Origin of the sequence: Zhihengliuella halotolerans (genome assembly GCF_004217565.1) — a bacterium.
In the GTDB taxonomy this organism is placed as follows: Bacteria; Actinomycetota; Actinomycetes; order Actinomycetales; family Micrococcaceae; genus Zhihengliuella; species Zhihengliuella halotolerans.
In genome coordinates this window covers 3020264-3076358 of the sequence record NZ_SHLA01000001.1, presented here as the reverse complement: position 1 = coordinate 3076358, position 56095 = coordinate 3020264, and the positions used below count along the sequence as shown (strand labels likewise).

58 protein-coding genes, 1 tRNA gene, 1 pseudogene and 1 riboswitch (2 of these 61 cut by a window edge) are annotated in these 56095 nt (G+C 69.4%); of the genes and pseudogenes, 26 read left to right on the top strand and 34 right to left on the bottom strand.

All coding sequences use genetic code 11. From position 1 onward, the window contains the following. On the bottom strand, positions 1-68 hold the start of the coding sequence (locus EV380_RS14125; RefSeq protein ID WP_165391975.1) for an arylsulfotransferase family protein. Its footprint begins 1453 nt before the window's first position; only the first 68 of its 1521 coding nucleotides appear in the window; its start codon is at positions 66-68; the stop codon falls past the left edge of the window. Between the two features lie 240 nt (positions 69-308). Here EV380_RS14125 and EV380_RS14120 point away from each other — a divergent pair, with 240 nt between their 5' ends. Beyond that, positions 309-1097, top strand: a complete 789-nt coding sequence (locus EV380_RS14120) for a MerR family transcriptional regulator (RefSeq protein ID WP_130451668.1) — start codon at positions 309-311, stop codon at positions 1095-1097. On the opposite strand, the gene EV380_RS14115 is transcribed toward EV380_RS14120, so the two are convergent. Continuing rightward, complete coding sequence (locus EV380_RS14115) at positions 1094-1906, bottom strand: HAD family hydrolase (protein WP_242607642.1); 813 nt, start codon at positions 1904-1906, stop codon at positions 1094-1096. The genes EV380_RS14120 and EV380_RS14115 overlap by 4 nt on opposite strands. Positions 1907-2070: 164 nt before the next feature. Between EV380_RS14115 and EV380_RS14110 the strand changes: the two genes are divergently transcribed. Continuing rightward, positions 2071-3864, top strand: coding sequence for a choice-of-anchor I family protein (locus EV380_RS14110; RefSeq protein ID WP_242607641.1), 1794 nt, complete (start codon positions 2071-2073; stop codon positions 3862-3864). A gap of 16 nt (positions 3865-3880) precedes the next feature. On the opposite strand, the gene EV380_RS14105 is transcribed toward EV380_RS14110, so the two are convergent. The 5 genes and pseudogenes from EV380_RS14105 to gabT all read right to left on the bottom strand — a co-directional run bounded on the left by EV380_RS14105 (position 3881) and on the right by gabT (position 10623). Beyond that, the gene (locus tag EV380_RS14105) at positions 3881-5422 is read right to left on the bottom strand and encodes an APC family permease (RefSeq protein ID WP_130451667.1); all 1542 of its coding nucleotides are present in this window, start codon (positions 5420-5422) and stop codon (positions 3881-3883) included. After that, the gene (locus EV380_RS14100) at positions 5419-6261 is read right to left on the bottom strand and encodes a universal stress protein (RefSeq protein WP_130451666.1); all 843 of its coding nucleotides are present in this window, start codon (positions 6259-6261) and stop codon (positions 5419-5421) included. The genes EV380_RS14105 and EV380_RS14100 overlap by 4 nt, the downstream gene beginning before the upstream one ends. A 97-nt stretch (positions 6262-6358) precedes the next feature. Then, positions 6359-7726 (bottom strand): annotated as a pseudogene (locus EV380_RS14095) (flavin monoamine oxidase family protein); the annotation flags it as partial. 60 nt (positions 7727-7786) lie between these two features. Continuing rightward, positions 7787-9268, bottom strand: coding sequence for an NAD-dependent succinate-semialdehyde dehydrogenase (locus EV380_RS14090; RefSeq protein ID WP_130451664.1), 1482 nt, complete (start codon positions 9266-9268; stop codon positions 7787-7789). Beyond that, on the bottom strand, positions 9265-10623 hold the full coding sequence (gene gabT, locus EV380_RS14085) for a 4-aminobutyrate--2-oxoglutarate transaminase (RefSeq protein ID WP_102159181.1): 1359 nt from the start codon (positions 10621-10623) through the stop codon (positions 9265-9267). The genes EV380_RS14090 and gabT overlap by 4 nt, the downstream gene beginning before the upstream one ends. A gap of 162 nt (positions 10624-10785) precedes the next feature. Here gabT and EV380_RS14080 point away from each other — a divergent pair, with 162 nt between their 5' ends. Continuing rightward, a complete protein-coding gene (locus tag EV380_RS14080; RefSeq protein ID WP_130451663.1) occupies positions 10786-12327 on the top strand; it encodes a PucR family transcriptional regulator in 1542 nt (513 codons plus the stop codon). A gap of 155 nt (positions 12328-12482) precedes the next feature. On the opposite strand, the gene serS is transcribed toward EV380_RS14080, so the two are convergent. After that, a complete protein-coding gene (serS, locus tag EV380_RS14075; RefSeq protein WP_130451662.1) occupies positions 12483-13769 on the bottom strand; it encodes a serine--tRNA ligase in 1287 nt (428 codons plus the stop codon). 38 nt (positions 13770-13807) lie between these two features. Here serS and EV380_RS14070 point away from each other — a divergent pair, with 38 nt between their 5' ends. Next, positions 13808-14845 carry a diacylglycerol/lipid kinase family protein gene (locus tag EV380_RS14070; RefSeq protein WP_130451661.1) on the top strand — a complete coding sequence of 346 codons (1038 nt, stop codon included), beginning with the start codon at positions 13808-13810 and terminating at the stop codon, positions 14843-14845. Between the two features lie 45 nt (positions 14846-14890). Here EV380_RS14070 and EV380_RS14065 read toward each other — a convergent pair whose 3' ends face one another. The 3 genes from EV380_RS14065 to EV380_RS14055 form a co-directional block, all read right to left on the bottom strand. Beyond that, on the bottom strand, positions 14891-15292 hold the full coding sequence (locus EV380_RS14065; RefSeq protein ID WP_130451660.1) for a hypothetical protein: 402 nt from the start codon (positions 15290-15292) through the stop codon (positions 14891-14893). Positions 15293-15458: 166 nt separating this feature from the next. Beyond that, complete coding sequence (gene pheA, locus EV380_RS14060; RefSeq protein WP_130451659.1) at positions 15459-16394, bottom strand: prephenate dehydratase; 936 nt, start codon at positions 16392-16394, stop codon at positions 15459-15461. 38 nt (positions 16395-16432) lie between these two features. Next, positions 16433-16759 carry a rhodanese-like domain-containing protein gene (locus EV380_RS14055; protein ID WP_102159175.1) on the bottom strand — a complete coding sequence of 109 codons (327 nt, stop codon included), beginning with the start codon at positions 16757-16759 and terminating at the stop codon, positions 16433-16435. A gap of 163 nt (positions 16760-16922) precedes the next feature. On the opposite strand from EV380_RS14055, the gene EV380_RS14050 reads away from it, so the two are divergent. From EV380_RS14050 to EV380_RS14035, 4 genes are all read left to right on the top strand, one after another. Then, on the top strand, positions 16923-18482 hold the full coding sequence (locus EV380_RS14050) for an amidase (protein ID WP_130451658.1): 1560 nt from the start codon (positions 16923-16925) through the stop codon (positions 18480-18482). Further along, the gene (locus EV380_RS14045; RefSeq protein ID WP_130451657.1) at positions 18479-18775 is read left to right on the top strand and encodes a hypothetical protein; all 297 of its coding nucleotides are present in this window, start codon (positions 18479-18481) and stop codon (positions 18773-18775) included. The genes EV380_RS14050 and EV380_RS14045 overlap by 4 nt, the downstream gene beginning before the upstream one ends. Positions 18776-18797: 22 nt before the next feature. Continuing rightward, the gene (locus tag EV380_RS14040; RefSeq protein ID WP_130451656.1) at positions 18798-19205 is read left to right on the top strand and encodes a hypothetical protein; all 408 of its coding nucleotides are present in this window, start codon (positions 18798-18800) and stop codon (positions 19203-19205) included. 94 nt (positions 19206-19299) lie between these two features. Next, on the top strand, positions 19300-20769 hold the full coding sequence (locus EV380_RS14035) for a peptide MFS transporter (RefSeq protein ID WP_130451655.1): 1470 nt from the start codon (positions 19300-19302) through the stop codon (positions 20767-20769). A 76-nt stretch (positions 20770-20845) separates the two neighbouring features. Here EV380_RS14035 and EV380_RS14030 read toward each other — a convergent pair whose 3' ends face one another. After that, positions 20846-21238, bottom strand: a complete 393-nt coding sequence (locus EV380_RS14030) for a hypothetical protein (RefSeq protein ID WP_130451654.1) — start codon at positions 21236-21238, stop codon at positions 20846-20848. A gap of 210 nt (positions 21239-21448) precedes the next feature. On the opposite strand from EV380_RS14030, the gene EV380_RS14025 reads away from it, so the two are divergent. Continuing rightward, on the top strand, positions 21449-22216 hold the full coding sequence (locus tag EV380_RS14025; protein ID WP_242607640.1) for an HNH endonuclease family protein: 768 nt from the start codon (positions 21449-21451) through the stop codon (positions 22214-22216). Between the two features lie 8 nt (positions 22217-22224). Here EV380_RS14025 and EV380_RS14020 read toward each other — a convergent pair whose 3' ends face one another. After that, on the bottom strand, positions 22225-22857 hold the full coding sequence (locus tag EV380_RS14020; protein ID WP_130451652.1) for an RraA family protein: 633 nt from the start codon (positions 22855-22857) through the stop codon (positions 22225-22227). Between the two features lie 132 nt (positions 22858-22989). Between EV380_RS14020 and EV380_RS14015 the strand changes: the two genes are divergently transcribed. Both EV380_RS14015 and pgm read left to right on the top strand, forming a co-directional pair. Next, the gene (locus tag EV380_RS14015; RefSeq protein WP_130451651.1) at positions 22990-24342 is read left to right on the top strand and encodes a DUF2254 domain-containing protein; all 1353 of its coding nucleotides are present in this window, start codon (positions 22990-22992) and stop codon (positions 24340-24342) included. A 122-nt stretch (positions 24343-24464) separates the two neighbouring features. Further along, entirely contained in the window at positions 24465-26120 is a 1656-nt protein-coding gene (gene pgm / locus EV380_RS14010; protein ID WP_242607639.1) for a phosphoglucomutase (alpha-D-glucose-1,6-bisphosphate-dependent), read from the top strand. Between the two features lie 78 nt (positions 26121-26198). Here the strand turns inward: pgm and EV380_RS14005 are convergent, their stop codons facing one another. The 4 genes from EV380_RS14005 to EV380_RS13990 all read right to left on the bottom strand — a co-directional run bounded on the left by EV380_RS14005 (position 26199) and on the right by EV380_RS13990 (position 30232). Next, positions 26199-26768, bottom strand: a complete 570-nt coding sequence (locus tag EV380_RS14005; protein WP_130451650.1) for an NAD(P)H-dependent oxidoreductase — start codon at positions 26766-26768, stop codon at positions 26199-26201. Positions 26769-26859: 91 nt separating this feature from the next. Beyond that, complete coding sequence (locus EV380_RS14000; RefSeq protein ID WP_242607638.1) at positions 26860-28371, bottom strand: aldehyde dehydrogenase family protein; 1512 nt, start codon at positions 28369-28371, stop codon at positions 26860-26862. Between the two features lie 91 nt (positions 28372-28462). After that, complete coding sequence (locus EV380_RS13995) at positions 28463-29545, bottom strand: CobW family GTP-binding protein (RefSeq protein WP_130451649.1); 1083 nt, start codon at positions 29543-29545, stop codon at positions 28463-28465. Positions 29546-29548: 3 nt separating this feature from the next. Continuing rightward, positions 29549-30232: an SDR family oxidoreductase gene (locus tag EV380_RS13990; RefSeq protein WP_130451648.1), complete on the bottom strand. Its 684-nt coding sequence runs from the start codon at positions 30230-30232 to the stop codon at positions 29549-29551. Between the two features lie 106 nt (positions 30233-30338). On the opposite strand from EV380_RS13990, the gene EV380_RS13985 reads away from it, so the two are divergent. Together EV380_RS13985 and EV380_RS13980 are read left to right on the top strand one after the other, a co-directional pair. Beyond that, positions 30339-30752: a VOC family protein gene (locus tag EV380_RS13985; protein WP_130451647.1), complete on the top strand. Its 414-nt coding sequence runs from the start codon at positions 30339-30341 to the stop codon at positions 30750-30752. Further along, positions 30749-31369: a GyrI-like domain-containing protein gene (locus tag EV380_RS13980; RefSeq protein ID WP_130451646.1), complete on the top strand. Its 621-nt coding sequence runs from the start codon at positions 30749-30751 to the stop codon at positions 31367-31369. Before EV380_RS13985 ends, EV380_RS13980 begins: the two co-directional genes overlap by 4 nt. Position 31370: 1 nt before the next feature. Here the strand turns inward: EV380_RS13980 and EV380_RS13975 are convergent, their stop codons facing one another. Beyond that, positions 31371-31883, bottom strand: coding sequence for a class IV adenylate cyclase (locus EV380_RS13975; protein ID WP_130451645.1), 513 nt, complete (start codon positions 31881-31883; stop codon positions 31371-31373). Positions 31884-31962: 79 nt separating this feature from the next. After that, a riboswitch (TPP riboswitch) is annotated at positions 31963-32058 on the top strand. A gap of 1 nt (position 32059) precedes the next feature. Here EV380_RS13975 and thiM point away from each other — a divergent pair. The 7 genes from thiM (at position 32060) to EV380_RS13940 (ending at position 39347) form a co-directional block, all read left to right on the top strand. Continuing rightward, positions 32060-33004, top strand: a complete 945-nt coding sequence (gene thiM, locus EV380_RS13970) for a hydroxyethylthiazole kinase (protein ID WP_130451644.1) — start codon at positions 32060-32062, stop codon at positions 33002-33004. Positions 33005-33027: 23 nt separating this feature from the next. Beyond that, a complete protein-coding gene (locus EV380_RS16770) occupies positions 33028-33723 on the top strand; it encodes a thiamine phosphate synthase (protein ID WP_242607637.1) in 696 nt (231 codons plus the stop codon). Continuing rightward, complete coding sequence (thiD, locus tag EV380_RS13960) at positions 33716-35221, top strand: bifunctional hydroxymethylpyrimidine kinase/phosphomethylpyrimidine kinase (protein WP_130451643.1); 1506 nt, start codon at positions 33716-33718, stop codon at positions 35219-35221. Before EV380_RS16770 ends, thiD begins: the two co-directional genes overlap by 8 nt. Positions 35222-35367: 146 nt before the next feature. Beyond that, positions 35368-36690 (top strand): uracil-xanthine permease family protein, encoded by a 1323-nt coding sequence (locus EV380_RS13955; protein WP_130451642.1) that lies wholly within the window; start codon positions 35368-35370, stop codon positions 36688-36690. Between the two features lie 73 nt (positions 36691-36763). Continuing rightward, complete coding sequence (locus EV380_RS13950; RefSeq protein ID WP_130451641.1) at positions 36764-37765, top strand: aminoglycoside phosphotransferase family protein; 1002 nt, start codon at positions 36764-36766, stop codon at positions 37763-37765. Positions 37766-37801: 36 nt separating this feature from the next. Beyond that, positions 37802-38353, top strand: a complete 552-nt coding sequence (locus EV380_RS13945) for an LURP-one-related/scramblase family protein (protein ID WP_102158754.1) — start codon at positions 37802-37804, stop codon at positions 38351-38353. Between the two features lie 43 nt (positions 38354-38396). Next, positions 38397-39347: an aminoglycoside phosphotransferase family protein gene (locus EV380_RS13940; RefSeq protein ID WP_130451640.1), complete on the top strand. Its 951-nt coding sequence runs from the start codon at positions 38397-38399 to the stop codon at positions 39345-39347. Between the two features lie 66 nt (positions 39348-39413). On the opposite strand, the gene EV380_RS16675 is transcribed toward EV380_RS13940, so the two are convergent. The 9 genes from EV380_RS16675 to EV380_RS13900 form a co-directional block, all read right to left on the bottom strand. Continuing rightward, the gene (locus tag EV380_RS16675) at positions 39414-39587 is read right to left on the bottom strand and encodes a hypothetical protein (protein ID WP_165391974.1); all 174 of its coding nucleotides are present in this window, start codon (positions 39585-39587) and stop codon (positions 39414-39416) included. A gap of 9 nt (positions 39588-39596) precedes the next feature. Continuing rightward, positions 39597-40391 carry a glycerophosphodiester phosphodiesterase family protein gene (locus tag EV380_RS13935; RefSeq protein ID WP_130451639.1) on the bottom strand — a complete coding sequence of 265 codons (795 nt, stop codon included), beginning with the start codon at positions 40389-40391 and terminating at the stop codon, positions 39597-39599. Next, positions 40388-41257 (bottom strand): HAD family hydrolase, encoded by an 870-nt coding sequence (locus tag EV380_RS13930; protein WP_130451638.1) that lies wholly within the window; start codon positions 41255-41257, stop codon positions 40388-40390. The genes EV380_RS13935 and EV380_RS13930 overlap by 4 nt, the downstream gene beginning before the upstream one ends. Positions 41258-41273: 16 nt before the next feature. Further along, positions 41274-42185, bottom strand: a complete 912-nt coding sequence (locus tag EV380_RS13925; protein ID WP_102158751.1) for a carbohydrate kinase family protein — start codon at positions 42183-42185, stop codon at positions 41274-41276. A gap of 82 nt (positions 42186-42267) precedes the next feature. Beyond that, a complete protein-coding gene (locus EV380_RS13920; protein WP_130451637.1) occupies positions 42268-43095 on the bottom strand; it encodes an alpha/beta hydrolase family protein in 828 nt (275 codons plus the stop codon). A gap of 2 nt (positions 43096-43097) precedes the next feature. Further along, positions 43098-43943: an enoyl-CoA hydratase/isomerase family protein gene (locus EV380_RS13915; protein ID WP_130451636.1), complete on the bottom strand. Its 846-nt coding sequence runs from the start codon at positions 43941-43943 to the stop codon at positions 43098-43100. 81 nt (positions 43944-44024) lie between these two features. Further along, entirely contained in the window at positions 44025-45296 is a 1272-nt protein-coding gene (locus EV380_RS13910) for a carboxylate--amine ligase (RefSeq protein ID WP_130451635.1), read from the bottom strand. A gap of 28 nt (positions 45297-45324) precedes the next feature. After that, positions 45325-45600, bottom strand: a complete 276-nt coding sequence (locus EV380_RS13905) for a hypothetical protein (protein WP_130451634.1) — start codon at positions 45598-45600, stop codon at positions 45325-45327. 295 nt (positions 45601-45895) lie between these two features. After that, positions 45896-46615, bottom strand: coding sequence for a FadR/GntR family transcriptional regulator (locus EV380_RS13900; protein ID WP_130451633.1), 720 nt, complete (start codon positions 46613-46615; stop codon positions 45896-45898). 210 nt (positions 46616-46825) lie between these two features. Between EV380_RS13900 and EV380_RS13895 the strand changes: the two genes are divergently transcribed. Next, on the top strand, positions 46826-47350 hold the full coding sequence (locus EV380_RS13895) for a gluconokinase (RefSeq protein ID WP_130451632.1): 525 nt from the start codon (positions 46826-46828) through the stop codon (positions 47348-47350). A gap of 38 nt (positions 47351-47388) precedes the next feature. Then, complete coding sequence (locus EV380_RS13890; RefSeq protein WP_130451631.1) at positions 47389-48789, top strand: GntP family permease; 1401 nt, start codon at positions 47389-47391, stop codon at positions 48787-48789. A gap of 200 nt (positions 48790-48989) precedes the next feature. Here EV380_RS13890 and EV380_RS13885 read toward each other — a convergent pair whose 3' ends face one another. From EV380_RS13885 to EV380_RS13855, 7 genes are all read right to left on the bottom strand, one after another. Next, positions 48990-49322: a hypothetical protein gene (locus EV380_RS13885; RefSeq protein WP_130451630.1), complete on the bottom strand. Its 333-nt coding sequence runs from the start codon at positions 49320-49322 to the stop codon at positions 48990-48992. Beyond that, entirely contained in the window at positions 49319-49603 is a 285-nt protein-coding gene (locus tag EV380_RS13880) for a hypothetical protein (protein WP_130451629.1), read from the bottom strand. The genes EV380_RS13885 and EV380_RS13880 overlap by 4 nt, the downstream gene beginning before the upstream one ends. Positions 49604-49628: 25 nt before the next feature. Next, positions 49629-50486, bottom strand: a complete 858-nt coding sequence (locus tag EV380_RS13875; protein WP_130451628.1) for a LysR family transcriptional regulator substrate-binding protein — start codon at positions 50484-50486, stop codon at positions 49629-49631. Between the two features lie 123 nt (positions 50487-50609). Further along, positions 50610-51041, bottom strand: a complete 432-nt coding sequence (locus EV380_RS13870) for a universal stress protein (protein ID WP_102158740.1) — start codon at positions 51039-51041, stop codon at positions 50610-50612. Between the two features lie 15 nt (positions 51042-51056). Then, entirely contained in the window at positions 51057-51755 is a 699-nt protein-coding gene (locus EV380_RS13865) for a dienelactone hydrolase family protein (RefSeq protein ID WP_130451627.1), read from the bottom strand. A gap of 229 nt (positions 51756-51984) precedes the next feature. Further along, positions 51985-52404, bottom strand: a complete 420-nt coding sequence (locus EV380_RS13860) for a hypothetical protein (protein WP_130451626.1) — start codon at positions 52402-52404, stop codon at positions 51985-51987. A gap of 124 nt (positions 52405-52528) precedes the next feature. After that, positions 52529-52615, bottom strand: a tRNA-Leu gene (locus EV380_RS13855). Between the two features lie 350 nt (positions 52616-52965). On the opposite strand from EV380_RS13855, the gene EV380_RS13850 reads away from it, so the two are divergent. The 4 genes in view from EV380_RS13850 to EV380_RS13835 are tightly spaced (at most 1 nt apart) and all read left to right on the top strand, a layout consistent with a single transcriptional unit that may run on beyond the window. After that, complete coding sequence (locus EV380_RS13850) at positions 52966-53733, top strand: FhaA domain-containing protein (RefSeq protein ID WP_130451625.1); 768 nt, start codon at positions 52966-52968, stop codon at positions 53731-53733. Beyond that, entirely contained in the window at positions 53730-54206 is a 477-nt protein-coding gene (locus EV380_RS13845) for an FHA domain-containing protein FhaB/FipA (protein WP_130451624.1), read from the top strand. Before EV380_RS13850 ends, EV380_RS13845 begins: the two co-directional genes overlap by 4 nt. Before the next feature lies 1 nt (position 54207). Continuing rightward, positions 54208-55641, top strand: a complete 1434-nt coding sequence (locus EV380_RS13840) for a Stp1/IreP family PP2C-type Ser/Thr phosphatase (protein ID WP_130451623.1) — start codon at positions 54208-54210, stop codon at positions 55639-55641. Beyond that, positions 55634-56095 carry the beginning of an FtsW/RodA/SpoVE family cell cycle protein gene (locus EV380_RS13835; RefSeq protein WP_130451622.1) on the top strand. The gene runs 906 nt beyond the window's last position, so the window shows 462 of its 1368 coding nt (coding positions 1-462); its start codon is at positions 55634-55636; its stop codon lies beyond the right edge, outside the window. The genes EV380_RS13840 and EV380_RS13835 overlap by 8 nt, the downstream gene beginning before the upstream one ends.

The window sequence follows — 56095 nt, the reverse complement described above, 5'->3', positions numbered from 1 at the left end:
TGCGGGACCGGAAGCTTGTCCTCATCGTCGGCCCCATCGGCCGGACGGCAGCTAGCCAGAGACGCCATGAGCGTCCCTGCAAGGGCACCTGCGAACAGAGTGCGGAGCACTGTCGGGTGCCGTCCTGCTCGGCCTCCCATAGATCAAATCTAGGTGCCCCGGCCCTCCACGACAAGAGGTGCCGGGCGACCGGCGGCGTCCTGTAGACGACCGGTCCACGACGCGGCCTTGACCTTGACGTAACGTCAACTTCTAGCGTGGTGTGCAGCCCGCCCGAACGGGCCCGCCGCGAGGAAGGAGGGAGCGCCATGCGACACGGCGATTATGCGATCAACGAGGTCGCCCGGCTCACCGGGACGACCAGTCGCACCCTGCGCCACTACGACGACGTCGGCCTCCTGACGCCTTCGCGCGTCGGGCACAACGGGTACCGGTACTACGACGACGCGGCCCTGCTGCGCCTACAGCGGATCCTGCTGTTCAGGCAGCTCGGCCTGCCCCTGCCGGCGATCAAGGAGATCCTCGACGCGACGGGCGAAGCGCCGTCGTCGTACCCGGAACCGCAGGCGGGCGCCCTGCGCACGCACCTGACGGCGCTGCGGGGCGAGCAGGAACGGCTGGCGCGGCAGATCGCGGCGGTCGAGGACACGCTGAAAACACTGGAAGGAGGTGGCGAGCTCATGGCGGAGAACATGTTCGACGGGTTCGACCACACGGAATACAAGGACGAGGTCACCGAGCGCTGGGGCGCCGACGCGTACAAGGCGTCGGACGCCTGGTGGCGATCGATGGGCGAGGCGGAGCGCGCCGACTGGCAGGAGCGGACGGGGCAGCTCGGCGCCGACTGGGCTGCGGCGGCCGAGGCCGGGACGGAGCCGGGTTCGGATCGGGCGCAGGATCTCGCGGCCCGGCACGTCGCGTGGCTCTCCGGCATCCCGGGCACGCCCGGCGCCGGCGGCGAACCGGACACCGGGTACATCCTGGGGCTGGCCGACATGTACGTCGCGGACCCGCGGTTCGCGGCCAACTACGGCGGCGAGGCCGGCGCGAAGTTCGTGCGGGCGGCACTGACCGAGTGGGCTGCGCGGCGGAGTTAGCGCAGGGCGGCCCGGTCGTCGAGGAGTCCGTTGAGCACGATGGCCAGGCCGTCCTGCTCGACGGGGGCGGTGACCTCGTCGGCGGCTCCCTTGACCTCGTCGGGTGCCTGGCCCATGGCCACGCCGCGGTGGGCCCAGGCGAGCATCTCGATGTCGTTGCGGCCGTCGCCGGCGGCAAGGGTCGCCTCCGGGGCGACGCCGAGCTTGGCGCGCAGCGCCTCGAGGGCGGTCGCCTTGTTGATGCCCTCGGCGGCGATGTCGAGCCACGCGGTCCAACCCACGGAGTAGGTCACGCCCTCGAGCCCGAGGGTGCGGACGGCATGGCCGAACTCCTCGGCGGTCGAGTCCGTGGAGAACACCACGAGGCGCGTCGCCGTCGCGCGCATCATCTCGTTGATGCTCACGCCCTTGGCCTCGACACCGAAGCTCGCGTCCTGGAAGCGCTCGGTCGAGAGGAAATTGCCCTCATCGTCCTCGAGCGCGTACTTCGCGGTCGGCAGGGATTGCCGGATGGCCCGCAGCGCGGGGGCCGGGTCGAACGTGCGGCGGTCGATCACCTCGTACCCGTCCGGCAGGGACGTGTCGATGCGCAGGGTCACACCTCCGTTGGAGCAGACGGCGTACCCGTGCTCGACGCCGAGCAGTTCCACAATCGGAAGCGTTGCCCCGAGCGAGCGCCCGGTGGAGATCACCACGGTGTGCCCGGCGTCGACGATGGCCCGCCCGGATTCGCGTACCGCCTGACTCATGTGCCCTTCGTGATTCACGAGGGTCCCGTCGACGTCCAGGCAGATCATCTTGCTGTTCATGGATCCAGTCAACCACTGACTCGCCCGCCCCGCGATTCGAGACTGGCCGAACGCCGGAAAATCCGCGGCCGTTCACCGGCCCGTCACCTCCTGCTCGCCGGCGGACGGTTTCGGGTCCGTAGTCTCGCGGGGAACATGCCGCCGACCCAGCCCGGGAGCCCGCCGTGAACCACCCCCGTCTCACCTCCATCGGCGCCGTCGCCGCGATCGCCTGCCTTCTCGGCACGACGGCGGCCGCCGCCCCGCCCGACGCCTCACCCGCCGTCGCGGGCGCCGTCGAGCACTCGGCCGAGGGCGCGCGCCTGTCGCTCACGCCGCTCGGCTCCTACGCGACCGGGACCTTCGACACGGGGGCCGCCGAGGTTGTCGCCCACTACCCCGGCGCGCAGCGCGTGATGATCGTCAATGCGGACGCGGGCGCCGTCGAAATCCTCGACGTCGCCGACCCGGCAGACCCGCGCAAACTCTACGAGGTGTCCGCGGCCGGAGTGACCGCCGCCGACGGGTCCGTGATCCCGGCGGGCGCCGTCGCCAACTCCGTGGCGGTCCGCGGGGACGGCCTGGGCCTGGCCGCCGTCGAATCGCCGACGAAGACCGACGCCGGCTGGCTGCTGTACTTCGACGCGAACGGCGAGACGCCCACGATCCTCGGCGCCGTGCGCGTCGGCCACCTGCCCGACATGGTCGCGGTGACCGGCGACGGGAAGACCGCGCTCGTCGCCAACGAGGGCGAACCCGCCGAGGACTACAGCATCGACCCGGAGGGCACGGTCTCGATCGTGACCCTGCCGAAGACCATCGACGACGCCGTCCGCGGCAGGACGGGTGGCGGCAACGGCCTTCGCGGTGCCGTCTCCCAGCGGCAGGTCGCCGAAGCCGACTTCCACGCTTTCGAGGACTCCGTGCCGGACGGCGTGCGCATCTTCGGCGGCCGCGAGGACGCGGGGACGGGCACCCCGGAGTTCCCGGTCTCCGAGAACCTCGAGCCCGAGTACATCTCCGTCTCACCCGGCGGCGTGACCGCGTACGTCTCTCTGCAGGAGGCCAACGCCCTGGCAGTGCTGAACATCAAGTCCGGAAAGTTCACGGACCTCCTGCCGCTGGGCACCGTCGATCACAACAACGTCGCCTTCGACGCCTCCGACAAGGACGACGCGGTGAACCTGGCCACCTGGCCCGTGCAGAGCTTCCGGCAGCCGGACTCGATCGCGACGTTCCGGCGCTCCGGGACCGACTACACGGTCACGGCCAACGAAGGCGACACCCGGGACTGGGACGGCTTCTCCGAGGAGGTCCGCGTCAAGGACCTCGGCGACGACGGTCTGGCACCGGTCTGCGCGTCCGTGGCCGCCGAGGCGGGGATGGGCCTCGACGAGCTCACCTCGGATGAGAATCTGGGCCGGCTCAAGGTGACGACGGCGGATGGCCTGAGCGACGACGGCTCCTGCTTCGAGACCCTCTACGGGTTCGGTGGCCGCGGATTCTCCATCGTCGACGGAGACGGGGACCTCGTCTTCGACTCGGGTGAGGAGTTCGAGCGGATCCTCGCCGAGGCCGTGCCGGAACACTTCAACTCGAACCACGGCGAGACCAAATTCGACGCGCGCTCCGACGACAAGGGGCCCGAGCCGGAGGCCGTCGCCCTCGGCGAGGTCGACGGCCTCACGTACGCGTTCATCGGCCTCGAGCGCGTCGGTGGCGTCATGGTCTACGACGTCACCGAACCGGCGTCGAGCGAGTTCGTCACCTACGTGAACAACCGCGACTTCTCGGTCAACGCCGAGAAGGCGATTGACGACGGCGCCGACCCGGCCGAGACCCTGGCGGCCGCCGGCGACCTCGGCCCGGAGTCCATCGCGTTCATCTCGGCGGCGGACTCGTCGTCCGGGTCCCCGCTGCTCGTCGTCGGCAACGAGGTCTCCGGCTCGACGAGCATCATCGAGGTCTCCGCCCGGTAGCCCGCCGGCGGGTAGTTCAGTTCTCGGCGGCCTTCGTGAGCGTCTCGCCGCGGAAGAACGCGGGGCGCCGGACGTACTGCACGATCATCAGCGCGACGCCGAGGCCCAGCACGACCATGCCGAGCACGAATACCAGACCGACGCCGAAGATGCTCGAGCCGGAGCCGTAGGCCGGATCCATGCTGTCGATGATGGTCGTGAAGAACAGCACGATCAGGATGAGGCCGCCGATGCCCGGGCAGAGCAGCTGGAACACGAAGTTCCGCACCGAGCGGGTGTAGGTGCGGCGGAAGTACCAGACGCTCGCGAACGCCGTGATGCCGTAGTACAGGCAGATCATCATGCCGAGCGCGGTGATGGTGTCCCACAGGACGTTCTCGGAGACGAAGCGCATGACCGCGTAGAACACCGAGGCGACGACGGCGGAGACGATCGTCGCGTAACCGGGGGTGAAGAAACGCGGGCTGACGCGGGCGAACTTCGGGGAGATCGCCCCGTAGTGGCCCATGGCCAGCAGGGTGCGCGCCGGGGAGACGAACGTCGACTGCAGCGAGGCGGCCGAGCTCGAGAGCACGGCCAGCGAGACGAGCCACGCGAACGGCCCGAGCACCAGGTGCGAGAGGTGGAAGAAGACGTTCTCCTGGATGGACTCGTTGCCGAGCCCGTACTCCCCCGTGCCGACGCCCGCGAAGGCGATGAGCGACACCGACAGCAGCAGGTACAGGCCCACGATGATCAGGACCGTGAGCGTCGCGGCGCGGCCCGGCGTCGTCGCCGACCCCTCGGTCTCCTCGTTCATCGTCAGCGTGACGTCCCAGCCCCAGAAGATGAAGATCGACAGGGACAGGCCGGCCGCGACCGCGGAGAAGGAGTCGACGGCGAACGGGTTGAACCATTCGAGGGCGATCGGCTCCGGGTCGTACCCGCTGCCGTTGGCCACGTGCACGATAGCCGCGATCGCGAAAACGATGAGCACGAGGATCTGGAAGCCCACCAGCAGGTACTGGACGCGCTGGGTCGTCTGCATGTCGCGGTAGGAGATCGCCGTCGCGGCAGCCATGAAGGCCAGACACGTGATGACGTTGATGAACGGATTCGCCGCCAGATCGGCGATGCCGGCGTTACCGGAGATCTGCGCGATGAGCAGATAGAGGAAGTCGACGGCGACGCCAGCCAGGTTGGAGAGCACCAGGATGGTTGCGGCGATCAGCCCCCAGCCGCCGAGCCAGCCGATCCACGGACCGAACGCGCGCGTCGCCCACGTGAAGGACGTACCACTGTCCGGCATGGACCGGTTGAGCTCGCGGTAGCCGAAAGCCACCAGGAGCATCGGGATGAAGCCCGCCAGGATGATCGCGGGCACCTGCAGCCCGACCGCCGACGCCGTCGGCCCGATGGCCGCGGTGAACGTGTAGGCCGGGGCGATGCAGGAGACGCCGATGACGATCGCGCCGATGAGGCCGACCGATCCGGCGCTGAGGCCCTTCTTGCTCAGTCCGCCGGTCTCGCCGGACTGCTCGGAGGCGTCGGTGCGCCCTTGCGCCGTCGCATCGCTCATGATGTGGGTTCCTTGTCCTCGAAAGTCGGTTCCATGTCCCGGGGGACGATGACCAGGGGTACGGGCAGGGCCCGCAGCATTTTGCCGGCGGTGCTGCCCAGGAAGGTCCGCCCGAGGCTCGCGAGCCGGGAGGAGCCGACGAGCACGATCTCCCCGTCCTCCCACTCCACGCGACGCACGGCGTCCTCGATCCTGCGCCCCGCGGCGACGGCGACTTCGGGCGCGAGGCCGTCGGGCGACACTTCGCGCACGAAGGCACGCACCCGGTCCCCGTGCGCGGCGGCGAGGGCCTCGCCCTCCGCCTCGGAGCCGAGCGCGCGGGCGTCGAGCGTCACGAGGGAGAGGACCCGCAGGTCGGCACCGGCGCGCTGCGCCGACAGGACGCCGGCGCGCATCACGGCCTCGGCACCGGGGCGCAGCCCGACGGCGGCCGTCACCCGGCGCAGCGGGGCCGGGTCCGCATCGGCATGCCCTGCCGGAGCCACGGCAACGGGCACACGGGAGGCGTGCAGCAGGGCGTTGCTGACGCTGCCCGAGCGCTCCCGGCCTCCGACCACGATCAGGGTCGTTCCGAGATTCCGGCTCGCTCCCAGCAGCCCCGCGGCGGCCGACTCGGCGAACTCCAGGTGAGTGCTCGCGGCCACGCCCTCGGGCACGGCAGCGAGCGCCTCCGCCAGCCAGCCGGCGGCCGTGTCCCGCACGTGCCGCAGCCCGCCGGCGTCGCCCGTGACCACCATGGCGATCTCGAGCGGCGCGTCGAAGGCCTGCGCGAGCTGGGTGCCGAGCCGCAGGGCATCGGCCCCGCCGGCCGTGTGGGTGTAGCCCACGAGGATCTTCATCAGAGTCTCTTCTTCCGTGTCGTATCGGTCGCGGTCCGCGGGTGCGGGAACGACGACGCCCGGCCGGCGCGCGTGCGCCGGCCGGGCCTCGGCATCGCTAAGCGTTCAGCTCGTCGGCGATGACCGCCGCGGTCTCGCGACCGACGCGAATGGCGCCGTCGACGTGCTGGAAGCCCTCGGCGGCGAGGTCGGAGCAAGACCAGTGGATGACGCCGACCGGCGTGCGCAGATCAGCGCCGTAGCGGCTGAGGCCGCCGAGGTCGAAGCTGGCCGCGTACGCGCCGCGGGTCCACTCCTCGGTGCCCCAGTCGCTCTCGTAGTAGACCTCAGGGGTGAGCGCCTGCTCGCCGTAGTAGTGCGAGAGCGAGGTGAGGATGCGGTGCTTGCGCTCCTCCTCGCTGAGCTCGAACAGTCCGTCGGCGGTCTCGTCGGAGACGAAGCCCACGAGCGTTCCCTTGGAATCGCCGTGGTTCGTGTTGTCGTAGGCCTCGTGCACGGTCTCATACGGGCTGAACGCGGTCCCCGAGAGGCCCGCCTCGCGCCAGAACGGGCGGTCGTAGACGGCGTGCACCTTGATGACCAGGCCCAGCGAGAGGTGCTGGTGCATCTGGTGCTGACGGCGCGGCAGGGCCGGCTGGAAGTCGATGCGCGAGTACAGGTTCGGCGGCACGGCCACGATGACGCGCTTCGCCGAGACCGTCATGCCGTCGGCGACCACGGTGACAGAATCGTCGTCGTGCTCGATGCGGCGCACCGGCTGGTTCAGGAACACGTCGCCGCCGAGCTTCTCCGCGAGCGCGATCGGGACCGACTGCAGGCCGCCGACGACGCGCTTGTCGAGGATGAAATCGGAATCGACGAGGTGCGTGAAGCTGCCGGCGGAAGCGGCCATCTGGATCGCCTGCAGGGCGGAGATCGCATGGGAAGGCTTGGTCAGCATGGCCTCGGCGATGAAGAGGCCGATGTTGTCGCGTGCCTCCTGGTCCTCGGTCTGAGCCTCGAGCCACGCCTTCCAGGTGATCGTGTCGAGTTCCTTGGCGCGCGGGTGGTCCCACGGGGCGGCGATGCCGATCTCGGCGACGAGCTCGTCCAGGACGCCGATGAGGCGCTCCATCTCGCGCTGCGTCTCGGCGGAGACCGGGAAGATCTCGCCCGTGAAGGTCGTCAGGGCGCCATCGGCGTCGATGTAGACGCTGTCGCCCTCGCGGTAGCGCGAGTACGTCTCGAGTCCCAGGTCCTCGAGGGTGCCGATCAGCGCGTCCTGGTCCGGCGAGACCCACTGGCCGCCGATCTCCAGCATCGCGCCGTCGATCTCACGGGTCCAGAGGCGGCCGCCGACGCGGTCGCGGGCCTCGAGCACGGCGACGGTCTTTCCGGCCTTGACGAGTTCGTTCGCTGCGGTCAGGCCGGAGACTCCGGCACCGACGATCACAACGTCGCGGGTGATGTCAGTCATTCTTGTTCTACTCCTGAGATGGCGCGGGGCCGCCGCGGCGCGTGCGCCGGGACGGCCCCGCTTCCCGGTTCAGCTGTTCGGGATCAGCGTGTATTTGGTGGAGAGGTACTCGTGGATGCCCTCGGAGCCGCCCTCGCGGCCGATGCCGGAGGCCTTGACGCCGCCGAAGGGGGCCGCCGCGTTGGACATGACGCCGATGTTCAGGCCCATCATGCCGGTCTCCAGCGCCTCGATCATGCGCTGGCCGCGGTCCAGATCCTCGGTGAAGACGTAGGACGCCAGGCCGTACTCGGTGTCGTTGGCCAGGGCGACGCCCTCCTCCTCGGTGGAGAAGGTGGCGATCGCGAGCACGGGTCCGAAAATCTCCTCGGAGAGGATCTTCGCGTCGGCGGTGACGCCGGTGATCACGGTCGGGGCGTAGAACGTGCCCGGTCCGGGCAGCACCTCGCCCCCGGTCAGGACGGTGGCGCCGCGTTCGACGGCGTCGCCCACCAGTTCGTCCGCCTTCGCCACGGCCTTGGCGTCGATGAGCGCGCCGATCGCGACGCCCTCCTCCGTGCCGCGGCCGATCTTGAACGCGTTCACGCGCTCCGTGACGCGACGGGCGAACTCGTCGGCGACGGACTCGTGCACGATGAACCGGTTCGCAGCGGTGCACGCCTGACCGATGTTGCGGAACTTTGCGGCCATCGCGCCGTCGACCGCCTTGTCCAGGTCCGCGTCTTCGAAGACGACGAACGGGGCGTTGCCGCCGAGCTCCATCGAGGTGCGCAGAATGCCCTTGGCCGACTGCTCCATGAGCTTCTGGCCGACGCCCGTGGAACCGGTGAAGCTGAGCTTGCGCAGTCGGTCGTCCTCGATGATGCGCGAGGAGACGGCGCCTGTCTTCGTCGTCGTGACCACGTTGACGACGCCAGCCGGCACTCCGGCGTCCTCGAGCAGCTGCGCGAAGTAGAGGGTCGTCAGCGGGGTGAGCGTCGCGGGCTTGACCACCACGGTGCAGCCGGCGGCGAGCGCCGGGGCAATCTTGCGGGTCGCCATGGCCAGCGGGAAGTTCCACGGGGTGATGAGGAAGCACGGGCCGACGGGGCGCTGGGAGACGACCATCTGGCCGGTGCCCTCGGGGGTGGACCCGTAGCGGCCGCCGATGCGCACGGCCTCCTCGGAGAACCAGCGCAGGAACTCGCCGCCGTAGGTGACCTCGCCGTTGGCCTCGGCCAGCGGCTTGCCCATCTCGATCGACATGAGCAGCGCGAAGTCCTCGCGGCGCTCCTGCAGCAGATCGAAGGCGCGGCGGAGGATGTCCGAACGCTTGCGCGGGGCCGTCGCGGCCCAGGCGGCCTGCGCGGCGACGGCCGCGTCGAGGGCTGCCACGCCGTGCTCGACGTCGGCGTCGGCGATCTGCGCGATGACCTCACCCGTGGCGGGGTCCTGCACGTCGATCGTCGCCTCGGTCGCGACCCAGGCGCCGTCGATGTAGAGGCCGGTGGGCACGCGGGCGAGCAGCTCGCGCTCGGCCGCGCTCGCGGTGGTCTCGGTCGTGATGGTCATTTGGCGTTCTCCAGTGCTTCCACGACGACGTCGAGGCCCTCGTTGAGCAGGTCGATGGGGATGTTCAGCGGCGGCAGGAAACGGAAGACGTTCCCGTAAGTGCCGCACGTCAGCACGATCACGCCGGCGGCGTGGGCGGCCTTGGCGACCGTGCCGGTCAGCGCCGCGTCGGGCTCGCCGGTCTCAGCGTCGACGAGCTCGATCGCGATCATGCCGCCGCGGCCGCGGACGTCGCCGATGCGGCCGTCGCGCTGAGCCAGCTCGGTGAAGCGGCCCTTGATGGTCTTCTCGATCTCGCGGGCGGCCTCGATGAGCCCGTCCTGCTCGTAGGTCTCGATCGTGGCGAGCGCCGCGGCGCACGCGATCGGGTTGCCGCCGTAGGTGCCGCCGAGGCCGCCCGCGTGCGGGGCGTCCATGATCTCGGCGCGGCCGGTGACCGCGGAGAGCGGCAGGCCGCCGGCGATGCCCTTGGCCGTGACGATCAGGTCGGGGACGATCCCCTCGTGGTCGCACGCGAACATGGCGCCGGTGCGGGCGAAGCCCGTCTGGACCTCGTCGGCGATGAAGACGACGCCGTTGGCGGCGGCCCACTCGGTCAGGGTCGCGAGGAAGCCGTCGGCCGGGACGATGAAGCCGCCCTCGCCCTGGATCGGCTCGATCACGATGGCGGCCAGGTTCTCGGCGCCGACCTGCTTCTCGATCACGGAGATCGCGCGCTTCGCGGCCTCGGGGCCGGTCAGCTCGCCGTCCTTGTAGGGGTACGACATCGGGGCGCGGTAGACCTCGGAGGCGAACGGCCCGAAGCCGTGCTTGTACGGCATGTTCTTCGCCGTCATCGCCATCGTGAGGTTCGTGCGGCCGTGGTAGGCGTGGTCGAAGGCCACAACGGCCTGCTTCTTGGTGTACGTGCGGGCGATCTTGACCGCGTTCTCGACGGCCTCGGCACCCGAGTTGAACAGCGCGGTGCGCTTGGCGTGGTCGCCCGGGGTCAGGCGGTTCAGGGCCTCGGCGACCTCCACGTAGGAGTCGTACGGGGTGACCATGAAGCACGTGTGCGTGAACTGCTCGACCTGGCGCTGGACGGCCTCGACGACGCGCGGGGCGCTGTTGCCGACGCCGGTCACGGCGATGCCGGAGCCCAGGTCGATCAGGGAGTTGCCGTCGACGTCGACGACGACGCCGGCTCCGGCCGCCTCGGCGAACACCGGCAGAGTGGTTCCCACAGCGGCGGAAACGGAGTTCAGCTTGCGCTCCATCAGTTCGCGCGAACGCGGACCGGGGATCTCAGTGACGAGCTCGCGCTTCTGCGGCAGGGAGGGGCCGCCCTTGATGGCGGCGGTGGGAACTGCAGTCATGCTCTTGTCCCTTTCATAGCGTGGGGTGGTCGGCGCGCCGTCGGCACGTCGTCGTACTTCTTTCTTCGAGCGTAGGGTCATCCGCGCCACATTGGCAGTGCCGAATCGTCGAAAACTAACGCCGTTCTTCGACGGATCGGCAGCTCCGGCTACTCTGGTTCCATGACCGCGACGCTGCGCACCCTCATCAAGGACTCGAACCTCGGCCTGCGGCTGCGCACCCGGCCCGCAGACGACTCGTCGCTCGACGAGCCGCTGACATGGGTGGCCAGCTCCGACCTCGCGGATCCGACGCCATTCCTCAGCGCCGGCAACGCCCTGCTGACCACGGGCGCGCAGTTCCGCAGCGACGAACCCGTCCCGTACACGGAGTACGTCGCCCGCCTCCTCGAGCACGGGATCGTCGGGCTCGGCTTCGGCCTGGGGGTCCTGCGCGAAAGCGTGCCCGATCCCCTGCTTCGCGCGTGCGACGAAGCGGGCCTTCCCCTCTTCGAGGTCCCCTACCGGGTTCCGTTCCTCGCCGTGATCCACCACGTCGCCGACAGCGTCGCCGCATCCCGTCACGCGCGCGAGAACTGGGCGCTCAGCGCCCAGCGCGCCATCTCCTTCGCGGCGCTGCGCACCGACGGGCTGGAATCCTGCCTCTCCGAGCTCGCCCGCCAGCTCGGTTCGTGGGTGGCACTGTTCGACGCCGACGGCCGGCGTGCGCATCTCACCGGCCCGGGCTCCACCACCGTGGGCGAGCCGGCCCTGGCCGTGATCGTCGAATCCGAGGTCGAACGGCTGCTCGCTCGCGGCCAGCGCTCGAGCTCGACCGCCGAGCACGACGACGTCTCGCTCACCTTCCAGACCATCGGCCGCCGGGGCGAGCTGCGCGGGGTCCTGGTCCTGGGCGGTGCGCCCGGCATCGGCGGCCTCGATCAGGCCGCGCGCACGGTCGTCTCGAGCGTCATCGCGCTCGTGGGCCTGGCGCTCGAGCAGAGCCGGTCACTCACGCGTTCCCGCGCGGCACTGCGCACCGGGCTGCTGGCCGCGCTGACGGCCGGCGACGTGCGGCTCGTGAAGGACATCGCGCAGCGCATGAAGTCGCCGCTTCCCCCCGAGCCGGTGCACGTGCTGCAACTCGAGGTGCCCGAGGCCCGCCTCGACCGGCTCCGCGACTGGCTCGAGGACCGCATGAGCACTCACCCCGGAAGCCTCTTCGCCGGGCGCGAGGAGGACGGCGTCGTCGTGCTGACCGCGGAGGCGGAGACCGCGGCGACCGTGCGGCGGCTCGCCGGGACGTACGCGGATCGGGTCGGAGTCTCCGACCCGCACGCCTACGCCGATCTGTCAGCCGGACTGCGGCAGGCGCGGGCCGCGTGCGAGCGGGCCCGCGCGCGCGACGAACCGAGCGCGACGTTCTCCGAGATCGCCGCGTCGGACATGGCCGACCTGCTGCCCGAGCAGCGCGCCCGTGACGTGGCGCGCTCGCTCCTGGACCCGCTGACCCGGCACGACGACGCCAACGCGACGGACCTGACCGGGGCGCTGCGGGTGTGGCTCGAGCACAACGGCCAGTGGGAGCCGGCGGCGCGCGAGCTCGGGGTGCACCGGCACACGCTCAAGGCGCGGATCTCGCTGATCGAGCGCGTGCTGGGGCAGTCCCTGGCCGGTTTCGACGGGCGGGCGAACGTCTGGCTGGCGCTGCGGGCGCTCGACTGACGCGCCGGGCGAACACTGGACGGACGCCCGGCCGGCGACGGCTCGCGGCGGCCGGTGGACTGCCGGCGACCGGTGGCTCTGCCCGTATCGCGAAACTCTGCCGCTACAACGGCATGGTTTCGCGATAAGGGCAGAGCCGTCGGGGGCGTATCCGGCTACAGGACCGGGAGGGTCTCCAGGCCGCCCAGGTACGGGCGCAGGGCCTCGGGGACCGTGACGGAACCGTCGGCGTTCTGGTGCTGCTCGAGGATCGCGACGATCCAGCGCGTCGTGGCCAGCGTGCCGTTCAGCGTGGCCACGGGGCGCGTCTTGCCCGGCTTGCCGTCAGCGCCGACCTGGCGCTCGCGGATGTTCAGGCGGCGCGCCTGGAACGTGGTGCAGTTCGACGTCGAGGTCAGCTCGCGGTACTTGCCCTGCGTCGGGACCCAGGCCTCGCAGTCGAACTTGCGGGCCGCACTCATACCGAGGTCGCCGGCGGCCGTGTCGATCACGCGGTACGGCAGGCCGACCTTGGCGAGCATCTCCTCTTCCCAGGCGAGCATCTTCGCGTGCTCGGCCTCGGCGTTCTCGAGCGAGGTGTAGATGAACATCTCCAGCTTGTTGAACTGGTGCACGCGGATGATGCCGCGGGTGTCCTTGCCCGCCGAACCGGCCTCGCGGCGGTAACACGAGGACCAGCCGGCGTAGCGCTGCGGACCCGCGGAGAGGTCCATGATCTCGTCGGCGTGGTAGCCCGCGAGCGCCACCTCGGAGGTGCCCGTCAGGTACAGGTCGTCGCGCTCGAGGCGGTAGATCTCATCGTCGTGGGCGACATCGAAGCCGGTCCCCTGCATCGTCTCCGGGCGCACCAGGGTCGGCGTGATCATCGGCGTGAAGTCGTTCTGCAGGGCCAGGTCGAGCGCCATGTTCATGAGGGCGATCTCGAGGCGGGCGCCGACGCCCTTGAGGAAGTAGAAACGCGACCCGGAGACCTTGGCACCGCGCTCCATGTCGATCGCGCCGATCAGCTCGGCGATCTCGAGGTGGTCGCGCGGTTCGAAGCCCTCCGCGGCAAAGTCACGGGGCGTGCCGACGTGCTTGACGACGGAGAAGTCGTCCTCGCCGCCGGCCGGAACGCCCGCGGAGACCAGGTTGGGGAAGGCCCGCTGGAGGGAGCTCAGCTCGGTCTGCGCCGCGTCCGCGGCGGCTTCGGCGGCCTTGACCTGGGCGGCCAGTTCCTTAACCTCGGCCAGCAGCGCCTGCTTCTCCTCACCCTTGGCCTGGGCGACCTTCTTGCCGAAGGCCTTCTGCTCCGCACGCAGGGACTCGAAGGAGGCGATCGACTCGCGGCGGGAGACGTCCGCCGCGATGATCTGGTCCACGAGGGACTCGTCCGCACCGCGGTCACGCTGCGAGGCACGGAATACGTCTGGATTCTCTACGAGTTCTTTTACGTCGATCACACGTACAGGGTATCGAACCCGGCTACTCTGAGTGCACTATGTATCTTGAGATCCTCGCCCTTTTGCTCGTGATCGTCGCGGTGGTCGTCGCCGTCGTCGCTCTGGTCTCCGTTCGCGCCCTCAGGACCCGGCTCAGCCGCATCGAGGATGAGGCTCCGGAGACCCAACGCGACGGCGAGCGCATCGGCGTCGTCCTGAATCCTTCGAAGAAGGGCGCGGCGCTGGCACTTGACCAGCTCAACGCGGCGTGCGCGAACGCGGGCCGGCCGGCGCCCGCCGTCTATAGGACCACCGCGGAAGACCCCGGCTACGCGATGGCGCGGGCCGCGCTGGCGGACGGGTGCACCACCGTGATCGCCGGCGGCGGCGACGGCACCGTGCGCGCGGTCGCCGAGGTGATGAGCGGGCGCGAGGAGATCATGGCGCTGCTGCCGCTGGGCACGGGCAATTTGCTGGCGCGCAACCTGGACATCGAAGTCGATAACGGCGACTCATGGCTCGCGGGTGCCCTGTTCGGTACGGTTCGCAAGATCGACGCCGCCCGGGTCCGGCTCGTGCGCGACGACGGCAGCGAGGAGACGAAGGTGTTCGCGGTCATCGCGGGCATCGGGTTCGACGCCGAAATGATGGACGCGACCGATTCGGAACTCAAAGCGCGCCTCGGCGCCGTCGCTTACGCGGAGGCGGGATTCCGCAAGATGCCGGGGGCGCGCAAGGCGGTCCGGATCCGACTCGACGACGGCGAGGCGCGCGAGCTGAAGACCCGCTCCGTCATGATCGCGAACTGTGGCCGACTTCAGGGCGGCGTGCAGCTCGCCCCGGACGCGCGGATCGACGACGGCGTCCTCGACGTCGTCGTGATGAGCCCGCGATCGCTCGCCGGGTGGGGATGGATCGCCCTCAAGGGCCTGGTCCGCAGCCGCTCGTACGACCCGATCGTCAACTTCGCCCAGTGCCGGAAGATCTCGCTGATCTGCGACGAACCGATCGCCGCGCAGCTCGACGGCGACACGGACGGCTACGTGCGCGAGCTCGACGTCGAGGTGCTACCCGGGGCCCTGAGCATCCGCTGCTGAGCGGCGCGATGGGTGGGACGGGGCGCCACGGCCCGCTTCGTTCGGTCAGCTAGTGGCCGGGCTACGGCTCAAGCGCACCAACCAGACCACGAGGCCGAGGTTGACGAGGGAACCGATGTAGTCCCCGTAGCCGGGGACGGAGAGCAGCGCCAGGCTGACGATCATCGAGATCACGACTGTCCACAACCCGGCCGAGAGCAGTCTCCTCCTCAAGGTCGGGCGTGCTTCTCCCCAGAGGACTCCGGCAAGGAGGAGCCACACGCCGATCAGTGCACTCGGCGGAACCGCGAACCACGTGAAGATGGTGATGATGCCGGCGGCGATGATGTTGATCACGGCGGCAAAGAAGCCGAGGAAGATCTGACGGTCACGAAAGCCGAAGAGGATCGTCCCGGCAAGCGGGATGACAAGACAAACTTTCATGGCCGTCACCGCTGCCAAGGCCATCGGGTGACTGGAATATGCCCAATCGACCGAGAACGCGGGAACCGCTACGCCCGCAAGGCATCCGACACCGGAACTTCCCAGTAGCCATTTCGATGCGACAGTCGTCTGATCGATCGACAGGACGCGCCCTCCGCTCTGCGTCGTTAAAGGATGAGGAACGACTCCTCTAGCTGCCCGCCCCGCGGATCGACGCCACCCACTCAGCCGCCTGGGCGAACGCCTCGTCGGTGTTGTGGCGCTTGAGCGAGGGCGGATCGATCTGCGCCGGGCCGGCCGCAGGGTAGGACCCGAGGAACCGCAGGTTCGGGCTGATCCGGTGCAGGCCGGCGAGCGCGTCGGCCATGCGGGCCTCCCCGATGTGCCCGTGCGTGTCGACCGAGAAGAAGTAGTTGCCGAGGCCCTGCCCCGTGGGGCGCGACTCGATGCGGGAGAGGTTCACGCCGCGGGCGGCGAACTGTTCCAGGATCTCCATCAGCCCGCCCGGCCGGTCCTCGGGCAGGGGGATGACGACAGTCGTCTTGTCCCGGCCGGTCGGCTCCGGGATCGACCCCGGCCGACGCACCAGGACAAAGCGGGTGACCGCACCGGCGTTGTCCTCGATGCCGTGGCGCAGCACCTTCAGCGGGTTCTCCTGGGCAACGAGCGGCGAGCAGATCGCGGCGTCGACGTCGGATTTCTCGTCCAGGATCGACAGGGCCCCCGCGGCCGTCGACGAGGCCGGGATGAACTCGGCCGTCGGCATGTTCGCCTCCGACCAGCTGCGGCACTGCGCCCACGCGTGGCCGTGGGTCGCGACCGTCCTGATCTGCCCCGGCTCCTCGATCCCGTCGCGCACGACGAGGTCGAACGTGATCGGCACGAGCGCCTCAGCCACGATCTGCAGGCTTCCGCCCGTTGCGATCGAGTCCAGCGTCGCCGAGACGCCGCCCTCGACGGAGTTCTCGATCGGTACCATCGCCGCGTCAGCCGCGCCCTCGCGGACGCGGTCCAGCGCGTTGTTCACGCTCGTCGCCGGCACCCGTTCCGCCTCAGCGGCGCCGGGAACCTGCAGCAGTGCGGATTCGGTGAAGGTGCCCGCCGGGCCCAGGTACGTGAAGATCATGGTGGTCGCTTTCGTGGGCCGGTCACCCGGCGGTGGAGCTAACGAACGGTGGGTTCTTCGCCGTTCTCGCTGGTCAGGGGGAGGTCTGCCTCAAGCCAGGCGCCGGAACCGCCGGCGACGTTGAACGCGACGTAGCCGTGCGCAGTCAGGTAGGCGGCGACCTGCGCCGAGCGGCCGCCGGTCCGGCAGATGACGTAGGTGTCCGCGTCGGGGTCCAACTCCTCGAGGCGCTCCGGGATCTCGTTCATCGGAATATGCACGGCACCGGTGGCGTGACCCGCCACCCACTCGTAGTCCTCGCGGACGTCGAGTACCAGGGCACCGGTCGGGATCTCGCCGACCTCGACCGTCTCGAAGTCACTCATCACTTGCTCCTTTCGCATCGGCGCCGTCGCGATCGACGGCAGGCATGCCAGGCATGTCATGGCATGACATGGCATCCGCCCCAGCCTATAGCGGGTGCGCCTCAGGACGCGGAAGGTTTACGCTCGCACTGGACACCCGAGTACGCGAACCGACGGAGCGAACATGCACATCGAGGAATACACGGTCCGCCAGTTGCGCGAGACCGTGCTCTCGGGAGAACTCTCCGCCCGCGAGGCGGCGGCCGCCCACCTAGACCGCATTGCCGACTCCAACGCGGAGCTCGGCGCCTTCGTAAAGGTCACCGCGGATCTCGCGATGACGACGGCGGCGCGGCTGGACCGCTCGTGGGCGTCCGCTCCGGCCGCCGCCCGACGCGCCCGGCTCGGTGCCCTGCACGGGGTCCCGGTCGCCTGGAAGGACCTGTGGGATGTCGCCGGGGTGGCGACGATGCGCGGGACCGCTGCGTTCGAACCGGTCGTCGCGGAAGCGAACTCCGCTGTCGTCGACCAGATCCACGCGCACGGAGCGGTGAGTCTGGGCAAGACGCAGGTCCCGGAATTTGGCCTGGCCTGCTACTCGGAGAATCTCATCTCCCCGCCATCACGGAATCCGCTGGACCCGACGCTGACCTCGGGCGGCTCGAGCGGCGGCAGCGCGGCGGCCGTCACGGCGGGTATGCTGCCGGGCGCGATCGGATCCGACGCCGGCGGCAGCATCCGCATCCCGGCCTCGGCGTGCGGGCTGGTCGGACTCAAGCCGGGATACGGCGTCGTGCCGGCGGACCTGCGCGCGGCGCGCGCACTGGACCCGGACGCCGAGAAGCGGGCCGGGGCGTTCTACGTGACGCGCACGAACGCGCCGCGCATGGCGGTCTCCGGTCCGATCGCCCGCGACGCCGCCGACGCCGGGGCCCTGTTCGACGCCCTCATGGGCTCGAGCCGCCCCAGCGGCGCGGGCCGCTTCGAGGAGGCCGCCCTCTCTCACGACCCGGGCCGCTTCGCCCCGGTGTTGCGGGCTCAGGACGACCGGAACGATCCGGGCCCGCGGACCGGGCGCCCACTGCGCGTCGGCGTCTCGACGGCGAGCCCCTTCGAGTCCGCCTACCCGATCAGCCTCTCCCCCGAGTCCCGTGAGGCGCTTGACGCGGCCGTCACGGCCCTGGAGACGGCGGGGCACGAGGTTGAGGAGGCCCGAATGGCCTACGACCCGCGCTACCCCGACTCCTTCTACACGACCTGGACCTCGGGCCTGACGGACATTCCGCTCGGCGCGGGCGCGGAGGCCAGACTCGGCGTGCTCGCCCGCGACTTCCGCACCGCCGCCCTCGCGCGCGACGAGGCGACGACCCGCTCTGCCGCCAACATCCTGCTGGGCATCGCCCGGGACTTCCGGACGCAGTGGGGCGCGTACGACGTCGTGCTGACGCCGGCGATGGCGAGCACGCCCCCACCCGTGGGTTACTTCACCGGGGACGCGGGCGCCCCGCACGACGGCGACACCGACTACCGCCTGCAGTGCCAGTACACGCCGTTCACGTCGATGGTGAACGTCAGCCAGCTGCCGGCCATCGCGGTGCCGACGCTGACCACCGTCGCCGGGCTCTCGATGGGGGTGCAGTTCATCGGCCGCGCGGGCTCCGAGGCGCAGCTGCTCGCGCTGGCGGCCCAGCTGGAGCCGCACTTCGACGCCTCACCGTTCTCCCCGCCGATCGGGGTCGCATGAACCGGGAAACGAACAGCGGACCGGGATCCCGGGGACTGAGCGAGCTGTACCCCGACGGGTCGGGCTACTGGGCGCCATCGCCGGACGCGGTTCGCCCGCGCGTGCCGGAGTGGATGCAGGATCCGGGGATCGGCCCCGACCCCGCCGCGTACCGGGACCGCCCGCCGGGTCGGCACCCCGTCGACCGCAGCCGCGTGGTCGGCTTCGGCGCGTGGTGCGAACTCGAAGCGCCACCGCGCTTGCTCGACGCCGACGGCCGATCCCGGCAGAGCCCGGCAGAGCCCGGCCGATGACTCGCTGAGCGTCTCGATCCTGGTGTTCTGCCGACTCGACGACGGGCGTGCCGTCCTGGTCACCGAGCGCGGGTTCTCCGAGTCGGCGATCCGGGTGGCGCGGCCGGGTCCGCCCGCCGGCCCCGCCGGACGGGAGGAGCACGACGCCGCAGCGAAGTCGTCGACCACCGGCCCCACGCTGCGCGCTCTCACGTCGCCCGCGCAGATCGAAGAGGACGTGCGCGCCTGCCTCCAGCCGGACGAACGGCCCGCAGGCGAACCGAACGCGGATTCCATCGCACTCGACGACGAGCTCGCTTACGACGACTTCGCCTGGGAGGCCCGCAGGCGCGGCTTGGACGTCACCGCAGATGCCTTGCGCGGCATGGACTTCACGGTGGAGTTGAGCCCGCGGCTGCGGGAGTGGGCCGGCGAGAATCCGGGGAAATGAACTACATCATGGAGGCCCCTCACGCCGCCGGCGACACCGTGAGTCAACTCACTTAAGTATGCTGTACGTCGCATATTGGCGTTTCATTGTGTGAATGACCACTACACACGAACCGCACACCCCCGCGGTCAAGGGAGCGGAGAAGTCCTTCTTCGGACACCCTCCGATGCTGTTCAACCTCTTCACGGTTGAACTGTGGGAGCGCTTCTCCTTTTACGGAATGCAGGCCATTCTGGCCTACTACATGTATTTCTCGGTCACCGATGGTGGCCTTGGAATGGAGCAGGGCCTGGCCCTGAGTCTCGTCGGCGCCTACGGCGGCGGCGTCTACCTGAGCACGATCCTCGCCGCCTGGATCGCGGACCGGCTCCTCGGCTCGGAGCGCGTCCTCTTCTATTCGGCGATCGTCGTCATGGCCGGCCACGTGGCCTTGGCCGTACTGCCGGGCGCCGTCGGCCTGGCAGTCGGCCTGATCCTGGTCGCGCTCGGCTCCGGCGGCGTGAAGGCCGCGGCCGGATCGCTCGTCGGCGCCCTCTACACGCGTGAGGACACGCGCCGCGACGCCGGTTTCTCGATCTTCTACATGGGCGTGAACATCGGCGGCCTGGTCGGCCCGCTGCTCACCGGCGCACTGCAGGACCGCATCGGCTTCCACTTCGGCTTCGGCGCCGCGGCGGTCGGCATGGCCCTCGGTCTGGCGATCTACGTCTCCGGCCGCAAGAAGCTGCCCGAGTCGTCGCACCACGTGGCCAACCCGCTGCCGCGCGAAGCCCGCAAGAAATTCGGTCTCGGCGCCCTGCTCGGCCTGATCGTGATCGTCATCGCGTTCACCACCGGCCTCGTGAACCCGGCCAACCTGGCCAACACCATGGCGATCGCCGCGGTCGCCGCGTCCGCCCTCTACTTCGTGGTGATCCTGCGCTCCCGCAAGGTCGAAGCCGTGGAGCGCAAGCGCGTCGTCGCATTCATCCCGCTCTACATCGCCTCGGCGGCGTTCTTCGCCCTGTTCCAGCAGCAGTTCACGTTCATCGCCGTGTACTCCGAGCAGCGCCTGGACCGCCACATCTTCGGCTGGGAGATGCCGGCGAGCTGGGTGCAGTCGATCAACCCGGTGTTCATCATCATCTTCGCGGCCATCTTCGCGGCGTTCTGGACCAAGCTCGGCAACCGCCAGCCGTCCACGCCGCTGAAGTTCGGTACGGCCCTGGTGATCATCGGCATCGCCTACCTGGCGTTCATCCCGCTCGAGGCCCTGGACGCGACGCCGCTGCTGGCACTCGTCGGCATCCTGCTGCTGGTCACGTGGGCCGAGCTGTTCCTGTCGCCGATCGGGCTCTCGGTCGCGACGAAGCTCGCACCCGTCGCCTTCACGACGCAGATGCTGGCGCTGTTCTACCTGTCGATCTCGCTAGGCACCACGCTCGCGGGCATCCTGGCCGGCTTCTACACGGAGGGCAACGAGATCGCCTACTTCGTCGCCCTCGGCGGCACGTCGATCGTCCTCGGCATCGCCCTCGCGGCCGCAACGCCCGGCATCAAGAAGCTCATGTCCGGCGTGAAGTAGCCGGCACCGCCTCCTGGCTCCAGGCAGTACGACGGCGCCGCACCAGTTCCCCGTGGACCGGTGCGGCGCCGTTCGTCTATTCCTGGGAATCAGCGCGCGTCGGCCACAGCAGGGCGGCGACCTCGCGATCCGGCGCCACCACCAGGTGCAGTGCTGAGCCCACCGCACCAAGCCCGGCCAAGAGCAGCAGCAGGAAGACAGCGAACGCGCTGGTGAACCCGAAGAGCAGGACAAAGGGGAGAGCCGTGGCCGCACCCGCGCAAAGACGCGTCAGAAAACCTGAATGCAGGAGCCAGCGACCACGACTCTGGCTCCACGTGAGCGCGGCGAAAAGCGTCGCCGCGCCTGTCAACGCCTGGGCCAACGCGGCCAGCGCCGCACTGCCAACCGCACCCGAGTAGAAGATCACGGCAAAAGCGAACGACGGCAGGAAATGGCAGACGACCGCCGACAGATAGAGGATCAGCATCCCGCGGCCGCGCGCCATCGACTCCCCCGATCCCGCGCCGATCCTCCGCCGAGCGCCGCTCCCAATGTATCCCGGCCGGGACAGCGGCCCAGGGTCGGCGGGGCTCTCCCATTCCGCGGGTCCCCGCCGATAGGGTGGTGCACCGTGCCGACCGGTCTTTCTCGTGGTCGGCCCGTCATTCCAGCCCTAACTCATGGAGGCCACCCGACCGTGTCCACACGCCGCACCACCCGTCTGCTCGCCGCCCTGGCCGGCGGCGCCGTCGTCCTCTCTTCCCTCACCGGGTGCACCGCCGCGGAGAGCATCCTCTGGGACATCGTCGACGAGCTGGAGGCGACCGCGCCGGAGCCCGCACTGGAGGCCGAGAGCGACGCGAACGCGGGCTTCGCCGAGTCCGACGAGCCGCTCCTGGAGCAGCTGGCGACCATCGACGTCAAGGGGCGCGCACCGAAGACCGGATACGAACGCGACGAGTTCGGCTCCGGCTGGAAGGACCCGGACCGCAACGGCTGCGACGCGCGCAACGACATGCTGCGCCGGGACCTGAGGGACGTGGAGCTCAAGGAGGGTACGAACGGCTGCGTGGTGCTCGCGGGCACGCTGGACGACGCATTCACGGCAACCGAAATCGACTTCGTACGGGGGCCGAACAGCGGCGACGTGCAGATCGACCACCTGGTGGCGCTCTCCGACGCATGGCAGAAGGGTGCCCAGCGGCTGGACGAGGAGGAGCGGGTCCTGTTCGCGAACGACCCGCTGAACCTGCTGGCGGTCGACGGACCGTCCAACAGCTCCAAGGGCGACGCGGACGCGGCCACCTGGTTGCCGCCGAACCGCGGATTCTGGTGCGACTACGTCGCCAGGCAGACCGCGGTCAAGGCCAAGTACGAGCTGTGGATGACGGTGGCCGAACGGGACGCGATCGAGGGCGTCGTCACCGAGCGCTGCCCGGACGCGCGGGCGCTCGCGATCGACTGATCACCAGGTCAGTCGGGCAGACCCGCCGCGTCGCCCCCGGCAGCGAGCCCCGCCTCGATCTTGCGCCGGTGCGCGGCCTCCCACTCGTCGAGGCTCTGCGCGGCGTCGGCCGCCTCGCGCTCCGCCGCCGCCGCGAGCAGCTCGGCCGCGCGGTCGGCCCCCGCGACGACGATCCCCTCCTCGTCCGCCACGACGACGTCGCCGGCGCGTACCTCCACTCCGCCGACGACGGCCTCACCGGAGGCAACGACGTGCTCCTTGGTGCCCGGCTTGGGGAAGACCCCGCGCGCGAACACCGGGAAGCCCATCTCGCGAACCTCCTGCAGATCGCGGATGTTCCCGTCGACGACGAAACCGGCGATGCCACGGCGCTGGGCGACGGCGCACACGTTCCCGCCGGCGACCGCGAGCGGCGTTCCGCCTGAATCGACCACGATGACGGATCCCGGTTCGGCACGGTAGATCGCCGCGTGCATCATCAGGTTGTCGCCCGGAGCGCAGCGGACGGCGTAGACCGACCCAGTCACGCGCGGCATCGGCGACCACAGCGGGCGAATGCCCGGGTCCATGACCCGGTCCCGGTCGACGAGGTCGGCAAGCGACGTCGGCGACACGTCGGGCAGGTTCGGGCTGTTTGTCATCGGGGCTCCCTCGTCGTCGTGCGTGCGGCAGGCCGCCCACTTCTCGAGCGTACGACATCCCGGGTCCCACCCCGCGGCTAGACTTCCAACGAGTTCGACGAAGCCAACGGGTACTACCAAGGGACGGCCGGCATGCAGCGGATACATCGGATCATCGACACGATCCAGCATGAGCTGTGGCCGCTTCCGATCCTCGGCATCGCGATCGGCCTGCTGCTCGGGCTGGGCCTCCCCGCGCTCGACGCAGCTCTGCCCGAGGCGCGCGGCCTGGTGTCCTCCGGGGTCTTCGGCGGCAGCCCCGAAGCAGCCCGCGCCATCCTCACCACGATCACCGGGTCGGTCGTGACCGTCACGACGCTCACGTTCTCCATGACGATCGTGCTGCTACAGCTCGCCTCGACCCAGTACACACCCCGCCTGCTTCGCACTTTCACCGGCGACACCGTCGTCCACGTGACTCTGGCGGTCTTCCTCGGGACGTTCGCGTACTCGCTGGCGGTGCTGCGCACGGTCCGGAGCAGCACCGCCGATCACGACGCATTCGTCCCCGCCATCAGCGTGAGCTTCGCGTTCGTGCTGGCGATCGCCGTCGTCGTGCTCCTCGTCGTGTTCCTCACCCACATCACGCGCAACATCCGCCTCGAGACGATCCTCGCCGATGTAGCCGCGGAAGGCCGTAGCGCCCTGGCGCGCGCCTACCGGAACTCCCGCCCCGGCCTCCCGCCGATCCCGGACCACCCTGCGGAGCCCATCCCGTCATCGGGCACCGGTTTCGTCGGCCACGTCGAGACGGAGGCCCTCGCCGGTCTCGCCGCCGAGCGCGGCTGGGTCATCTCGTTCGAGATCACCCCTGGCGACTTCGTCACGACCAACCAGACCCTCGCCCGCGTGCGCAACACCGCCTCGCCCCACCACCTGACCGCGGACGACGTCGGCCTGCTCGTCTCGCGCGTCAACGCGGCGGTCATCGTGGGCCGCGAGCGCACCACGGTGCAGGACCCGCGCTTCCCGATCCAGCAGATCGTCGACATCTACAACCGCGCCCTCTCACCGGGCGTCAACGACTCCACCACGGCGCTGCACTGCCTGAACTACCTCGGCTCCTTGCTCGGCGCCATCGCGGGCTCGGACGTGCGCCACGCTCTGGAGTGCGACGATGGCGGCACCGTCCGCGTGTTCATGCCGCGCCCCACGTTCACGGAACTCGCGTCCCTGATCCTGCACGACGCCGTCGCGTTCGGTCGTGATCAGGTCGCCATCGTCGACAAGTCCTTCGCGATGCTGCGTGAGGCATCCCTGTGCGACACCTCCCGCCGATACACCGCCGAGATCGAGGCCCTGGTCGACGACCTGGCCGCCATGGTTCCGCTCGGGGACTTCTCCCCGCGCGACGCCGAGCAGCTGCGGTTCTCAATCGACGCGGCCCGCCGGGCGGCCGTCTCCGCTGCTGGGCACCCCCACCTGATCGCTGACTTCCGCTCTTGACCTTTCGCGGCGTGCGCGCCGGCACACCGGGCCCACCGCGACGCTCCTCCGATTCGACATAAAACCGCGGATTCCGCGGAGGGTCTACTACCCGCCATCCGGGCATGGTAAAGCTGATCACTATGGTTGCGAATCGCGCGGGGCAGACCGCTGAAACACAGGACCTGATCGACGTCGACGCGGTGCTGGGAGCGTACTTCGACGTCGTCCCGGACGCGGAGAATCCAGACCAGCGCGTCGCGTTCGGCACGAGCGGCCACCGCGGCGCATCGATCAAGGGCTCGTTCAACGAACATCACATCGCCGCGATCACGCAGTCGATCGTCGACTACCGGACGGCGGCCGGGATCGGCGGCCCGCTGTTCCTGGGCAAGGACACGCACGCCCTCTCCGCGCCGGCGCAGGACACCGCGCTCGAGGTGCTCGCCGCGAACGGCGTCGAGGTCCGCACGGACGCCCGCGAGCGTTTCACGCCGACCCCGGCGCTCAGCCACGCGATCCTCACCCACAACCGCGGCCGCACCAATCCGGCGCACCAGGCCGACGGCGTCGTCATCACCCCCAGTCACAACCCGCCGGCCGACGGCGGCTTCAAGTACAACCCGCCGCACGGCGGCCCCGCCGACTCCGACGCGACGGGGTGGATCGCCGACCGGGCCAACGAATACCTCTCCAACGGGCTCGCCGGCGTGCGCCGCCTGCCGCTCGCTGAGGCGAAGGCCGCGTCCACGAGCGGCACGTACGACTACATGGCGCACTACGTCGACACCCTGGGCGCCGTGCTGGATCTGGACGCCATCCGCTCCTCGGGTGTGCGCATCGGCGCCGACCCCATGGGCGGCGCGTCCGTCGACTACTGGGGCGCGATCGGCGAGCGCCACGGCTTGAACCTGACCGTCGTGAACGACGCCGTCGACCCGCGCTGGGCGTTCATGAGCCTCGACTGGGACGAGAAGATCCGCATGGACTGCTCCTCCCCCTACGCGATGGCCTCGCTCATCAACAAGGTCGCCGGCGGCGACGCGGCCTTCGACATCGCCACGGGCAACGACGCCGACGCCGACAGGCACGGCATCGTCACCCCGGACGCCGGGCTCATGAACCCGAACCACTTCCTCGCCGTCGCGATCGACTACCTGTACCGCAACCGGCCCGAATGGCCGCAGAACGCCGGCGTCGGAAAAACGCTGGTGAGCTCGTCGATGATCGACCGGGTGGCCGCATCCCTCGGTCGCGAGCTCGTGGAGGTGCCGGTGGGCTTCAAGTGGTTCGTCCCCGGACTGCTCGACGGGACGGGCGTGTTCGGCGGCGAGGAGTCGGCGGGCGCATCCTTCGTCCGCTTCGACGGGTCCCCGTGGAGCACGGACAAAGACGGCATCCTGCTGTGCCTGCTCGCTTCGGAGATCCAGGCGGCCACGGGTTCCTCGCCGAGCGACCACTACCGGGGCCTGACCGCGGAGTTCGGCTCGCCGTCGTACGCGCGCATCGACGCCCCGGCGTCCCGGGCGCAGAAGGAGGCCCTGAAGAAGCTCTCAGCCTCCGACGTCTCCGCGTCGACGCTGGCGGGCGAGGAGATCACCGCGAAGCTGACTGAGGCGCCCGGCAACGGGGCGGCGATCGGCGGCCTGAAGGTCACGACCGAGAACGCGTGGTTCGCGGCGCGTCCTTCCGGCACCGAGGACGTCTACAAGATCTACGCGGAGTCGTTCAAGGGCGACGAGCATCTGGCCCAGGTCCAGGCCGAGGCCAAGGCGCTCGTGGACTCGGTCATCGCCTGACCGGCTAGCGAGTCACCCCGGGCACAGGAAGGGCCGCGGAACCCTTGGATTCCGCGGCCCTTCGCGCGTCTGCGGGGATCAGCCCTGGGCAACCAGGTTCTTCTCGGCCGCGCCCTTGAGCGCCACCAGCACCTCGGAGACCTGAGCCGCGACCTCGGCGTCGTCCTTCGGGTGCAGTTCGGCGAAGCGGGTCAGCGAGCCCGGGATCGCCAGCTTGGCGTCCTCGAGGACGTTCGCCCCGGCGATGCCGGCGGCCTTGCGCGCCTCGTCCTGCGCCCACACGCCGCCGAACTGGCCGAACGCGGTGCCGATCACGGCGGTCGGCTTGCCGGTCATCGCCCCGGCACCGAACGGACGGGAGAGCCAGTCGATGGCGTTCTTGAGCACGGCCGGCATGGTGCCGTTGTACTCGGGGGAGACCAGCACGAAGGCGTCAGCGGAGCCGGCGGCCTCGCGCAGCTTCGCGGCGGCCGCGGGGACCTGGCCCTCGACGTCGATGTCCTCGTTGTAGAACGGCAGGTCGGCGATGCCGGAGAAGAGCGTGACCTCGACGCCCTCGGGGGCGTGGGCGACGGCTGCTTCGGCGAGCTGGCCGTTGGTCGAACCGGAACGCAGGGAACCGACGAGAGTCAGAACGTTAATAGCCATCAGGGGCCTCCTTGAGCGGGATATGAAGAGCTTCCACTCAATAGAACTCATTCATTTGCATGAACCATCCCCGCCCCCGGCGTGAGCCTGGTCACATCCCGGGCTTGTCCCCCGGCTTCACGTCCACGTCCTGCCGGCCGGCCGAGCCCAAGTTCACCGACCGCACGACGCGGGTCTTTCCCTTCCGGTACGGCGGGTAGGCGATCTTCAGCGTGTCGACAAGGGCCGTCTTGGAGAACACGGGCCGCAGCTGGCTGAACGTGTCGAACCCGTACCGCCCGTGGTAGTTGCCCATCCCGGACGCCCCGACGCCGCCGAACGGCAAGGTACTCACCGCCGCGTGCATGTTGCACACGTTGAACGCGATCGCGCCGGCGCGCACCTGGTCCTCGAACACGCTGTGCGGGCGCGGGCGCTCACTGAACAGGTAGGCGGCCAGCGGGCTCGGCCGGGCGTTGATGAAACGCATCGCCTCGTCGAGGCTCGCGACCGTCAGGATCGGCAGGATCGGGCCGAAGATCTCCTCCTGCATGACCGCCGCCTCCGGATCCACACCCACAAGGATCGTCGGCTCGATGTACAGCGTCTCGGCGTCGTAGCCGCCCCCGATGACCCGCACCGACCGGTCGATCTCCGCGTCCTCGATGAAACCGACGAGCCGATCGAATGCCTTCCGGTTCACGATCCGGCCGTAGTCGCGGCTCGCGGAGGCGTCCCGCCCGAAGAACCGCACGAAGGCCCGGTGAATGACCTCGGGCAGCTTCTCCATGCCCTGCCCCACCGCGAGTACGTAGTCCGGGGCCGTGCACGTCTGTCCGGCGTTGAGGATCTTGCCGTGCGCGATCCGCCGCCCTGCGGCGTGCAGGTTCCCGTCCAGCACGACGGCGGGGCACTTGCCTCCCAGCTCGAGCGTCACCGGGGTCAGGTGCTTAGCCGCCGCCTCGGCCACGATGCGCCCGACCCGCTGGCTGCCGGTGAAGCAGATGTGGTCCCATTCAAGCCCGAGCAGCTCCGCGGAGACGTCGGCTCCACCCTCGAGCACCTGCACCGCTCGGCGGTCGAGGTAGCGCGGCACGAGTCGGGCGATCGCCGCAGAGGTTGCGGGCGCCAGCTCGGACGGCTTGAGCGCGGCGACGTTGCCGGCGGCCAACGCCCCGACCAGCGGGCCGAGCAACACCTGCACCGGATAATTCCAGGCGCCGATAATGAGGATCGCGCCCTTGGGCTGCGGCTCCGTCTTCGCCGATGCCGGCTGCAGCAGCATCGGGATTTTCGCGTGGTGCGCCTCCATCCACTCGCTCAGGTGCAGCAGCGCGAAGTCAACCTCGTGCTTGACGAGGTCGATCTCCGTCAGGTGCGCCTCGACCGCGGGCTTGCCCAGGTCGGCGGCGAGGGCGTCGAGGAGTTCCTGCTCGCCTTCGACGAGCATCCGCCCCAGGGCCTTGAGCTGCAGCGCACGCATGCGGCGCGTGTGCATGAGCCGGGTGGCGCTCGCATCCCGCAACTGGACGTGCACGTCACGGACGGTCGGGGCGCGGCCGACGCCGTCGTCGTGCTGCTTGGAGGCGCGCGGCGGCGCCGTGCGGCGAGAAGTCAGTCCCATGCGGCAACGGTATCCCGCGACACAGGCGCGGAACCAGAGGCGTGACGCCGGCTCGCCTGCGTCGTGACGGGCGCGGACGGCGGATCATCCATCAGAACGATGACGACGGCGTCCCCGCGCTCGTGTCTCCGCCGCCACTGAGGCGGACGTGGCGCTCGAGCCGCATGACCGAAGGTCCATGGGCTTCAGCGTCCGCGGGCACCAGCGCCGCGTCGAGGGCGGCGCGGGCCTCGGATTCGTCGAGGTCGATCCCAATCGCGACCAGCACGTTCTGCTTCGGCGGGCGCCGCTCGACCAGATGCAGATAGCCGCCGACGGCGTTGGCCGTGAATCCGCGCGCACCGGCGGCGGTGCGCACGGCGAAGTGGCCCTTCATCCGGTAAGCACCGCGGACCGGGCGCTCGAGCGCCGCAAGCACGCGCGCCGCGTCGACGACTCCTTCACTGGTGGCGGTCGCCGCGTGGGCGTGCACGTGGTCATGTTCGTGTCCGGGCAGCGGGTTGCCGGACGCGGCGGCTTCGATGAGCAAGTCGCGCAGCGGCAGCTGACCGGGGTCCTCCTCCGGGTGCGCGACGTCGAAGAGCAGCGCCGCGTCGATCCGCCCGCCGACGGCGCCCACGACCTCAGCCCGGGCGTTGCGCTCCCGCACGCGGGCGCGAATCCGCTCGACCATGCCCTCGCGTTCGTTGTCGGCGAGGCGGTCGAGCTTGTTGACGACGACGAGCGAGGCGACCTGGTAGCGCAGCGGCGGCAGACCGCCGTCGTCCACCGTGCCGAAGTGCTCGACCGCGTCCACGACGTCGACGACGGCCGCCAGGCGCGCGTGCTCGGACCCGCGGTCGCGGATGAGTTGCGCGAGTGCGACGGGGTCGGCGAGCCCGCTGGCCTCGCCAATGATCGCGTCGAGCGCGAGCCGCGGGGCCGAGAGCTGCTCGAGGGCCTCGTCGAGCTCGGAGACGTCCTCGATGCAGCACAGGCAGCCGCCCGCAATCGAGGCGGGGCGGTCGATCTGACCGGCGACGAGTCCGGCGTCGATGTTGATGTCACCGAAGTCGTTCACGATCACGCCGATGCGGGCGCCGGGCTGGCGCAGCACCTGATTCAGGAGCGTCGTCTTCCCGGCGCCGAGGTAGCCCGCCAACACGATGACCGGCACCGGGGCGGAAGTCGCCACACCCTACTTCCGCGTCGGGCGGACCGACACCGACTCGATGGTGCCGCGCTCGGGCATCTCGACGATGGTGCGCACGGCGGCGGCGATGTCCTCGGGCGCGAGGTGGCGGCCGGCGTCGTATTCCTGGCCGTAGGCCTCGGTGAGGCGCTCCTGCATGGCGGTGTCGACGCGCCCGGGGTGCACGCTGGAGACGCGTACGCCGTTGCCGCGCTCCTCCTCGCGCAGCGCGTCTGTCAGGGCGCGGAGGGCGAACTTGGAGCCGGCGTAGGCGGAGAACCCGGCCCCCGCGGTGAGGCCGGCGCCGGAGTTGATGGCGACGACGAGCCCGCGGGCGGCGCGCAGGGCGGGCAGGGCCTGCCGCGTCAGCTCGGCGACGGCGAAGACGTTGACGTCGAAGAGGCGCTCCCATTCCTCGCGCGCGGTCTCCTCGACCGTGCCGAAGGCCTCGAGGCCCGCGGAGTGCACCAGCACGTCGAGCCGCTCCGGGAGGGGCGCGAGGTCGCCGGTCAGCTCGCAGACCCACGGCTCGGCCGACGGCAGCGAAGCGACCACGGCGGCGACGGCGGCCTCGTCGCGGCCGCCGACGAGCACGTGGTGGGTGTCGGCGAGCGCGCGGGCGATCGCTTCGCCGATGCCGCGGCTGGCTCCGGTGACGAGGGCGGTGGGGCGGGCGGGCGACTGGCTCATGTACGACTCCTCGGATCGGGTTTCGGCTTCCAACCTACTACCGGCCGCCGGGCGGGGCCGCGTTTCCACCCTCGCGTCGCCACCCGCACGGGACGATAATGACCCCATGACCTCTTTCATCAGCCACACGTCGATCGACTGCCGCGATGCGCACGCCCTGTCCGAGTGGTGGAAACCCGTGCTCGGCTACACGGACGACCCGTCTGACCCGAACCTTCCGGGCCACGACGAGTGCCTCATCGTCGACCCGGCCAGCGCCGGGCCCGCCGTTCTCTTCCTGCAGGTACCGGAGCCCAAGACCGTCAAGAACCGCATCCACTTCGACCTGCGCCCGCGGGAGGGCGGACGCGACGACGAACTCGCCAGGTTGCTCGAACTCGGGGCCGTGCAGGTGGCCGATCTTCGCGGCAAGTACGGCCCGGGCACCGGGTGGGTCGTCCTCGCCGACCCCGAAGGCAACGAGTTCTGCATCCTCCGCTCCGCGTCCGAGGTGGCTGCCACGGCCGAGACCCCTGCATGACCGAGAAGATCGACTTCAAGAAGAGCCTCGACGCCTACCGGGCGACGCGGGGCCGGTTCCGCCTGCTCGAGATCCCCGAGATGCGCTACCTGGCCGTCGATGGCCGCGGCGATCCGAACACGTCACCGGCGTACGCCGACACCATCGCGACGCTCTATCCGGTTGCCTACACCCTGAAGTTCGCGAGCAAGCGGGAGCTCGGGCGCGACTACGTCGTCCCGCCACTCGAAGGGCTGTGGTGGGCCGAAGACATGGACGCGTTCACCACCGCGCGCGACAAGTCCCGCTGGGAGTGGACGCTGATGATCATGGTCCCGGACTGGATCGAACCGGACCTGTACGACGACGCCGTCGCACGCGTGCGGGCGAAGGACCCGCCAGCCCGCCTCGGCGACGTCCGCCTGGAGGCCCTCTCCGAGGGCCTCTGCGTGCAGACCCTTCACGTCGGCCCGTACGACGACGAGGCCGCCGTCCTCGAGGCGATGCACCGGGAATTCGTGCCGGAGAACGGGCTGCGGCTGAGCGGCCGCCACCACGAGATCTACCTGAGCGACGCCCGGCGGGTGGCGCCGGAGCGGTTGCGGACGATCCTGCGCCAGCCGGTCGTTTCCGCCTGACTCAGTCGCCCGCCCGAAGATCGACGTAGGCGCCCTCCACCAGCGAACCGGCATCGATCCCGAGGACGCCCAGGAGGCGGTGGGCTTCAGCGACCGCAGCCTCGTGAGTCGCCGTGTGGTCGACCGGGACCTCCAGCTCCACGAAGTCGCCCAGCCCCTCGACGGCGTCCAGATGCACACGTGTCCGCCCGATCCGGTAGACCGTCCGCCGCTTGCGCACCCGCCCGGTCTCGTCGTTTGCCGCGGCCAACACCGCGCGCAGACCATCCGGATCGGAGGTTTCCGAGCAGACGTAGTAGGACGACGCCGGCCCAGGATCGTCCGCCCGCCGGTAGAAGATCAGCACGCCGCGAGCCGAACCGAGGACGCGGAGCTTGAGCCGACCGTTCGGGCACGCGAAGAACGTGTCGTCCTGCTCGACGACGTCCGGCCCCGCATCCGCCATCGCGACGACCGCCGCCTGGAGCCCTTCCGGGTCGGCGGCCCGGGCCTTGATCTCGATGTTCGTCGGCATGCGCGTAGTCAATCACACCGTGACGCCCCGCCAGCCGGCCGAGATGACGCGGCGCCACGCCGGCGCGTAAGCTGGCCCACACAGTGGCACGGGGTGTCCCGCACAGGGACTGAGAGAACACCCGCACACACCTGATCTAGTTCGTACTAGCGGAGGGATGTCGCTTCATGGTTCCCATGTCGCCCACCTTGTCGGACCCCGTACCCGCGGGCGACGGCTTCACCCGACGCGCAACGGCGCTGACCGCGGCCGTGCGCGCAACCAGCCCGTTGATCCAGTGCGCCACCAATCAGGTCGTCGCGAACTTCACCGCCAACGTCCTGCTCGCCGCCGGACCGGCCCCGGCGATGGTGGACGTCCCGGGCGAGGCCGGCGAGTTCGCCGCGATCGCCTCGGCCCTGCTCGTCAACCTCGGCACCCCGCACGAGGCCCAGCGCGTCGGGATGCTCGAGGCCGTCGGAGCGGCCACCGTGCACGGCACGCCCTGGGTGCTCGATCCGGTCGCCGCCGGCGCCGTCGGGCTGCGCACCCGGTTCGCGCACGAGCTGCTCACCCACTCCCCCGCCGTCGTCCGCGGCAACGCCTCGGAGATCCTCGCCCTCGCGGGCACCGGCTCCGGCGGGCGCGGGGTGGACGCAACGGACGACGTCGACGCCGCCGTCCCCGGCGCGGTCCGCCTCGCGCTCACGGCCACCCGGCACGACGGCGCCGCCCCCACTCGCGTGGTCGCCGTCTCCGGCGCCGCCGATCTGATCACCGACGGCCGGGACGTGATCCGGGTCGGCGGCGGTTCGGAGCTGCTGACCCGCGTCACGGGCGGCGGGTGCGCTCTCGGCGCGATCATCGCGGCCTTCGTCGCGACCGGACGGGTCGAGCGGATGACCGATGTCGAATCGGTGGCGGCCGCGCACGCCTTCTACTCCGCCGCCGCTGAGCGCGCCGCCGCAGGCACCCCGGGGCCGGGCTCGTTCCAGGCGGCGTTCCTCGACGCGCTCGCCACCGTCACCCCCGCGGACATCGGCGCATTCGTGGGCGGGCATGCACGTGTCGCCCGCGTGCAGGACGCGGCGGAGCCGATCGGCCAGAATCCTCGTGGCGCGGACGCGGGAGACACCCGGTGAGCCGCCGGTACTCCGCAGATGACTTGGCTATATACCTTGTCGCGGATGCTGAGAGCACCGTCGGCCGGGAACTCGCGGACATCGTGGCCGGTGCCGTCGCCGGCGGTTTGCGCATGGTGCAGCTACGGGCCAAGAACCTGCCGGCCCGGGACTTCCTGGCCGCCACGATCGCGTCCGCCGCGCACACCGCGGGCCGCGCCACCCTGGTGGTGAACGACCGCGTAGACGTCTTCCTCGCCGCACGCTCCGCGGGCGCCGCCGTCGACGGCGTGCACCTCGGCCAGTCCGACCTGCCGGCTACGGCGGTGCGCGAACTCATCGGGGCGGACGCGGTGCTGGGCCTGAGCGCATCGGAGCCGGGTGAGCTCGATGACCTCGCGAGCCTCCGCGCGGGCACCGTCGACTACCTGGGCACCGGCGCGATCCGCGCGACGCCGACGAAGAAGGACCATCCAGACCCCCTCGGCTGGGACGGCTTCGCCCGCTTCGTGGACCTCGTGCGCGCGGGCGCCGACGCATCTCCGGGCTCCGGCCTGAACACCGCCGCTGGCCAGCCCCTGCCCTGCGTCGCGATCGGCGGGGTCGCCGCGGGCGACGCCGCCGCCGCCCGCTCCTCCTCCGCGGCCGGGCTGGCCGTCGTGCGCGCGATCTGCGCCGCCGACGATCCCGCCCGGGCCGCCGCCGACCTCGTCACCGAATGGAATCAAGCACATGTCTGAGATCCCCAACGTCCTCTCGATCGCCGGTTCCGACCCGTCCGGCGGCGCCGGCATCCAGGCCGACCTGAAGTCCATCGCCGCGTGCGGTGGCTACGGGATGGCCGCTCTGACGGCCCTGACCGCGCAGAACACCCGCGGGGTCACGGGCGTGCACCTGCCGCCGGCCGACTTCGTCACCGCCCAGCTGGACGCGATCGCCGACGACGTCCGCGTCGACGCCGTGAAGATCGGCATGCTCGCCAACGTCGAGACCATCGAGGCCGTCGGCGCGTGGCTCGCACCCCGGCGCGGACCGGGCGGCCCCGCCGTGGTGCTGGACCCGGTCATGGTCGCCACGAGCGGGGACCGGCTCACCGACGACGACACCGTCGCCGCCCTGCGCTACCTGGTCTCCCACGCGGATCTCGTCACCCCGAACCTGCCCGAGCTCGCCGTCCTGCTCGACACCGAGCCGGCCACCACGTGGCCCGAGGCCCTCGAGCAGGCCCAGCGCCTGGCCCAGCAGGCGGACGTCCTGGTGCTCGCCAAGGGCGGGCACCTCGCCGGGCACGACGACGGCGCGACCGCCGGCCGGTGCCCCGACGCGCTCGTGGGACTCGACGGCGTCGTCCTGGAACTCGACGACGAGCGCGTGGACACGACGAGCACGCACGGGACCGGGTGCTCGCTGTCGTCGGCGATGGCGACGCTCTACGCGCGGTTCGGCGACTGGCCCACCGCGCTGCGGGCCGCGAAGGGCTGGCTGACGCAGGCGCTGCGCGACGCGGCCGATCTCGACGTCGGCTCCGGTCACGGGCCGGTCGGCCACCTCGGTCAGCTCTGGGCGGGGAAGTCCGTCCCGGACCCGCGCGCCGACGTGCAGTACTGGTGGGACCTCATCGAGGATCTTCGGGCGCGGATCGACGACGTCTGGTTCGTTAAGCAGCTGGCCGACGGGACGCTCGAGCGCGCGGACTTCGAGCACTACCTGGCGCAGGACTCGATCTACCTTCGCACGTACTCCAAGGTCCTCTCGCGGGCGGCGCAGCTGGCCCCCACTCTGGACGAGCAGCAGTTCTGGGCGAACAGCGCCAGCGAGTGCCTGGCGGTGGAGCTGGGGTTGCACCAGGCGCGGTTGGCCGAGGCGGAGGCCCGCGGGGAGACCCCGACGGAAGGCGAAGCGCCGACGTCCGCGGAGACCCGCTCCTACCTGAACCACCTGCTGTCCGCGGCCGCGATCGGCTCCTACGCGGTGGTCGCGGCCGCCGTCCTGCCCTGCTACTGGCTCTACCAGGACATCGGGACGCGGTTGGCCGCGGCCAACCGCCCCGACCACCCGTATGCCGACTGGCTGGGCATGTACTCCTCCCCGGAATTCGACGCCGCCACGCAGCAGGCGATCGCGATCACGCAGCGCCTCGCCCGGCAGGCCGACCCGCGCGAACGCGAGGCGATGCTGGACGCGTACCTCGAATCCTCGCGGCAGGAGATGGACTTCTTCGCCCAGCGCCGCCCCTGAGACGGGTCCGGGGTATGCCCGCCAAGCCGCGGCCCCCGTCACGGCGCGGCGTCCGCGGCCCCGGGTAGGATGCTCTGTGGCCGATAGGGCGGCGTTCCCACGCGTCGAGCCCTCCAGCCGCACCCGACCACCCCCGGAAGGCCCTCATGAGCAACCCCCTCGGCTTCGGCTGGACGCTGCACGGCGATGGCAAGACCATCCGCCCCGGTTCGGTCGTCGCCCCCGACGAACGCCTGAACTGGCTGCAGACCACCGGCATCGGCATCCAGCACGTCATGGCCATGTTCGGCGCGACCGTCCTGGTCCCGGCGATCACGGGCTTTCCGGCCACCACCACGCTGCTCTTCTCCGGCGTCGGCACCATCCTCTTCCTCATCATCACGGCGGGTCGCGTGCCGAGCTACCTCGGCTCGTCGTTCGCGTTCCTGGCGCCGGTCGGCGCCGCGATGAACACCCACGGCATGGGCGGTGCTCTCGGCGGCATCGTCGTCACCGGCGCGGCCCTGTTCCTGGTCGGCCTGATCGTCCAGAAGGCCGGCACGGGCTGGATCCACCGCCTCATGCCGCCCGTGGTCATGGGCACGATCGTGGCCTTGATCGGCCTGAACCTCGCCGGCACCACCTGGGAGCCGATGCGGGACTTCCCGCTCACGACGTTCGCCACGGTCGGCGCGATCGTGATCTCCGCGGTGCTGTTCAAGGGTCTGCTCGGGCGCCTGTCCATCCTCGTCGGCATCGTGATCGGCTACGTCGTCGCACTCGCCCAGGGCCAGGTGGACTACTCGGCCGTCGAGAAGGCCGCAGTCTTCGGGCCGCCGCCGTTCACGGCCCCCACCTTCCACCTGGACGTGATGCTGGTGTTCCTGCCGGTCGTCTTCGTCCTGATCGCGGAGAACATCGGCCACGTCAAGACGGTGGGCCTGATGACCCGCCGCGACCTGGACGGTGTGTACGGCCGTGCGATCATGGCGGACGGCGCCGCGACGATCCTCGCCGGCGCGGGCGGCGGGTCGGGTACGACGACGTACGCGGAGAACATCGGCGTCATGGCGTCTTCGCGCGTGTACTCCACGGCCGCCTACTGGGTGGCCGGATTCGCTGCCATCCTGCTGGCGTTCTCCCCGAAGGTCGGGGCGGTCATCAACACGATCCCCGCAGGCGTGACGGGCGGAGCGGGCATCATCCTCTACGGCATGATCGGCATCATCGGCGCGCGCCTGTGGGTGCAGAACAAGGTCAACTTCGCGAACCCGATCAACCTCATGACGGCCGGTGCGGGCCTGATCATCGCGATCTCGATGGGCTCGAGCGCGATCATGTTCGGCGAGCTGCAGCTCGGCGGCATCGCGATCGGCACCATCTCGACTCTGGCGATCTTCCACGTCATGACGGTCATCGCCCGCGTCCGCGGCACGGAGCCGATCGACGAGGACGAGGAGCAGGCGACAGAACCGAGCAAGCTCGGCTGACCCGCCTCGTCCCGGCCGCGACTGCCCCCTGAATCCGCACCCGGATTCGGGGGTGGACCCCTAGAATGAAACCGTGGCCGACTGGAATGAAGCGTGGACGAGCGAGCAGTGGCGAGCCGACGCCTCGCAGTGGATCGATCTGGTCCTGATGACCTACGAGCTCACCCGCACCGGTGAGCCGCAGCAGACGCTGAACGACATCTTCTCCACGCAGATCGCCGTCCCCACGGATCACGGCAAACTCTTCTTCAAGGCCAATAATCCCGGCCAGTACGCCGAGGTCTCCGTGACCTCCGTTGCCGCGAATCTCGCCCCGGACCAGCTCGTCATGCCGCTCGCGATCGAGCCCCAGCGCGGGTGGATGATCAGCCCGGACTACGGCGAGACCCTGCGCGCTCTCCCGACGACCGACTACAAGCTGTGGGCCCGTATCCTGCGTGAGTTCGCCAAGGTCCAGCGCAGCCTCGTCGACTTCGGCGAGACCCTCTTCGACGCCGGCCTGCTGCACCTCGACCCCGCCTGGCTCCCGCACTACATCGACGAGCAGCTCATGCTGCACGCCTCAATGCCCCGCGAGCACGCACTGCACCTCCCCGCCCGCGACGCCGAGGAACTCGACGCTCAGCTCGGCGAGGTCAAGGGCATGTGCGAATTCCTCGCCGCCGGCCCGATCCCGCTGTCGCTCGAGCACAACGACCTGCACCGCGGCAACGCCTTCCTCCCGACGACTCCCGACGAGCCCCTGCGGTTCATGGACCTCGGCGACGCGTACTGGGCGCACCCGTTCGCCTCCCTCGGCACACCCGTGAGGGTCATGTGCGAGGAGCTGGACACGACGCCGAACGATCCCCGCATCCGCAGCGCCATCACGAGCTACCTCGAACAGTGGACTGACTACAGCACCGTCGACGAATTGTGGGCGTACGTGGAACCGGCCCTGCGCGCCGGGAAGCTGCAGCAGCACGCCATGGCGATGCGGGTCCTCGCCGGGGCGTCCGAATCGGATCTGCGGCGTCACGCGGGCCTCGCGCTGCAGCCCCTCGCCGAGCTCGCCCAGCCGGTCTTCACGGATTAGCCCCGCGCAGAGGCGCCCGGTGGCATAATCGCTCCCATGTCGATCCTCACGCATGACGTCCTCGTCTTCCAGCAGACCAAGAACTTCTCGAAGAACGACTTCGCGATCATGGATGGCGCCGGGCAGCAGGTCGCCCACGTCGAAACCGGCGGCAGCGCCCTCGGGCGCATGTTCACGGGCGCGCGCCAGCTCACCGTCTTCGACGGACCGGACGCCCCGGTCATTCAGGTCAAGGACACCATGACCTTCGGCCGGGACCGTCTGGAGATCCTCGACGGCGCAGGCGCCCCGCTGGCAAGCCTCGTCAAACGCATCACCTTCTTCAAGACCCGGATCACGATCGACCTGCAGGGCGAGGAAATGGACCTTCTCGGCAACATCTGGGGCTTCGACTTCCAGGTCACCGGGACCAACGGCGTTGTCGCCACCGTCTCCCGCGAATGGTCGGGGATGGGCAACGCGTTCCTCGGCAAGTCGACCTACGCCCTGCACCTCGACGAAGGACTCACCGTCCCGCAGCGCCAGGCGGTCATCGGCTCGATCCTGGCCCTCGACCTCATCCGCGAGAAGGAGCAGCGCAGCAGCTGAGGCGGATAACAGCCGCGCCCGCGCACCAACCAGTAGGAGCACGTTGGACGACGACCTCGATATCCTGAACCAGGCCAATTACCGCGGGGCCCGCTTGCTGGCCAAGGGTATGGAAGGCAGCGTCTACCTTCTCCATGATGGGACCGTTGGCAAAGTTCCGCACTCGTCGGGACCATCCGCTGCGCAGGATGATGGGTTCGGAACGGCCCTGGCTACCCGCAGTTTCCCCTTCGCCGTACCGGCACCTCTCGGTACGACGGATCTCAGCGACGGGCGAACGATGAGAATCGAGCGGCTTCTGCCCGGTCGCCCGCTTGACGACTTCTACGACCCGACCCTAGGCGCACTAAACTCGCATGTCGTGACCGCCGTCGGTGACGTCTTGGCCGGGCTTCGGGAGCTGCAGTTCGAAGTGCCAGCACGCACCATCCTCGACGGCGAGAGATACGACGCGACAGTCGACACCTGGGCGGACACCCTGGTCAGTCTCGGGCACCGCCGCTTCGCGAAGTTCGGGAAGCAGCTTCGGGCCCGCGACCCTGATGTGCGTCGGACCGTGTCGGATTTGCTGACGTTCCTGGCCTCGCGCCGCGATATCGAACCGCGCGTCATCCACGGAGACATCTGCGGTGCCAATGTGCTCGTCGACGACGACTGCCACGTCACAGCGGTCATCGACTGGGGCTTTTTCAGCGTCCTCGCCGAACCGGAGCTTGACGCCGCTATCGCCTCCGCCGTGCTCGATATGTACGGTCCCCATGCCGCCGACATCGAAGGCGAACTCACTGACGCCCTCGTCGAACGTTTTGATCTGAACCGCGACGCCCTCGTCGCCTACAAGGGTGTCTACGCGCTCATGACGAGCAACGTTTACAGCCCCGATGGAACCGACGGTCACTTTGCCTGGTGTTCCGCCATACTCGCCCGTCCCGACGTGCAGGCCGCCGCCGCAACGTTCGCTGAGCGTGCAGAGATCCGGGTAGAGGCTCTCTGACCTGGGGTATCAGCCGTCGACAACCCTTCGTCTCTCCGACACCAAGATCACGACAACCGGCAGCGCCTACCGCCGCTCGGACCCCGGGCCCGCTGGCTGATGCGCATATTGCGCGTTTCGGCGCTCCTCGTCGTTGTCCCGGAGGCCTCCGCGCACGGCCGCGCGGACCACGAAGTACAGGACGTAGAAGAAGACCGCGAAGAACAGCACGGTCAGAACGAGCGATGATAGAGCGGTCATGCTTCGACCCTAGCGCTCACCGGCCGGGGGCCACACCCCGCGCTCGGTGAAAACTTCAATGAGCGTGCCCGCCTCGTCGGTCATGATCGCGTCGACGCCCGCGTCGAGCAGCGCGCGCATGGTCTCCGCGTCGTTCACGACCCACACGTGCACCTCGCGCCCGGCCTCGTGGGCGCGCTCGACGAAAGCTCTCGTCACCACCGGGATCGGCCCCTGTTTGACTGGCACCTGCAGGGCGACAACGCTCTTCAGGAGCGGCGTCAGCACCCGCCACGGCTGGAACCTGCCGCGACTGAACAGCCCGAGCAGCGTGAACGCCCCGATCAGCTTGGCGCCCGCCGTCACCCGGACCGGCGGCATTCCGTGCTCGGCCAGGTAGTGCGTGAAACGGCGACGCCGGCGATCCGAGAACGACGCGACCACCACGCGGTCGGACGCCTCGTGGCGGGTGATCAGCTCGGCTATGAGCGGCACGGACGCGTCGTCCTTGAGGTCCACGTTGATGTGCGCGTCGGGGAATTCCTCGAGCAGTTGCTCGAACGTGGGGATGGGTTCCCGCTTCGCGACGCGCAGCCGGGCCAGCTCGCCGGAGGTCAGCTCGCTCACGCGCCCGAACCCCTCGGTGACGCGGTCGACGTGCTCGTCGTGGAACACCATCGGCACGCCGTCGGCACTCGTGCGCACGTCCGTTTCCAGGTGAGTGAATCCGCGTTCGACGGCGGCGCGGAACGCAGCCAGAGTGTTCTCGGCGCCGTCGGGCGCGTAGCCGCGGTGCGCGTACGCCGTGACGGTCCTGCGGTTCATGGCGCCTGCGCTTTCCGGCCGAGGCCTCCGTCGTCTTCGCGTCTTTCACCCGGCACCGCGCCGTCGAGGATTCGCTCGATCATCTGCGCGACGCCGTCGTCCTCCAGCGTGCCGGTGACGGCCGCCGCCGCCTTCTTGGCGAGCTTGTGTCCGGAACCCATGGCGCAGCCCAGGCCCGCCCACGAGAGCATCTCGAGGTCGTTGGGCATGTCGCCGAAGGCGGCGACGTGCTCACGCGTCAGGCCGAGCTGGCGGGCGAACTGCTCCAGCGCGACCGCTTTGTTCACGTCCGGCCGCGACATCTCCAAGAGCGCGACGCCCGGCGCGGAGTGCGTGACGGCGACCAGGTCGGAGACCTCCGGGTAAACGGCTTTGCGGAAGGCCTCGGACGTCGTCGTGCCGAGCTTGGCGAGCAGCTTGACCGTGCCCTCCGCCTCGAGCCGGTCCATGGGCAGCAGGCCTGGTTCGATGCCCTCCAACAGGTCGGACTCCTCCGGCTCCACGAAGCCAGGCTCGAGGTAGAGGCCGTGCGGGGTCTCTGCGGCGAATCGCGCCGCGGATTCGAGGCGCAGAATACGACGACGGACCTCAGCGACCGTGGTCCCGGTCAGGGTCCGGGACTCCAGGATGCGGTCTGTTTCCAGATCGTAGACGAGCGCCCCGTTGGAGCAGATGACCGTGCCGAGCTTGCCGAACGCCTCCTGAATCGGCGTGAGCCAGCGAAACGGGCGGCCGGTCACGAACACGATCTCCAGCCCCGCCGCGCGTGCGGCCTGGAACGCGGCGACCGTTCGCTCCGTGATCCGGCCGTCGGGGTGGAGGATCGTCCCGTCGATGTCGCTGGCGATGAGCTTGATGGCGCTCATGCGCGCCCGCTGATCACTACTGAACCTCGCTGCGGTACGGCGGGTTGGCACCAGCGCGGGACACGGTCACGGCCGCAGCGCGGATCGCGAAGTCGAGAATCTGACGCAACTGGTCGGCGGGCAGGGCGCGCAGGTGCTCGCGCTGCGCGGACCCGATGAGCTCGCGGTCGACGATCCCGGAGATCAGCGCGGCCATGAACGTGTCGCCCGAGCCGACGCTATCGGCAACCTCGACGGTGCGGTTGGGCACCGTGACCTCGCCGTTCTCGACGAACCCGGAGGCCCCGCGCGAACCGTGAGTGACCGCGACGACTGCCGGCCCCATGCGCCGCCAGGCGCGGGCCGAGTCAGCGATGCTACGGCGCGGATAGAGCCAGTCGAGATCGTCGTCGGAGGTCCGCACGACGTCGGACAGTTTCACGAACCGCTCCGCCTGGGCGACGGCCTCGGCGTGATTCCGCACGAACGTCGGGCGGATATTGGGGTCGTAGGTGATCGTCGCATGCGGACGTGCGGTCTCGACGGCGTGCAGCACCGTGGACGCTCCCGGCTCGACAACGCACGCGATCGACCCGGTGTGCACCAGCTGCGCGTCCTTCAGCGCGGACTCGAACTCGCTCAGCGCCGGCAGCTGCCAGGCGAAGTCGAAGTCGTATGTCGCGGTCCCGGCCGGGTCGAGTGTGCCGCGCGCCGTGCTTGTCGGCATCCCATCCGGGCCCAGCGCCTCGCGCACCGAGTTCGCCTGCAGGTAGTCGCGAATCATGGTTCCGGGACCGTCGTCGCCGTAGCGGCCGACGAACGTCACCGCATGGCCGAGCCGTGCCAACGCGACCGACACGTTCAGCGGGCTGCCGCCCACGTAGGTTTTGGGCGCGCTGATGCCGCCGGATAGGACGTCGACGAGACCCTCGCCCATGACTGTCAGCAACGTTTCAACCCCTCGCTTGTCTGCGACCCAACATTACCGGCTCGTAGCGTCGCCGTCAGCGAGTTCACCCAATATTCAGCCCTCAGCGGGCGGGTTTGGAGCCGTGCGCCTCCGCGAGGCGGTCCAGCTCCTTCATGCACATCTGCCAGGCCCGGCTCTCGACATCGACCACGGAGAGGTGGTCGCCGGGGATCGCGCGAAAGCGCGGGTCGCCCCCGGCGGCGGCCGCCGCCTCGCAGTAGGAGTGGGCGATCGATACGGGCACCGACTCGTCAGCCTCGGGGTGCAGCACGACGACGTCCACGGGCGCTGGGACGAGCCGCGTTGGGTCGGCGTGCTTCCACGCGTCGGGTTCCTCCTCGGGGGTCGAGCCCATGAGGAGCTGTGCTGCGCCGTTGCTCAAGCCGAGCTCGTGGGCCTGGTGCAGGTCGAGCACGCCGGCCTGGCTGAGTACGCCGTCGAGGGCGACAACCGGGTCGGCGCCCACCGTGCCGGGCGCAAAGTCTGTGCGGCTCGCGGCCCACGCGGCGAGGTGCCCGCCGGCCGAGTGACCCAGCGCAAAGACCGGAAGCCCGACATATGCCTCGGGCAGTACCTTTCGGACGTGGTCGATGCCCGCCGCGACGTCTTCGAACGTCGCCGGCCATCCGCCCGCATCCTCCGCATCCTCGGACTCGGTGCGCCGGTACTCCAGATTGACGGCGGCCCAACCGTTCCGGGCCAGGTCGGCGGCGAGCGGAAGACCGAGCTCAGCATCGTATTTCGCCCGCCAGTACCCACCGTGGATCACCACGACCACGCCCCGGGCGTGCCCCTCCGGCAGGATGACCTCGACGAATTGGCTGGGCAGGTCGCCGTAGTGATCGAGCGTATATGCGATATCGGAAATATTCAGTGCAGCGGATGACATGACTACCTTCCTGAGAACGATGCGGATTCTTTGGACAGAAATGCGTCGCGGCCGATGCGCGAGTCCTCGGTCGTGAACGCGGCCCGGAAGGCGGCCGCCTCGACGTCGAGCCCGTCGGCGACGGAGCGGTGCGCGACGGCGTTCATGGTCGCCTTGGCGTTGGCCACGGCCGTCGGCGCCTGAGCGGCGATGGTGTCGACGGTGTCCCGTGCGGCGTCCAGCAGCGCTGCGTGGTCCGCGAAGACCTGATTGACGAGGCCGATCCGATGGGCCTCGGCTGCCGTGATCCGGCGCCCGGTCATGATGAGCTCGCGCGCTATGCCGACGCCGACGCGCTGCTGCAGGCGGACGGAGCCGCCGAACCCCGGGACGAGGCCGAGGGAGACCTCCGGCTGGCCGAATGCGGCGTTCTCGCTCGCGTAGATGAAGTCGCACGCCATCGCGAGCTCGCAGCCGCCGCCGAGCGCGAAGCCGTTGACTGCGGCGATGACCGGCACGGGCAGGGCCTCGAGATTCAGTGTCACCCGATGCATGTCCCGGGCGTAGGCCTCGGCCTGCTCCGGCGTCATGCCGGACATCTCGCGGATGTCGGCGCCGGCGACGAAAGCCTTCTCCCCGGTGCCGGTGACGATCACACCGCGGCAGACCCACTCGCCAGCCGCCGGCGCGTCCACGCTCGGCAGAGCCTCGACGAGCCGTCCGGTCAGATCGAGAAGCTCGGCCACGACCTGCTGCGCCAGCGCGTTGAGCGCTCGCGGCCGGTTGACGGTGACCACCAGCGCGGGGCCGTACCGCGTGACGAGGATCGTTTCGTAGTCGGTCGCGGCGTCGAGGACGTCGTCGCTCATCCCTGCATGCTCCTTCGCGTTGCGGGTCTTCCTTACCGCCAGCTTGCCAGATCCCGCGCCCAACCAATAGCCCCCGGGCCGTCAGCGGCGGGGCGGATACTGCTTGAACTTGCGGAACTGGTTCAGCAGCGCGGCCCCCACATAGAACCAGCGGCGCGGGTGCCGCTCAGCGCGGTAGGCGAGCGGATTCGTCGTCGTCCTGGTGGCGAGCAGACCCGCTGCGCGCTCGCCCACGGCTCCCACGAGGTACCGGCGCAGCAGGGCCTTCGGGAGCACCGTGTAGAGCAGCTCGGAGTCCGAGACGGCGAGCCCCTCCGGCGGCACGGAATCCTCGTAGGCGGGGCCGAGGTAGTCGCGGACGTAGACGCGGGCAGGGTTCGCCCAGGCCCAGTCGTCGGCGTAGGCGGCCGCCGTCAGGTAGTAGTGGTTGCGGCCCAGACGCGGGTTCAGCTCGAAAAACTTCACGACGCCGTCGCGCGGGTCCAGCTTGCCGTCGAACATCGCGAAACCTCGCCAGCCCAACCGCTCGAGAAGCGTCGCGCCCTGCTCGATGAACGTCTCGGCGGCGGCGTCCGGCACGCCCGTGACGATCGCGGCCGAATTCCCGAGCACGATCGGCGCGTGTTCCTCGACGACCACCTCGCCGTAGGCGGCGTAGCGGGCGCTGCCCTCGGCGTCGGCATAGAACGTGGCCAGACGCATGTTGGAGTCACCGCCGGGAATCAGCTCCTGCAGGATGAACCGGCCCTTGTAACCGCTGGAATCGATGCGGCCGAGCAGGTCCTCGAGCTCGGCGCGGTCCGCGATGGTGTGCACCTTCTTCTTGCCGGCGAACTTGGCCGCCACCCAGCCGGAGGAATCCGACGGCTTGCCGATCAGCGGGAACGGCAGGTCCTCCGGGATCCGACGTGAGCCTGGCGTGTAGACGTGCGTGAGCGGGTGCGGGATACCGAGCTCGTCGCAGAGCTCGTAGAAGTTCTCCTTGAGCGCGGCCATCTCGATCATCTCGAGCGAGACGTACGGGATCGTGTAGGCCGGTTCCAGCTCGGCGCGGTTCCGCGTGATCATCGTGACGTGCAGGTCGAGCGAGCCGAACAGCAGCAGCGGGCGGGCGCGGCCGGCACCCAGTTCGCGGGCCAGCTCCTGGAGGTGCGCGACGACGTCGTCCTCCTCCATGGTCCCGGCCGGACGGACGTCGACGGCCACGGAGTGCTCAATCACGCCGTTCCCACCGGCGGGCACGGCGACGCTCACGGCGCCGTAGGCCTCGTGAAACTCGCGAGCGAGGGAGTAGGTGCCGATGTCGCCGCCGAGGATTACCGGGACGAAGGGCTGAGAATCGGGAACGCGCATGGACCCAATCTATCGGGCGCGGCTGGGATCAGGCTGAAGCAGGGAACGTATGGTCGAGCAGGACGAGCGGATGCTCTCCGTTGCGGTAGACGGAGTCGTAGGCGGCGCACAGTGCATCGAAGCGCTCCCGACCGTCGCGATCCGCCAGGACCGGCCACCCCTTGGCGCCCATGATCCAGTGGGTACCCGCCGCACGGGCCGATGCCACGACAGCAGCTGCAACGGCGATCACGATGGAGGCTTCCGCCTCGCCCGGCATTGACGGCCTGTGCTCCCGGTAGTACTTGACCAGTTCTGCCAGCATCTCCTCGGAACTTTGGGGGATTGCACGACCGGCGGCGGCCAGTCGCTCTCGGCTTGCGTCTGCAATCAGCCGTCGACCGTCTTCCGTAGGCACGTGGCTGAAAGTGTTCCCCAGAACGTAGTCCCTGTATTCGGGACTCTCGAGCGGATCTTCCGTCGAAGCGTAAGAAGCCCAGCGGATTCCCTCCGGGGTGCTCTCTCCTGAATTCCTCACCGATTCCTCTGATCAACCAGCACGCGGCCAAACTGTGACTGGATCGCACCCACGCCACCGCCATCGCCCGGCGGCAACAGCTTCATTTGCCGTCGGCCGGGTTGGGTGAATCCATCGCCCGCCGGACCTCGTCGACGAGCACCTGCATATGGCGCTCCGCGGCTTCCGGGTCGCGGCGGGCGACTGCGTCGGCGACGGCCTCGTGCTCGGCGAGGGCCTCCGCACGCGGGTGGAACGGCATCAATCCCTGCTGGGTGCGCCCGGTCAGAACCTCGGCGATGACGCCGTCGAGCTGCGCGAACATCGAGTTCCCGCTCGAGCGCAGCAGCAGCTGATGGAATTCGATGTCCGCCTCGAGGAACTCCTCGAGCTGCCCGGCCTCGCCGAGTCGGCGCATGTTCGCGGCCAGTTCCGTGAGCCGGTCCCGCACCACGGCGCTCGCTCCGCGCGCGGTGCGGGCCGCGGAGAGCGGTTCGACGGCGATGCGCAGTTCGGTGAGCTCGGTGAACTGCTCCTCGCGCCCCGGCCCGGCGAGGCGCCACCGGATGACGCGACGGTCGAACTTGTTCCACGCATCGGGTTCCTGGACGACGAGGCCGACGCGGCGGCGCGAGACGACCATGCGCAGGGATTCGAGGACGCGCATGCAGTCGCGCATGACCGTCCGGGAGACGCCGAAGCGCTCCTGCAAGGTCTCCAGGGTGAGACGATCGCCCGACGTGAGGACGCCGTCGACGATCTCGCGGCCCAGAACCTCGAGGATGGGGTTCTGGAGCAGGGCGGCAACGTCGTCGTTCGGCATGACATCGATCCTAGCGAGATTCGTCGCGCCCTCCGCATGCGCTGAGGTCACAGCCGGGATTGGGCATTGGCGCAAGCTCCTACACGAACAACTCATGACAAAGGTATTACCTTAATCACAAAAAGATGTTATCTTTGTGTAACGCCTATAAGGTAGATCACATTCCGCGCCGCTCGGGCGCCTGGCCACCGCCGCCCAGAAGGAGTCAAGATGGCAAGCACACGCACCGAACCAGCTACCCACGTGGTGGTGATGGGTGTCGCCGGGTCCGGAAAGACCACCTTGGCCCAGATGCTGGCCGAGGAACTCGGCTGGCCCTACGCCGAAGCGGATGAGTTCCACCCCCGGGCCAATATCGACAAGATGCGCAACGGGACGCCACTGACGGACGAGGACCGCTGGCCGTGGCTGCGGGAGATCCGCGACTGGATGTCGCGGAACCAGGCGGGCGGCACCATCGTCACCTGCTCCGCCCTCAAGCACAGCTATCGCGACCTGCTCCGCGAGGCCGACGGCGACGTCGTTTTCCTGCACGTCAGCGGGACACCGGAGCTGCTGAGCGAGCGCATCTCGCAGCGCAGCGGGCACTTCATGCCGCCGAGCCTCCTGCCAAGCCAGCTCTCCACCCTCGAGCCGCTGACCGACGATGAGCCCGGCGCGGTGCTCGTCAACGACAAGACCCCCGACGCACTCCTCGACGCGGCACTTCAGGTGCTGCGCGGCGTCAACGCCTGACCGATCATCACCACCACTTCGACCATCCGGAGAATCCCATGACCATTGAAGGTTGGACTCAAACCCTCGGGGCGGGACCCCTGCTCGGCATCGCCGCCGCCGCAATCCTCGTCCTGCTCTTCCTCATCATCAAACTGCGCGTACACGCCTTCGTTGCGCTGATCCTGGTCAGCCTGTTGACCGCTTTCGCCACGGGTATTCCCGCCGGTGACGTGGTCTCGACGTTGACGCAGGGCTTCGGTTCGACGCTCGCGGCCGTGGCACTCCTCGTCGGCCTCGGCGCGATGCTCGGCCGCCTCGTCGAGATCTCCGGCGGCGCCAAAGTCCTTGCGGATACCCTGATCGGTCGGTTCGGCGAGAAGCACGCACCGTTCGCGCTCGGCGTCGCGTCGCTGCTGTTCGGCTTCCCCATCTTCTTCGATGCCGGCCTCGTCGTGATGCTGCCGGTCGTGTTCGCCGTCGCCCGCCGCCTGGGCGGCTCGGTGCTGCTCTACGGCCTGCCCGCGGCCGGCGCGTTCTCCGTGATGCACGTCTTCGTCCCGCCGCACCCGGGCCCCGTGGCCGCCGCGACCTTCTTCGAGGCCAATGTCGGCTTCGTGCTGCTGATCGGCCTGATCATCGCCCTCCCCACCTGGTACGTGACCTCCTACCTCTTCGGTCGGTGGGCCGGCCGCAAGTGGGACCTCCCGATCCCGAACCTGCTGGGCCGCGCCGACGAACAGCACGAGGCCAACCCGCCGAAGTTCGGCACCGTCGTCGCACTGCTCCTCCTCCCCCTGGTCTTAATTTTCCTCAACACCGGACTGAGCACCCTGTCCGAGGCCGGCGTGCTGCCGGAGGGCTCCGCGGACGCCGGCTGGTTCCAGCTCCTGCTCGCCATCGGCTCGACGCCCGTCGCCCTCCTCATCACCCTGCTGGTCGCCGTTCTGACGATCGGTACCGGCCGCGGCATGGAGAAGTCCGCCGTCGAGCAGACGCTCGAGGGTGCGCTCGGCCCGGTCTCCTCGGTCATCCTCATCACGGGCGCCGGCGGCATGTTCGGCGGCGTGCTCCGCACGTCCGGCATCGGCGACGCGCTGGAGTCCTCGCTGACAGGCCTCGGCATCCCCCTGATCCTCGCCGGCTTCCTGATCTCCTCGATCATCCGTGTCGCCCAGGGCTCGGCCACGGTCGCGCTCACGACGACGGCGGGCCTCCTGAGCTCCGCTGTGCTGGCCGCCGACCTCAACGAGATGCAGCTGGCCGCCATGGTCATCGCCGTGGCCGCCGGCTCGGTCATCGCCTCCCACGTCAACGACTCGGGCTTCTGGCTCGTCGGCCGCTTCTTCGACATGGACGTCAAGACCACGCTGAAGACGTGGACCGTCCTGGAGACCCTGATCGCGCTCATGGCGTTCGCCCTGGCCGCCGTGGTCTACCTCCTGGCGTCGATCGGCTGACTGCCGCAGCGATGACCGTCAGAAACGGGGGGGGAATGCGTAACGCATTCCCCCCGTTTTTGCACGTCGTCCGCGCCACCCGCACGACGACGGTCGCGCAGCCGCCCGGCCGAGAAGAATCTGCCGCGATGACCTCGAGCCGGGTTGGCCCCTGCGGTCACGGGGCCCGTCATCGACGGGATCCACTCGGCGGTCGGCGTCTAGACAGGCTCTTCTCGCCGCTCCAGCAGGATGTCCAACGACTCGAGCGCGATCGCGAAGGACGTCACCGCGACGCTCAACGGCACTTCCGGCTCCGTCCGGAGGTGGCCACCGAAGAGCACCATCAGCCCCCGAAGGCGTCCAGCCTCCGCCTCAACGAACTCTGCATAGGCATCGAAGAGTTCCAGCACATAGCGGCGCTCGGACTCGATTTCGCCCGTTGGAACAGCCGTGACTTCGATGGCCGCCTGCGCCAGGCCCCTACCCGGAGCGTCGGACGGAGTCCGCCTGACCGCCACGACGACGCCGGCGTCGGCAACGTACCCGCTCACGCCGCACCCCGCGTCTGCGCGGGCAGACCCAGCACGTCCACACCGGCCCGGCGCGCGAGCAGGCGGGTCACGCCGTCGTCGGACGCGTCGGCGCCGACAAAACCCGTGAACTGCAGCGGCACGCCGATCAGCTCCGCACCGCGGCGCGTCAAGACCTCCGCGTCGGGCTCCGTCACGGTCACAAGATAGGTCGCGGTGGTCGATTGCACGCGCACGACGACGGCCTCCAGGCTCGCCGACTCGATCGCCTCGACTCGTCCGGTGTCGTGAACGAACGTCATCACTTCCCCTGACGCTGCGGCTGGGTCACTTCCGCTTGCCGCGCTTCGGTCCGCCACGCTTGGGCCCGCCGCGTCCACCCGCTCCGCGCTGGCCGCCCTTCGGCGCCGCTTTGCCGCCCTGCTTCGGCCCGCGTTTCGCCGCGCCGGCCTTGTCTGCGCCCTGACGGCGCTTCTGCGCCTTCGCGGCCTCGGCCTGCTCACGCTCGCGCACCGAGGGCTGCCGCGACGACGTCGCCTTGCGCCCGCGCACGATCCCGACGAACTCCTCGATGAGCGCGGCGCGCTTGGCCTCGTCGCTCTCCGGGTCCGCGAGCGCCGCCTCGAGGTCAGCGTCCTTGATGTCCGGCCGCGGCCACGCCAGGCCAATCCGGGTCGTGCCGCCCTGATTCTCCGGAGCACCCGTCAACACGCGGTGGATGACGTCCTTGCGGTGGTAGAGCCGCGCGACGGACATGGGCAGCACGAGCAGCCCGGCGCCTGTGCCGACGACCTCGAGCGCCATCCGCGCTCCGCCGGCCTCCGCCGGATAGTCGGCGAGATCCAAGAACGTCTCATCGGCGATCTCCGCGTAGGGAACCTCGTCCTCGTACGCCTCGACGATGTGCTCCTTCGGCGCGCACACCACCGGAAGCTCGGTGTAGAGGGGGATGCAGTGCAGCGCGGGGCCGACCGGCGACTCGTCCTCCCGGAAGCGCACGAACACCAGATCGGCGCGCCCGTCATCCAACAACTCGAGCGGGTCCCCGTCGTCGTGCAGGACCGCCTCGAGCGGAACGGTCAGCCGCTCGTTCCAGCGGTCCAACCACTTGCCCGGCGTCACGCCGGGGACATACGCGACCCGTAGTCCGGCCCGCCCGTTCGATTCCTGCGCTCGCTCTTCCACGGCACAACCCTACCGGGCCGTCCCGCGGGCGCCTTCGGGCCGCGCCAAGGCCCGGAACGACGACGGCGCCGCTCACCACGGGTGGTGAGCGGCGCCGTCGTACTGCGCGCGATTACGGGACGATCAGGCGTCCGTCTTGACCACGTAGACGTCGCACGGCGAGTTGTGCGCCACGGAGGTGGCGACGGAGCCGAGCACGCGGCCGAGGCCCTTCATGCCGACGTTGCCGACGACGATGAGCTGCGCGTCCTCTTCCTCGGCGGCCGTGACGAGAGCCTCGGTCGGCTTCCCCTTGACGGCCTTGGTGACGATCGTGGCGCCCGGGACAACCTCGCGGAGCTTGAACGCGACCTGGTTGGTCAGCTTGTCGGCCTGCTCAGCCGAGTCCAGGACCCAGGTGTCGTTGCCGATCTCGACGACCTCGGTGCTGTCCTTGGCGTAAGCGGTCACGACGGTCAGGGTGGCGCCGAGGCCCGCGGCGACGGTGGCTGCGCGGGTGGCGGCCTTGAAGGACGTGGTGCTGCCGTCGACACCTACGATGACGGTTCCGGACATGGTGTATCTCCTTATTTACTTGACGTGTGCTCGCAGGAACGAGATGGCTCGATCCCACGCGAGTTCTGCGTGCTCGCGGCTGTAGTTGCCCGCGGTGTTCTCATCATTGTGGAAGGCGTGGCCGGCGTCGTAGTAGTGGAACACGACGTCGGCGCCCGACTCCTCGCGGATCTGCCGCTCCTGCTCCCGTGCCGCGTCGGCCGGGTACATCTGATCCTGCAGCGCGTAGTGGCCCTGCACGGCCGCCGTGAGGTCCTCATACGAATCGGGCACCGCTTGGCCGACCCCGTAGAACGGGACGGCCGCGGAGACCTTCTCGCCCTGCTGCGCAGCGAGCGCCAGCACGAAGCCGCCGCCCATGCAAAAGCCGATCGCGCCAACGGTGCGGCTCGCGACCTCCTCGCGACCCAGCAGGTAGTCGGTTGCACCGGCCAGCAGGCGGGCACCCTCCTCGGCCGGAAGCTCGGACATCATCTGTCCGGCCTCGTCGGCGTCGTGCGTGGTCCGCCCGCCGAAAAGGTCCGGGGCCAGCGCCACGTACCCCTCCGCCGCCAGCCGGTCGGCCACGTCGCGGATGTGGTCCGTCAGCCCCCACCATTCCTGGACCACAATGACACCGGGCCCTTGCCCGTCCTCGGGAACCGCGAGATACCCGTGGGCTTCGCGCCCGGCTGATTGAAAGGTGACGTTCTGGTGTGGGGTCTGTTCCGCCACAACACTCCCTTCGCGCGACAATGGTTCGTTTCAATTCGTGCTCAGCCTAGGCGGCTGTTCGAGCCAGTCTATGCATGTGATGCAGGTTACGAATAGATTCAACATCATTGTCGTGCGGGTTCGGTGATCGGAATCGTGCGTCCGCACCGAACTGACGCTTCGATTCTAGCCGCGCTTCCCCTGCAATAACAGGGATCGTGGCGGAGATCATGCCCTGAACCACGCCTCCTTACGGGCCGACGACGTCGACCTGCACTCGCTCCCCGCGCACGTCCCTGACCGTCGCGATTTCCGGGGTCGGCTCGGGAGCATCATCGAAAACGTACGTCATGGGCGCCAGGTCGTCCGTACAGGGCTGCGTTTGGTCCTGGCCGAGCGCGAACTCCCATTCGTCGTCGTCGGAATCGAACTCGGTGGGGATCAGCGGGCAGCTCGAACTCCCCCGCGTCACCAGGTGGGCGCTCCCGTCCTCGTCGACGAACACGACGGGCTCCGCCTGGGGCCGCGACGTGTCCCAGTGGTCTCGAACCTCGGGCGGCACACCCGCATACTCGGAATCGGCGACGCTCGCCGGCCCCGCACACGCCGAAAGAGACGCCGCCAGTACCAACACCGCGGCCGCCGTCGCCGTCCTCGCATAGCTCCCCATTGACCCTCCCTCAGTCCTACGGCGAGAATACTCGGTCGCCGGAACGTCAGCCGGTGCCGCAAGTCGGGGTCCACGGATTAACGACAGAGGCGGCCGCCCCGAAGGGAAGCCGCCTCTATTCGCGTGGTGCGCGAGGGGGGACTTGAACCCCCACGATCTTGCGATCACTGGCACCTGAAGCCAGCGCGTCTGCCAATTCCGCCACTCGCGCATGAGTGATATTCACTTGTTCCGCACGACGATACCTCGCCGAACAGCGAGAACTATCTTATCCACACTTCGCCAGATCCGCCTAATCGGCGCCCATCCCGTGAGCAGGCTCACCCCCGGGGTGCGCAGCCGACCGCGCGCCCACCCTTCCCTCCCCCGCGATTCCGCGGTTCGGCGGCCAGTTCGCGCCGTCCCTTCTCGGCCGCCGGCGGGAACCATGTTTGTTCCAGATTCGTTGCGATCCGAGCAGGCTGTGTGCTTTCTCAACACCCTTCAGGGGTGCGGCAAGTAGTATCGACATGCGTCACGTGATTCACACCCGCTACGAACCGACCGGAAGGAGCAGCGCCCATGGGCCTTGTCGACAATGTTGAGCGCGGCCTCGAGAAGCTGGTCACCAGCGTCTTCCGCGGTTCCAGCGGGGGCGGGATCCAGCCGGTCGAGATCGCCAGCAAGCTGCGCAATCAGATGGACCGCGGCACCCTCACGGTCGCCCAGGGGCGCACCACCGCACCCAACAAGTTCACCGTCGCCCTCGCACCAGCCGACTACGACAAGGTCGAGAAGTACGGCACGGCACTGGCCGAGGAACTGTGCGACGTCGTGATCGCCCACGCCAAGAGCCAGCACTACACGCTCACCGGCCGCGTCGAAGTCGTCTTCGAGCAGGATGCAGACGCGCGCGAGGGCAACCTCACCGTCGACGCCCGGATCGCTCGCGACTCCGCCGCGCCGCGCGCACCGCGGCCCAGTACGACGACGGAGGCCCCCGCGCCGTCGCCCGGCTCACCTCCCGCGACGGTCGCCGCCCCGAAGCTCCAGCCGGTGCTGCAGATGAACGGCAAACGCTATGGCCTGAACTCGGAATCCATCATTCTGGGCCGCTCATCGGAGGCCGATGTCGAGGTCGACGACACAGGTGTCTCACGCAAGCACTTGGAAATCCGTTCGGAGCACGGCAAGGTGTGGGCTGTGGACCTGGGATCGACGAACGGCAGCTACGTCAACGGCCAGAAGGTCGACGGGCGCGCAGAACTCTTCGACGGTTCCATCATCAGCATGGGCCGCACCCGCATCACCTTCCGAATGTTGCCCCAACGCACTGGAGGTCAGCAGTGACCGAACTCGCGCTCACCGCGATGCGCCTCGGCTTCCTGATCCTGCTGTGGATCCTCATCCTCAGCATCGTCGGGGCCCTGCGCCGTGACCTCATGATCGGAAAGCGCGCCGCCGCGGCACCTGCCCCTGCCCCCGCGCGCACCGAGACCGGGGAGCAGCCCTCGCAGCAGGCTCCACGCCAGCACCCGACGGCCCTCGAGCTCGTCGAGGGCCCACAGGCCGGCACCAGCATCGAACTCGCCGCCAGCCCGATCCTCTTGGGCCGCGCGCAGGAAGCCACTCTGGTCCTCATCGACGACTACGCGTCCGCTCGGCACGCACGCCTCTTCCCGCAGGGCAGCCGTTGGTTCATCGAAGACCTCGGCTCCACGAATGGCACCTACTTGGGCGAGTCCCAACTGACCCGCGCTCAGCCGGTCGAACTGGGCCAGCAGATCCGCATCGGCAAGACCGTCATGGAACTGAGGACTTGACGTGGCGTTCACCCTCCGTTTCGCCGCGGCCTCCGACGTCGGAAAGGTCCGGTCCAACAACCAGGACTCGGCCTATGCCGGGCGCCACCTCGCGATCGTCGCCGACGGCATGGGCGGACACGTCGGCGGCGACGTCGCCTCTGCATCGACGGTCTTGGACCTTGTCCACCTGGACCAGGAGACCACCGAAGACGTCGAGACCGTCCTGCCGGACGAAATCCAAGCCGCCAACTCCATCCTGAACGAACTCGTCAGCGCCAACCCGAAGCTCTCCGGGATGGGGACCACGGTGACGGCCCTGCTGCTCACCGGCGACACATTCCAATATGCGCATATTGGAGATTCTCGCGCCTATCGGCTCAAAGACGGCAAGTTCACGCAGATGAGCCGCGACCACACGTTCGTGCAGCGGCTCGTCGAGGAGGGGCGCCTCTCCCCGGCCGAGGCAGAGAACCACCCCCACAAGAACGTCCTGCTGCGCGTCCTCGGGGACTCCGACGCGAGCCCCGAACTCGACATCCATCAGTTCCCGGTGTCACCCGGCGAACGCTGGATGCTCTGCTCCGACGGCCTGAACGCCGTCGTCTCCGACCCCGTCATCGAGCAGATCGTCCGTGGCACCAAGGACCTCCAGGAAACTGCAGACGACCTGGTGCAGGTCACCCTCGACAACGGCTCCCCCGACAACGTGACCGTCGTCGTCATCGAAGTCGTCGAGGACGACGACCAGCCGATGACGACGCCGTTCGTCTCCCTCGAAGCGGCCGTCGATCCCGAGGAATCCGTGGACACGGGCATGCTGCAGCGCATCACCGGTTCCGAGGACATCGAGGCCAGCGCCGCGATCATCCGACATGAGATGAACAACCGGCCGCATGCTCTCGTCGGGTCCGCGCTCCTGGCGACGCAGACGGGCCACATCCCGATGGTGACGACGCGATCCGCGCAGAAGCGGGCCGCCGCCCTGCTCATGCACAAGACGCCGACCCAGCAGGCCGAAGTACTCGAGCATCACGAGGAGCAGCAGGCGCCGCGCCGGCGGCTGCTGATCCCGATCTTCCTGACCCTGATGGGCCTGCTCCTGGCCTCGGTGTTGTGGTTCGGCTACGTGTGGACGCAGACCCAGTACTACGTCGGCAACTACGACGGACGGGTCGCGATCTTCAACGGCGTCTCCCAGGATCTCGGGCCGGTCAAACTGTCCCAGCTCGACTCGGTCACCGACATCCCCTTGGACGCCCTGCCGGCATATACCCAGCAGCGCATCAAGAGTTCACTGCCTTCCCGGGATCTCGAGCACGCCCAGGACATGGTCTCCGAGCTGCTCGTGACCGCTCGCCGGTCCTGCCCCGTCGTCGTCCCGGGCGAGGACAAGGACGAGAAGGACGTTACGGCCAAACTTCCGTCCTACTGTCTGGAGGCCGACGATGAGTGAGCTGCGCACCGCACCGATCTCGCGCCGGAACACCGAGCTCTGGCTGCTTGTCCTGGCGATGCTTGTCGCCGTCGGCGCCGGCTACCTCGCCGGGCTCAGCAACCCCGAGGGCCTCTCCCCCGAGTTCGCAAAACAGGGCGCCATCCTGTGCGCCCTGGCCCTGGGAATGCACATCGTCCTGCGGATTTGGGCGAAATATGCCGATCCGATCATACTTCCCTGTGTCGTCGCCCTCAATGGCATCGGCGTGGCCATGATCCACCGCCTGGACATCACCACGGGAGACACCGCGGCCACTCGGCAACTGATGTGGACCGGCGTAGCCATCGCTGCCGCGATGGCGGTCATCTGGGCGATCCGTGATCACCGGATCCTGCGCCGCGCGGTCTACATCTGCCTGGTCGTCTCCGCCGTGCTGATGGTCCTGCCTCTCATCCCGGGTCTCGGGCAACCC

Coding starts and splice junctions, on each gene's coding strand:
- EV380_RS13915 (WP_130451636.1), bottom strand. CDS start 43,943: ATGAGCGACGACGTCCTCGACGCCGCGACCGACTACGAAACGATCCTC.
- EV380_RS13975 (WP_130451645.1), bottom strand. CDS start 31,883: ATGCCGACGAACATCGAGATCAAGGCCCGGGCCGCCGACCCGGAAGGG.
- EV380_RS13990 (WP_130451648.1), bottom strand. CDS start 30,232: ATGAGCCAGTCGCCCGCCCGCCCCACCGCCCTCGTCACCGGAGCCAGC.
- EV380_RS14105 (WP_130451667.1), bottom strand. CDS start 5,422: ATGAGCGATGCGACGGCGCAAGGGCGCACCGACGCCTCCGAGCAGTCC.
- pgm (WP_242607639.1), top strand. CDS start 24,465: ATGGTTGCGAATCGCGCGGGGCAGACCGCTGAAACACAGGACCTGATC.
- EV380_RS13850 (WP_130451625.1), top strand. CDS start 52,966: ATGGGCCTTGTCGACAATGTTGAGCGCGGCCTCGAGAAGCTGGTCACC.
- EV380_RS14030 (WP_130451654.1), bottom strand. CDS start 21,238: ATGCTGATCCTCTATCTGTCGGCGGTCGTCTGCCATTTCCTGCCGTCG.
- EV380_RS13920 (WP_130451637.1), bottom strand. CDS start 43,095: ATGTCATCCGCTGCACTGAATATTTCCGATATCGCATATACGCTCGAT.
- EV380_RS13980 (WP_130451646.1), top strand. CDS start 30,749: ATGACCGAGAAGATCGACTTCAAGAAGAGCCTCGACGCCTACCGGGCG.
- EV380_RS13945 (WP_102158754.1), top strand. CDS start 37,802: ATGTCGATCCTCACGCATGACGTCCTCGTCTTCCAGCAGACCAAGAAC.
- EV380_RS14065 (WP_130451660.1), bottom strand. CDS start 15,292: ATGGCCTTGGCAGCGGTGACGGCCATGAAAGTTTGTCTTGTCATCCCG.
- EV380_RS14020 (WP_130451652.1), bottom strand. CDS start 22,857: ATGACAAACAGCCCGAACCTGCCCGACGTGTCGCCGACGTCGCTTGCC.
- EV380_RS14015 (WP_130451651.1), top strand. CDS start 22,990: ATGCAGCGGATACATCGGATCATCGACACGATCCAGCATGAGCTGTGG.
- EV380_RS14090 (WP_130451664.1), bottom strand. CDS start 9,268: ATGACCATCACGACCGAGACCACCGCGAGCGCGGCCGAGCGCGAGCTG.
- EV380_RS13955 (WP_130451642.1), top strand. CDS start 35,368: ATGAGCAACCCCCTCGGCTTCGGCTGGACGCTGCACGGCGATGGCAAG.
- EV380_RS13985 (WP_130451647.1), top strand. CDS start 30,339: ATGACCTCTTTCATCAGCCACACGTCGATCGACTGCCGCGATGCGCAC.
- EV380_RS13930 (WP_130451638.1), bottom strand. CDS start 41,257: ATGAGCGCCATCAAGCTCATCGCCAGCGACATCGACGGGACGATCCTC.
- EV380_RS13905 (WP_130451634.1), bottom strand. CDS start 45,600: ATGCTGGCAGAACTGGTCAAGTACTACCGGGAGCACAGGCCGTCAATG.
- EV380_RS14115 (WP_242607642.1), bottom strand. CDS start 1,906: ATGAACAGCAAGATGATCTGCCTGGACGTCGACGGGACCCTCGTGAAT.
- EV380_RS13935 (WP_130451639.1), bottom strand. CDS start 40,391: ATGAACCGCAGGACCGTCACGGCGTACGCGCACCGCGGCTACGCGCCC.
- pheA (WP_130451659.1), bottom strand. CDS start 16,394: ATGATCTTCACGTACCTGGGCCCGGCGGGCACCTTCACCGAATCCGCA.
- EV380_RS14035 (WP_130451655.1), top strand. CDS start 19,300: ATGACCACTACACACGAACCGCACACCCCCGCGGTCAAGGGAGCGGAG.
- EV380_RS16675 (WP_165391974.1), bottom strand. CDS start 39,587: ATGACCGCTCTATCATCGCTCGTTCTGACCGTGCTGTTCTTCGCGGTC.
- EV380_RS13880 (WP_130451629.1), bottom strand. CDS start 49,603: ATGACGTTCGTTCACGACACCGGACGAGTCGAGGCGATCGAGTCGGCG.
- EV380_RS13895 (WP_130451632.1), top strand. CDS start 46,826: ATGGCAAGCACACGCACCGAACCAGCTACCCACGTGGTGGTGATGGGT.
- EV380_RS14120 (WP_130451668.1), top strand. CDS start 309: ATGCGACACGGCGATTATGCGATCAACGAGGTCGCCCGGCTCACCGGG.
- thiD (WP_130451643.1), top strand. CDS start 33,716: ATGTCTGAGATCCCCAACGTCCTCTCGATCGCCGGTTCCGACCCGTCC.
- EV380_RS13900 (WP_130451633.1), bottom strand. CDS start 46,615: ATGCCGAACGACGACGTTGCCGCCCTGCTCCAGAACCCCATCCTCGAG.
- gabT (WP_102159181.1), bottom strand. CDS start 10,623: ATGACTGCAGTTCCCACCGCCGCCATCAAGGGCGGCCCCTCCCTGCCG.
- EV380_RS14000 (WP_242607638.1), bottom strand. CDS start 28,371: ATGGGACTGACTTCTCGCCGCACGGCGCCGCCGCGCGCCTCCAAGCAG.
- EV380_RS14045 (WP_130451657.1), top strand. CDS start 18,479: ATGAACCGGGAAACGAACAGCGGACCGGGATCCCGGGGACTGAGCGAG.
- EV380_RS14070 (WP_130451661.1), top strand. CDS start 13,808: ATGTATCTTGAGATCCTCGCCCTTTTGCTCGTGATCGTCGCGGTGGTC.
- EV380_RS13860 (WP_130451626.1), bottom strand. CDS start 52,404: ATGGGGAGCTATGCGAGGACGGCGACGGCGGCCGCGGTGTTGGTACTG.
- EV380_RS13910 (WP_130451635.1), bottom strand. CDS start 45,296: ATGCGCGTTCCCGATTCTCAGCCCTTCGTCCCGGTAATCCTCGGCGGC.
- thiM (WP_130451644.1), top strand. CDS start 32,060: ATGTCGCCCACCTTGTCGGACCCCGTACCCGCGGGCGACGGCTTCACC.
- EV380_RS14100 (WP_130451666.1), bottom strand. CDS start 6,261: ATGAAGATCCTCGTGGGCTACACCCACACGGCCGGCGGGGCCGATGCC.
- EV380_RS14055 (WP_102159175.1), bottom strand. CDS start 16,759: ATGAGTGACTTCGAGACGGTCGAGGTCGGCGAGATCCCGACCGGTGCC.
- EV380_RS13890 (WP_130451631.1), top strand. CDS start 47,389: ATGACCATTGAAGGTTGGACTCAAACCCTCGGGGCGGGACCCCTGCTC.
- EV380_RS14050 (WP_130451658.1), top strand. CDS start 16,923: ATGCACATCGAGGAATACACGGTCCGCCAGTTGCGCGAGACCGTGCTC.
- EV380_RS14080 (WP_130451663.1), top strand. CDS start 10,786: ATGACCGCGACGCTGCGCACCCTCATCAAGGACTCGAACCTCGGCCTG.
- EV380_RS14005 (WP_130451650.1), bottom strand. CDS start 26,768: ATGGCTATTAACGTTCTGACTCTCGTCGGTTCCCTGCGTTCCGGTTCG.
- EV380_RS13870 (WP_102158740.1), bottom strand. CDS start 51,041: ATGTCCGGAACCGTCATCGTAGGTGTCGACGGCAGCACCACGTCCTTC.